We start from the raw sequence: 56,219 nt of genomic DNA, 5'->3' as shown, positions 1-56,219 counted from the left end.
CGAGTCCGCGCGGGTCTCCCTGGCCTTCTCCGCGTCCGGCCCGCGCGGCGAGCACGCCGGGATCGGCGAGCGGCTGCGGGTCCCGGACGACGCCCCGGTGACCGTCCGCCTCGAGGTCACCGGCGCCCCCGGCCGCACCGTCCGGCTCGTCACCGACCAGGGCGTGCTGCACACCTCCGCGCCGCTGCCGGCGAGCGGGAAGGGCGTCGTCGAGTGGCGGACCACGCCGTCGTACGCCGCGTACGTGCGCGCGGAGGTGCGGCACGGGGCCCCGGCCGGGCCGCTGCCCGGAAGCCTGGCCGCTTTCACCAACCCCGTCTTCCTCGGCCGCCGGTAGGCTCGGCGCCACGATGACTTCTCGCGCCGAACGCAAGTACCGCGTCGCCACGGCCTTCCAGCGCCGCGTGGGGAACCCGCTGCTGCGCCGGATGCCGTTCCAGACCCTGCTGGAGACCACCGGCCGCGTCTCCGGCCTGCCCCGCACCACGCCGGTGGGCGGGCGCCGGGTCGGCGACACCTTCTGGCTGGTGTCGGAGTTCGGCGAACGCTCGCAGTACGTGCGGAACATCAAGGCGGACCCCCGGGTGCGGGTGCGCGTCCGGGGCCGCTGGCACACGGGCACCGCCCGTCTGCTGCCCGAGGACGACCCCGTCGCCCGGCTGCGCGCCCTCCCCCGCTTCAACAGCGCCGCCGTGCGGGCGATCGGGGCGGATCTGCTCACGGTCCGGGTGGATCTGGACGGGTGAGGTCGCACATGTGGGGAGTCCGTGGCGGCCCGCCGGTCCCCGTGTGATCGGCGTCTCGCACGGCTGACTCCTGCGTCAGGAGAAGGCAAACTGGCGTAGTTGCTCGGAATGCATAGGGGGACTGCATGGACGGTGTGCCGCGGGGACCCGAGCAGCGGGGTCCCGGCTCCCCGACGGAGCCGGTGGCGCTGCGGTTCGGTGTGCTGGGTCCGGTGCGCGCCTGGCGTGGCGGCGTACCGGTCGCCACCGGCAGTCCACAGCAACGCGCCCTGCTGGCCGCCCTGTTGCTGCGCGAGGGCCGCACCGCCACGGCCGCCGAGCTGATCGACGCCCTGTGGGTCGGGGAACCGCCCTCCCAGGCGCTCGCCGCGGTGCGCACGTACGCGTCCCGGCTGCGGAAGGTGCTGGACCCCGGCGTCCTGGTCAGCGAGTCCGGCGGCTACGCCGTGCGCGGGCTCGGCGAGGGCGCGCTGGACCTCGCGGCCGCCCAGGAGCTGGCCGCGGAGGCGGAGAAGGCCCGCAACACCGGCGACCTGTGCCGCGCCCGCGACCTGCTCAACCAGGCGCTGGCGCTGTGGGACGGCGAGTCGCTGGCCGGGGTGCCCGGCCCGTACGCCGACGCGCAGCGCGTCCGCCTGGAGGAGTGGCGGCTGCAACTGCTGGAGACGCGGCTGGACATGGACCTGGAGCAGGGCTGCCACGCGGAGGCCGTCTCCGAGCTGACCGCGCTGACCGCCGCGCATCCGCTGCGGGAGCGGCTGCGCGAGCTGCTGATGCTGGCGCTGTACCGCAGCGGCCGCCAGGCGGAGGCGCTGGCCGTGTACGCCGACACCCGCCGGCTGCTCGCCGACGAGCTGGGCGTCGACCCGCGCCCGGGCCTGAGCGAGCTGCAGCAGCGCATCCTGGAGGCCGACCCTGCCCTCGTGGAACCGCCCGCCCGGCTGCCCCATCCGGACCCCGCGCCGGTGCGCCCGGCACAGCTCCCGGCGACCGTGCCGGACTTCACCGGCCGTGCGGCCTTCGTACGGGAGCTGGGCGAGGTCCTGGCGTCGGCCTCCGGCGACGAGGCGCGGGTGATGGCGGTGTCCGCCGTCGCCGGCATCGGCGGCGTCGGCAAGACCACCCTCGCCGTGCACGTGGCGCACGCCGCCCGCGACGCCTTCCCCGACGGCCAGCTCTACGTCGACCTCCAGGGCGCCGGAGCGCGCGCCGCGGAGCCGGAGACGGTTCTCGGCTCCTTCCTGCGCGCCCTCGGCACGGCTGACTCGGCGATCCCCGACTCCCTGGAGGAGCGGGCGGCGCTGTACCGCTCGGTGCTGGACGGCCGCCGGGTGCTGGTGCTGCTGGACAACGCGCGCGACGCGGCGCAGGTACGGCCGCTGCTGCCGGGCACGGCGGGCTGCGCGGCCCTGGTGACGTCCCGCGTGCGGATGGTGGACCTGGCCGGGGCACATCTGGTCGACCTGGACGTGATGGCGCCGGAGGAGGCGCTGGCGCTCTTCACGAAGATCGTCGGTGAGGAGCGGGTGCGCTCCGAGCGGGAGGCCGCCCTGGACGTGGTGGCCGCCTGCGGCTTCCTGCCGCTGGCCATCCGCATCGCCGCCTCCCGGCTGGCCGCCCGCCGCACCTGGACGGTCTCCTTCCTGGCGGCGAAGCTCGCCGACGAACGCCGCCGGCTGGACGAGCTTCAGGCGGGCGACCTGGCGGTCGCGGCCACCTTCGAACTGGGCTACGGCGCGCTGGAGACGGCGCAGGCGCGCGCGTTCCGGCTGCTGGGCCTGGCCGACGGCCCCGACATCTCGCTGGCCGCCGCGGCCGCCCTGCTGGACCTGCCGGCGGCTGAGACGGAGGACCTGCTGGAGTCCCTCGTCGACACGTCCCTCCTGGAGTCCGCGGCGGGCCCCGGCCGCTACCGCTTCCACGATCTGCTGCGGCTCTACGCGCGTGCATGCGCCGAACGCGACGAACAGCCGCCCGCCGAGCGGGAGGCCGCCCGGTCGCGGCTGCTGGACTACTACCTGGCGACGGCGGTGCGGGTGTACGGCATCGAGCGGCCGGGCGACCGGACCGTGGCGCACCTGGAGAAGGGCCGTGCCGCGGGCGAGGAGTTCAGCGGCGCGGCGAAGGCGCTGGACTGGCTGCACAGCGAGGCCGGGCCGCTGCTGGCGTGCGTGCAGCAGTCGCTGGGCGCGTCCATGGTGCGCCGGGCCGTGGACCTGCTGGTCGCGGCCATCGACCTCGCGGAGTCCGGGGCGGACTCCCGCCAGTACCGCAAGACCGCGCGGGCCGCGTGCGAGGCGGCGGCCGCCCTCGGGGACGCGCGCGCCGAGGTGCGGGCCCGGGTCACCGTCGCCCAGGTGTTCAGCCAGGCGGGCCGGTTCGAGGCCGCCGACGAGGAGGCGAGGCGCGCGGACGCGCTGCTGCGGGACGCGGACGACCCGTGGGCGAACGGCACCGCCCCGAACCAGCTCGGCATCATCGCCCTGTGCACCGCGCGGTACGCGGAGGCCGAAGGCTGCTTTCTGCGCGCGATCGACGCCTTCCGCGCCGACGGCAACCGGCCCGGCGAGGCCAGCGCCGTCTGCAACCTCTCCCGCACCCTCGCCTCGATGGGCCGCACCGGCGAGGCCGTCGAACTCGCCCAGCGGGGCGTCGAGATCTACGACGAGCTGGGGATGTCCATGCGGCTGGCGAACGCCCGCTACGCCTCCGGCATCGTGCTCAGCCAGGCGGGACGGTCCTCGGAGGCGCTCGCCCAGCTCGACGAGGCGCTGTGCATCTTCGCGGAGAACCGGCAGTCGCTGTGGGAGGGCACGACCCACTACCGCATCGCCGAGGTGCACCTGCGGGCCGGCCGCCCGGCGCGGGCCGCCCGCCACGCCGAACAGGCCCTGGCGACGGGCTGCATCGGCGGCGACTGGATGCGGGCCAACGCCCTCACCGTGCTCGGCCGGGCGCTGGACACCCTCGGCCAGGGCGACCGGGCGCGCGCCTGCTGGCGCGAGGCGCTGACCCTGTACGAGGAGACGGGCTCCGCCGAGGCCGTCCAGGTGCGCCACCTGCTCGCCCGGCTGTCGGCGGCCTGACAGCGGACCCGGCGGCGGCGTTCATCGAACGTTTATGGCGGGCTGCCACCCTCGTGGGACGGATGCGTCGCGTCGGGGGGCAGGCGGATCCGAGGGGCTCATCTCCACGGTGGGACCCGCTGGAACGGCCGCTCGGCGGCTTCGGGGGAGCCGCCGAGCGGGCCGTTCGACCGCACGGCCCAGTCCACCTGTTGGGGGTAGCACACGTCATGAGCGAAGCCACGAACGAGCCGGAGTTCACCACGCAGGACCAGCACGCGCCGGCCCCGCCGGGCAAGGACGGCCCCGAGGTCACCACGCTCGACCAGCACGCGCCCGCCCCGCCGGGCATCGGCGAGGTCACCACGCTGGACCAGCACGCGCCGGCCCCGCCCGTCCTGGGCCGTGACGGGCGGTAGGTCTCCGCACGGGGACCGGTCCCGGCTGCGCGGAGGGGGAGCCGCCGCGGCCGGGTCGTGAAGAGGGTCCGGCCGCGGTGTCGTACGACACCGCGGCCGGACCCTCTTCACGTCGTCGCTCCCGGGCGCCCCGGGTCAGGACGCCGGGGCGGAGGAGTCCAGGTCGCACGCGTCGATCAGCGGGACGCTCTCCGCGTCGTCCACCGGGACCCTGGCCGGCGTGGTCCCGCCCGCCGGGACGGCGACCTCCTCGGTCCGGCTGACGAGTTCGTCGCCGGCGGTGTCCTTGAAGACCACCGTGACCGAGAAGGTGCCGTCCACCGTGTCGGTGTTGGTGACCTCGACGGTGGCGTAGGGCGTCTCCTCGGACGCGCAGTCGACCAGCGTCACCGTGGCGTCCTCCGGGGACGCCGACGCCTCCGGGTCGCCGGACCCGCCGCTGCCGCCGCCGTCGTGGTCGTCGTGGTCGTCGTGGTCATCGTCGTCGTAGTCGCGGTGCGAGCCGCCGCCCGAGCCCGACGCGTCGTGGTTCTGGCTGGAACTGCTGCAGCCGCCGCCGTCGCCGTCCCCGCTGCCGCCTCCGTGCCCGCGGCCGGTGGAGAAACCGGTGAGGGCGAGGACGACGAGCGCCGAGACGGCGGTGAGTTCGAGTGTCTTCCCCCGAGAAGTCATGCCCCTCAGGCTAGCGATCCTCGTGTCACGGGCATGTCACTGCCTGGAGACCGTCCCGCACGCGGCGCGGCGTCGGCCCCGAGGGCGGCGGACACCGCCGCTCCCCGCCGCGGCGGCCGCCGTCCGGGGCCCTTCCGCGCAGCCGGCGCGACGGCCGTCCCGCGGTGACGCGGGGGACGGCACGGCTCACGCGGTCCGCGCCGTGCCCGTCCCCTTCTCCGCGTCCAGCGCGTACACACAGCGGTCCTTGCTGCACGCGTACACCACGCCGTCCCGCACCACCGGCGAGCCGGTGATCTCCCCGCCGGTGGCGAGCTTCCAGCGCAGGCGCCCGTCGTCGGCCTTCAGCGTGTACAGCAGGTGGTCGCTGGAGCCGAAGTGGATGCGGCCCTCGGCGACCGCGGGGGCGCCGACGATGTCGCCGCCGGACTGGAAGCGCCACTTGGGCGTGCCGGTGACCGCGTCCAGCGTGTAGAGGCCCTTGCCGCTGCCCACGTGGACGTGGCCGGCGGCGACCAGCACCGGCTCGGCCGAGGAGCGGGCCTCGGTGGCGATGCGCCAGCGGTCGCGGCCGTCGGTGGCGTCCAGGGCGTAGACCGTGCCGAGGTAGTCGGCGAGGTACACCCCGCCGCCGGTGACCGCGGGGCCGGGCACGAAGGCGGGCGGGCACAGGAAGACCGCCGGGGCCTCGAAGTGCCAGCGGACGTGCCCGGAGGCCGCCTCCAGGGCGACCACCCGGGTGCCGGCGCAGACGTAGACGTAGCCGTCGGGCGCGGAGGTGAGGCGGACCGGGACGCCGCCGCAGGAGGCCGCGTCGCCGATCGGGTACGCCCAGCGCTCCTCGCCGGTGCGGGCGTCGAGGGCACGCAGCCGGGCGTCCTGCCAGACGTAGGCGGTGCCGTCGAGGAGGGCGGGTCCCGCCTCCGGCGACTCGAAGTCGGTCTGGCAGCCGGTCACTTCCCACAGCTTCTGCCCGGTGGACGCCTCCCAGCCCTGCACGCCGCCGCCGCGGGTGCCGGTGAGGACGGTGCCGCGGTCGGCCTTGAGGGAGTACACCCAGGCGTCCGTGTTCAGCCGCCACAGGTCGCCGCCCTCGCGGGCGTCGAGCGCGTAGAGGGTGGGGCCGTCGGAGGCGTGGACGCGGCCGTCGGCGACCGCCATCGACCAGGCGACGTCCCGCGTCTTGAAGCGGCGCCGGCCGGTGGCCACGTCCAGGGCGTGCACCTCGAAGGAGGTGACGTACACCAGGTCGCCGGCCACGGCGGGCGTGCCCCACACGTCGTTGGACATGCGGAACCGCCACGGGCGCCAGCCGCCGGGCTGCTCCGGCAGGGCGGCGGGCGCCGGGGGCGCGGCGGCGGGCTCGGCGCCGTTGACGTCGGGGCGGGACTTCGTCCAGGTCGCGGCCAGGGCGGCGGTGGGCGGGGGCACCTGCACGGCGGCCGTGCGCGTGTCGGCGACGCGCGGGCCGGGGCCGATGGGCACCGCGGCGCCCGCCAGCCGGACGGGCCCGGTGCCGGGCGCGCCCACGGGGGCCGGCCGCGGCGGGGGCGGCGGCACGACCGGGTCGTGCGGCGGCGGGGGCGGCACGGGGGGACGCGCGCCGGCGCCGCCCCCGCTGCGGCCGCTGTTCTGCGGCGGCTTGGCGGGGCGGCCGCCGCGGCGCGCCTCGATCATGCTGACCGCCCGCTCGGGCAGCCACGCCGACGCCGTGCCGCTGTCGTCGGAGCCGGAGCCGAACAGGTGCGGAGCGAGCTGCGCCTGGAGGTCGGCGGGGTTGGGCCGGGCCGTGGGGTCCATCTGCATGCACGACTCGATGAGCGGCCGCAGCTCGTCCGGCAGGCCCTCGAGGTCCGGGCCCTCGCGCAGCAGCATGAAGACCGTCTCGACGGGGTTGGCGCCGTGGAACGGGGGGTGTCCGGTGGCGGCGAAGACCAGCATGGAGCCGAGGGAGAAGACGTCGCTCGCGCCGGTGACGCTGCGGGAGTCCTTGGCCTGCTCCGGGGACATGTAGGCGGGGGTGCCGACGGCGACGTTGGTCATCGTGAGCCGGGTGTTGGACACCCCGGAGGCGATGCCGAAGTCGATCACGCGGGGGCCGTCCTCGACGACCAGCACGTTGGAGGGCTTGAGGTCGCGGTGGACCAGGCCCGCGCCGTGGATCGACTGGAGCGCCTCGGCGACGCCCGCGGCGAGCCAGCGCACGGCCTGCGCGGGCAGCGGCCCGCACTCGTTCACTATCTCCTCGAGCGAGGGGGCGGGGACGTACGCGGTGGCCAGCCACGGCACGGCGGCGCGCGGGTCGGCGTCCACGACGGCCGCCGTGTAGAAGCCGGAGACGGCGCGGGCCGCCTCCACCTCGCGCGTGAAGCGGACCCGGAAGAGCTGGTCCTCGGCCAGCTCGGTCCGGACCGTCTTGATCGCCACCCGCCGGCCGGACGCCGAGCGCGCGAGATAGACCAGCCCCATGCCGCCGGCTCCCAGCCGTCCCAGCACCTCGAACGGCCCGATACGCCGCGGATCGTGCTGCGTCAGCTGATCCACCACTTGCCTGCCACCTCCCCGTACGCGTCGCGCCACCACCTGTGCGCGACCGTAGTGCAGCGTCTCACCACCGCACCGCCGTGGCGGCACGCACCCCGATTCTTCCTGTCCGGGCCCCCTGGTGCGAACCGGCCGACAAATCGGGTGTCCAGGTTGACCTATGAATCGAACGGACGGCCGGGCGGTGTACGGGAGACGGACCGCGACGGCGCACCGAGCGTACGGTCAGGGGCGCAGCAGCGCGAAGGACGCCCCCTGATCGTCGGTGACGACGGCCGCCGTCCCGTACGAGGTCTCGAAGGGCGGCACCTGCGTCCGGCCGCCGAGCCGGGTCACCTTCTCCAGGGCGGGCTCCAGTTCCCGCACCGCGAAGTGGACGAGGAGGTGCGGCGGCATCTCGGGGGCGAAGACCTCGGAGACCGGCGCGCGCCCGAAGTCGGGGTCGGCGTCCGCGCCGAACAGGGCCTCGTGGAAGAGGTCGCCGTAGAAGGCGTTCGCCGTCTGCGTGTCCCGTGCGTAGAGCTGGACCCAGGCGAAGGCGCCCGGCTCGTGGCGGCGTCCGAAGCCGGCCGCGGTCCCGGACTCCCACAGCGAGAACACCGCGCCCTCGGGGTCGGTGACGAGCGCGGTGCGGCCGAGGTCGCCGAACGGCGCCGGGGGTGCGACCACCTGTCCGCCGGCCGCCCGGATCCGCGCGCAGAGCGCGTCGGCGTCCGGGGTGAAGAAGGACACCGTCCACACCGTCGGCAGCCGCCCGTCCGTCTTGTGCGCGAGGGAGGCGACGGGGCCGCCGTCCTTCAGCGCCCGGACCGTCCCGGTGGGCCGGCCCTCGAAGGTCCAGCCGAACAGCTCACCGTAGAACCGCTTGCCCGCCTCCAGATCGGGCAGTTGCGCGTCCACCCAGCACGGGGTGCCCTCCGTGTACTCCGATGCCCTGTTTTCGGCCATGCCGACAACGTAGCCGTGCCGTCCGCACGCCGCCGACCAGGCACACCAGGATCGCGAAGCCTTCGCACCCCATTTGCAGTCGGCCGAATCGCGCTCCCCCACCCCGTCGGTAAGCTGACGGCATGACAGGACAAGTGCGTACCGTCGACGGCCGCGTGGCCGGCCGGCGTGGGCAGGAGACCCGGCAGAAGCTGCTCGACTGCCTCAGCGAGATGCTCAGCTCGTCCCCGTACCGGGATGTCAAGGTCATCGACGTCGCCCGCCGCGCAGGGACCTCGCCGGCCACCTTCTACCAGTACTTCCCGGACGTCGAGGGCGCCGTCCTGGAGCTCGCCGAGACCATGGCCGCGGAGAGCGGCTCCCTGGGCGAGCTGACCGAGGGCCGCTCCTGGAGCGGGCGGGCCGGCTGGCAGACGGCGCAGGAACTGGTCGACGGCTTCCTGGAGTTCTGGCGGCGCAACGACGCGATCCTGCGCGTGGTGGACCTGGGCGCCGCCGAGGGGGATAAACGTTTCTCCAAGATCCGTCTGAAGGTCCTCAGCGCGGTGGAGACCCCGCTCGCCGAGTCCGTCTCCGCGCTCCAGGCGAAGGGGCGGATCGACAAGGACGTCAGCCCCGGCGCGGTCGCCGGGTCCCTGGTCGCCATGCTGGCGGCCGTGGCCTCGCACCAGAAAGGTTTCTCCTCGCGGAGCGTCAAGCAGGCCGAGATCAAGCCGAACCTGGCGCTGCTGGTGCACCTGGGGGTCACCGGACGCAAGCCCGCCAAGTAGCCGCGCCCGCGGCCCGCACCCCGCACGCGACCTCGCCGTTTCCTGTCATCCGGGCGGCGGTTCACTCCGGTGGACCGCCGCCTGTCGCGTCCCGCGGGGCCGTCCGGTTCCGATGGTCGGGACACGACGCACGGAACACGTCCCCGCCCGGCCGGCGTTGTACCGCCCGGCCGCAGGCCGCCCGGGCGCACGCCCCGACCGCAGACGCCGCTGGAGGAACCGCCATGGCCCTGACCCGTGAAGAACGCGAACAGTTCCTGTCCGAACCGCGTGTGGCCGCGTTCGCGGTGGACGCGGGCGAGGGCCGCGCCCCGCTGACCGTGCCGATCTGGTACCAGTACGCGCCCGGCGAGGACGTGTGGATCCTCACCGGCCTGCACTCCCGCAAGAACCGGCTGCTGCGGGCGGCGGGGCGCTTCTCCCTCCTGGTGGAGCGCGTCGAGCCGACCCTCCGCTACGTCTCCGTCGAGGGCCCGGTCGTCGACACCTCCCCCGCGACGGTCGAGAAGCTGCGGGAGATCTCCGCGCGCTACCTGCCGGCCGAGAAGGTCGAGGGGTACGTCGACTTCGCGTGGAAGAACCACGGCGAGCAGGTCGTCGTGCGGATGCGGCCGGAACGGTGGGTGTCGTCCGACCTCGGGTCCGTCTGAGGCGGCCGCCGGGCCTCCGGGGGCCGACAATCGCCCCATGGAACCCGACCTCCACGCACTGCTGCGGTCCCTGCGGGTGTGGGACCCGGCCGTCACCGACCTGCGTCCCTTCGATCCGGAGCAAGCCCCCGCCGAGCCGCTGCCGCTGTTCGCGCGGTGGCTGGCGCAGGCCGCGGCGGCCGGCCAGCCCGAGCCGCACACCATGTCCCTGGCCACGGCGGACGCGGCGGGCCTGCCGGACGTACGGATCGTGATGCTGCACGGCGCGGACGAGGACGGCTGGTCGTTCGCCACGCACGCGCACAGCCGCAAGGGCGGGCACCTCGCGGCCCGCCCGTACGCGGCCCTCGCCTTCTACTGGCCGGTCCTGGGCCGCCAGGTCCGGGTACGGGGCCCCGTGTCGGTCGCCCCGCCCGAGGAGGCCCGGGCGGACCTGCGCGCCCGCTCCACCGGCGCCCTGGCCGCGGCCCTGACCGGCCGCCAGAGCGCGGTGCTCCCCTCCCCGGAGGACCTCACCCGCGCCTCCGAAGCCGCCTGGGCCCGGGCCCGCCGGGCCCCGGACACCCCGGCCCCCTCCTGGACCCTCTACCGCCTCACCCCGGACGAGACGGAGTTCTTCCAGGGCGACCCCCACCGCCGCCACGTCCGCCTGCGGTACCGCCGCGAGAAGGAGGGCTGGGTCAAGGAGCTGCTCTGGCCGTGAGCGGGCCGGGGGGTTCCGGGGCCGGGGCGCCGGAGCGCGGGCCGGTCCGATCGGCCCGGGCCCGCGCGGCCCGGCCGCCTCAGGGACCCGGCGGAACCGCGTCCGTGGTGAGGCGGGCGTGGAGGTGGGCGTCCCGGTAGGCGTCGTGGCGGCCGGCGGCGAACATCGCGCCGCGGAGTGTGCCCTCCGGGAGGAAGCCGCAGCGTTCCGCGATGCGGCAGGAGGCCGCGTGGCCGACGGCGTGTTCCAGTTCCAGGCGGTGCAGGCCGCCGTCGGTCAGCGCCCACTCCGCGGCGAGCAGCAGCGCGCGGGTGGCCACGCCCCGGCCGCGCGCCTCGGACAGCACCCAGTAGCCGACGCGGCCACAGCGCAGCACCGGGCGGATCTCGGTGACGCCGATGTGGCCCAGCGCCGTACCGCTGTCCGCGTCGGCGACGTGGAAGGAGACGCCCGCGCCGTCCGCGGTCTGCGCGGCGCGGGCGCACAGCGCCTCACGGGCGCCGGCGAGGTCGGTGACCGGGCGGAGCGGGGTGTTCCAGCGCCGGAACTCCGGGTCGGTGATGCCGCGCAGCCAGGTCTCGGCGTCGGCGGCGGACTCCGGGTCCCAGGGGCGCAGGAACAGACCGTGGCCGCGGAGTCCGGACGGCGGGCGGAGCCGGGCGCGTGGGTGCGAAGAGACCATGAGGGCATTCAAACCCGCGATCGCGGTGGAATCATGTGATCATTCCGCAACCAATTCCGGTCTTGACCGAGACCCATCAAGCAGCTGCCGGATTACGCTCGCGGTCATGGCCGACTCCACCACGTCCGCGCAGCCCACCGCGCCCCGCCGGGCGGACCGCCCCGTCCACGTCATCGGCGGCGGCCCCGGCGGACTGTCCGTCGCGTACGCCCTGCGCGCCCGCGGGGTGCGGGCCGTCGTCCTGGAGCGTTCCGAGCGGGTCGGCGACTCCTGGCGCCGCCACTACGACCGGCTGCACCTGCACACCACCCGGCGGCGGTCGGCGCTGCCCGGCCTGCCGATGCCCCGCCGCTTCGGACGCTGGCCGTCCCGCGACGACGTGGTCCGCTACCTGGAGAAGTACGCCGAGCACCACCGGCTGGAGATCGTCACCGGTGTCGAGGTGTCCCGCGTCGAGCGCACCCCCGACGGCACCGGCTGGCTGCTGCGCGCCACCGGCGGGCGTGAGCTGACCGGCGCGGCGGTCGTCGTCGCCACCGGCTTCAACCACACCCCGCGCGTCCCCGGCTGGCCCGGCCGGGACACCTACGGCGGGGAGTTCCTGCACGCGTCGCAGTACCGCAACGCCGAGCCGTTCGCGGGGCGGGACGTGCTGGTGGTGGGGGCCGGCAACACGGGCGCCGAGATCGCCGTGGACCTGGTGGAGGGCGGCGCCTCCCGGGTGCGGCTGGCGGTGCGCACCCCGCCGCACATCGTGCGCCGCTCGACCGCGGGCTGGCCCGCGCAGTACTCCGCGATCCTGGTGCGCCGGCTGCCGGTGGGCCTGGTCGACCGGATCAGCCGGCTCCAGGCGCGGATCGCGCTGCCGGACCTGTCCGAGCACGGCCTGCCCCGCCCGGAGGCCGGGCTCTACTCCCGCGTCCTGGAGGGCGCCATCCCGGTGCAGGACGTCGGTCTGGTCGACGCCGTGCGCAAGGGCAGGGTGGAGGTGGTCGCCGCCGTGAAGGGCTTCGAGGACGACGAGGTGCTGCTGGCCGACGGCGAGCGCGTCGCCCCGGACGCGGTGATCGCGGCCACGGGCTACGAACGCGGTCTGGAGGGCCTGGTCGGCGGCCTCGGCGTGCTGGACGACCGGGGCAGGCCCGTGGTCCACGGCGCCCGCACCCCGGCCGGCGCCCCGGACCTGTACTTCACCGGCTTCACCAACCCGATCAGCGGCAACCTCAGGGAGATGGCCCTGGACGCCCAGCGCATAGCCCGGGCGGTCGCCCGCAGCGGCAAGGCGTCCCGGCTGCCGGGCGCCTGACCCCACGGACGCGCCGCCCCCGGACCGCGGGCGTGCGGTTCAGTCCACCGCCTCCACGGCCACCGCGTCCGGGCGGTCCGCCGGCCGCTCGCGGATCACCAGCGCCAACAGCGCCGCCGCCGCGCACAGCGCCCCCGACCCGAGCCAGACCACGTCGTACGTGCCGAACGCGTCCCGCGCGAGACCGCCGACGAAGGCGACCACCGCCGCACCCACCTGGTGGGACGCCAGGACCCAGCCGAACACGACGGGGCTGTCGTCGCCGTAGTGCTCCCGGCACAGCGCGAGCGTGGGCGGCACGGTGGCGACCCAGTCGAGGCCGTAGAAGACGATGAACAGCAGCATCGGCGGGTGCACCGAGGGCGCGAGCAGCAGGGGCAGGAAGAGCAGGGAGACGCCCCGCAGCGCGTAGTAGACGGCGAGCAGCCGGCGCGCGTCGAAACGGTCGGTGAACCAGCCGGACGCCACCGTGCCGACCACGTCGAAGACGCCGATGACGGCCAGCAGGGACGCGGCGGTGGTGACGGGCATGCCGTGGTCGTGCGAGGCGGGCACGAAGTGGGTCTGGATCAGCCCGTTGGTGGAGGCCCCGCAGATCGCGAACGTGCCGGCGAGCAGCCAGAACGGGCCCGTGCGGGCGGCCGAGGCGAGCACCGTCAGCGTGCGCCGGGCGGCCCCGGGCACGGGCGCCGGCCTGGGCACGAACTCCTTCGCCCCGTACGGTTTCTGTCCCACGTCGGCGGGGTGGTCGTGCAGCAGCAGCCAGACGAACGGCACCACCGCGAGCGCGGCGAGCGCCACCGTCACCGCCGCGGGCCGCCAGGAGTACCGGTCGACGATCCATGACAGCAGCGGCAGGAAGATCAGCTGCCCGGAGGCGGACGCGGCGGTGAGGATGCCGCTGACCAGGCCGCGCCGCTCGGTGAACCAGCGGTGGGTGACGGTGGCGGCGAAGGCCAGCGCCATGGAGCCGGAGCCGAGGCCCACCAGCAGGCCCCAGCAGAGCATCAGCTGCCAGGCGGCGGTCATCCACACGGTGGTGCCGGACCCCACCGCGATCACGGTCAGGGCGACCGCGACGACCCGGCGGATGCCGTAGCGGTCCATCAGCGCCGCCGCGAACGGGGCGGTGAGGCCGTACAGCGCCAGGTTGACGGAGACCGCGGCGCCGATGGTGCCGCGCGACCAGCCGAACTCGTCGTTCAACGGGTCGATGAACAGCCCCGGCACGGCGCGGAAGGCGGCGGCGCCGATGATCGTCACGAAGGTGACGGCGGCGACGAACCAGGCCCGGTGCACCCGGAGGCGGTTCGGCTTGCGGCCGCTCGCGGGCGGCCCGGCGGCGGTCCTGCTGGTCGTGGTCACGCGGTACAGCTTCGGGGAGGCATGTCCCCTTCAACGAGTGGCCCGAAGGACAGCGTTCGCTAGGATCGGGCCATGCCTCTGGACACGGCCGGACTCCCGTCCTCCCCCGCCGGCCGCCGGCCCCACCGCGTGGTCGTGCTCGCCCTCGACGGGCTGCTGCCGTTCGAGCTGGGCATCCCGCACCGTGTGTTCGGCCGCCCCCGGGACGAGCACGGGCGCCCGCTGTACGAGGTGCTCACCTGCTCGGTCCGGCCGCCCGGCCCGGTCGAGACGGACGCCGACTTCACCGTCCACGTCCCCCACGGCCCGGAGGCCCTGGCCGGCGCCGACACCGTGATCGTCCCCGCCTGCCACGAGCGGGGCCCGGTCTTCGAGCGGGGCGAGCTGACGGACGAACTGGCCGACGCCCTCGGCCGCGTCCCGCCGACCGCCCGCATCGCCTCCATCTGCACCGGGGTGTACGTCCTCGCCGCCGCCGGCCGGCTCGACGGGCGCCGCGCCACCACCCACTGGGCCGACGCGGAGCGGCTGCAGCGGCTGTTCCCCCGGATCGACGTCGACCCGGACGTGCTGTTCGTGGACGACGGCGACATCCTCACCTCGGCGGGCGTGGCGGCCGGGATCGACCTGTGCCTGCACATGGTGCGGTGCGACCACGGCGCCGCCGTCGCCAACGACGTGGCCCGGCGCACGGTGGTGCCGCCGTACCGGGACGGCGGGCAGGCGCAGTACATCCAGCGGCCGGTGCCCGACCCGCAGCAGGCGTCCACCAGCGGCGCCCGCGCCTGGGCGCTGGGCCGGCTGCACGAGCCGATCCAGCTGCGCGACATGGCCGGGCGGGAGTCGATGTCGGTGCGCACCTTCACCCGCCGCTTCCGGGAGGAGACCGGGGTCAGTCCGGGGCAGTGGCTGACCCGTCAACGGGTGGAGCGGGCGCGGTACTTGCTGGAGTCGACCGATCTGACCGTGGACCAGGTGGCGCGGGACGCGGGCTTCGGCACGGCCCAGTCCCTGCGGGCCCGCCTCCAGGCGGCCCTCGGCGTGACGCCCACGGCCTACCGCCGCACGTTCCGCGCGGAACGCGGGGAGGCGGCAGCGGCCGGGAGCTGACAGCCGCCCCGAGTCCCGCCGGGCGCCCGTGGACCGTCCACAGCCTGTGGACAGGCCCTCGGCGGTGCGGCGCCGCTCGCCCCGAGCGCGACAGCCCCGCACCGCCCTTCTTCTCCGGCTCTCCCGCCAGGTCCCCCACCCCCGGGAGCACGCGCCGGATCACGACCCACACTCGCCGAGGACTCCCGTCGCGGGGCCCTCGCCGTCCCCTCGCGGCGAATCGCTGACGACCAGGGTGATCACCCGGTCACGGCGCGTCAACACCGTCCAGCCGGACGGCGGGCGGATTGCGGCAATCGCCCGTTTCGCCGCCTCGGCGCACGGGAGCACGCCCGGCGCACCGGATCACGCGCGGCGCCGCGCCGCCGTCCCCCTGTGCGCCCGTCCCTCCCCGAAGGCGCGGCAACCGTACGGCGGGTGGTGCTCAGACCGCCCCGTACGCCAGCCCGTCGTACGTCACGACGCCGCTGCCGCAGGAGGCGCGGGCGGCGCCGGACGCCCGGCCGCAGCGGTCGAGTTCGCACCAGATGCGCTTGCCGGTGCCCTCGGTGCTCCAGCCCCAGCGGTCGGCGAGCCCGTCGACGAGGGCGAGTCCGCGTCCGCCGGTCGCCTCGCCGCCCACGCAGCGCGGCACCGGCGCCCGGTCGCTGCGGTCGGCGACCTCCAGGCGGACGGTGACCTCCCCGGTCGCGTCGGCCCCGGGCAGCGAGAGTCTGAGGACGGCCGGACAGCCGGTGTGCACGACGGCGTTGGTGACCAGCTCGGAGACGAGCAGGATCAGCGTCTCGGCCAGCGGTTCGTCGGCCCCTATGCCGGCTCCGGCCAGCCGCGAGCGGGCCCAGCGCCGGGCTCGCCCCACCTCAGCGGGGTCGGGCCGGATCTCCAGCTGCACTTGAAGCACCTGCACCGCTCACACCATCCGAACCGGCGGACACTTGGACTCGCGCCTCACGAGGGCCACGATCCTAGCCATTCCCTGCATGGCCAGAACAACGGCCGGGACAGGGATCACGGACCGTGATTCCCTTGTGGGCCAGCATGGTTGACGTTCCGTCACCGCAACAAGCGCTTCGGGCATATTCCAGCGCGAAGGAGTACCCGTGCGGCATACTGTGCGACGCTCGCCACGGGGAGTCGAACGGAGCGCCGCGAACGGCCCGCCCGCCCCGCGAGCGGGCCGCGGGCACGGGCCGGCCGGCCGCCGCCCCGAGGGCGGCCCGGCCGCGGTGCGCTCATGACGACTCGCATCCCGCACACGGTACCGGAGCCGCGCTCCGACTGCGGGCCGTGACGGAGGAACGCACCGGGCCGAGCCGGCCCCGACGCTCCGTGATCAGGGCAATGCCACGATCGGTGACACGGACGCGCGGCGCGTCAGCCGGGGACGGTGAAGTAGCGGGCGAACGCGGAGACGATCTCCTCCTCGCCGATCCGGCCGTCCCCGTCCGTGTCCAGCTTCGCGGCGGCCTCCCCGGCGAGCTCCCCGTCGACGCCCAGCACCTGGAGCACGCGCGCGGTGTCCGCCACGCCGACGGCGCCGTCCGGGGTGGCGCCGGCGACGGCGAGCGCCGCGTGCAGGAAGGGGCGGGCGATCCCGGCGAACCGCTCCGGGTTGTCCCGCAGCCGCTTGAGCGCGCCGTTCACGAACTCCTCGCGGGTGATGCGCTGGTCGCCGTCCCGGTCGGCGATGCCGGCCATGCCCTGCCAGAACGCCTCGGCCCCGGCGTACAGGGCCTGGCCCCGGTCGGAGCGGGCCGCCGTGTCGAATGCGGCGAGCAGCGCCTTGGCCGCCGCGTTGAAGTCCTCGCGGTCGATGTAACCGTTGCCGTCCTGGTCGAAGCCGGCGAAGCGGGCCGCGATCCTGCGCTCGTACTCGCTGGTGACCATGTCTTTTCTCAGGCCGCCTTAGGTCGGAGGGTCGTCTCGCTGGGAGCGTACGCGGTGCGGGGGCGCGGGGGAGCCGGAAAGGGGGCTCGCACCAGGACCGGGGGAACACCGGGACACACGTGTGACACGTGTCAGGGGGCCGTCACGCGCTCGGGCGGGGGAGCGTGCACGGGGTCAGGCCGGGAGCGGGCGGGCGTCCTCGTCGACGGCGGACGGCACGTCCGGGTGGATCTCGAACAGGCGGCGCACCCCGAGGGCGCCGAGCACCTTGTTGACGTGGCTGCCGTCGGCGGCGCCGCGCGCGGGCAGGATCAGCCGCAGCCGGCCCTGGCAGGAACGCAGCAGCCGGCGGGAGGCTATGAGCACGCCCACCCCGCTGGAGTCGCAGAACCACACCTCGGAGAGGTCGAGGACGAGCCGGTGCCGCCCCTCGGCCACGGCGTCGTGCACCCGCTGCCGCAGCACCGGGGACGTCGCCAGGTCCAGCTCGCCGGAGACCCGGAGGACGGCCCATGCGCCGTTCTCCTGGCCGGTCACTGTGAAGGTCACCACCACGCCCCTCGCTCGCCGAACGGAAGCAATGCCTACGCTTCCTTGCTGCGCGGCTGCCCACCGGCCGTTCCCCGAAACGCGGCCCCAAAAACGGTTACCGAACAGAGAAGGCTGGTAATAGTCGCAATCGATCCGATTCGATCGGTTCCGATCGCCCTCTGGTGGGGCAGACATGAGGCGCACACCGTGCGACCTGCGCGGGCGGTCCTCTACCACGGAAGCCCCCGTGAGGGGCGCACTTTGCTGCAAAGGGGCGCGCATGCGCCCCCATGGCGACTACATTCGTGGCATCGCCGGTCACGCACCGGCCCGGGCACCGACCACCCCGGGGCCCGGGGGACGAACAGGGGGTGAGGGGCCGCATGCCGAAGAGGGACGTACCGCCCCGCTGGGACCGCACGATGCAGCAGCGGCTCGCCCGCGGGGAGGCCGCCGCCCTCGGCGAGCTCTACGACCGCTTCGCCTCCCTGGTGCACGGCCTCGCCCATCGCGTCCTCGGCGACGAACACGCGGCCGACACCGTCACCCGCGACGTCTTCGCCCACGTCTGGCAGCACCCCGACTCCTACGACCCCCGGCAGGGCCCGCTGCGCAGCTGGCTCGCCGCCCTGACCAACCGGCTGGCCGTACAGCGGCTGCGCACCACCGAGACCGCCGCGCTCGCCCTGGGCGGCCCCGGCACCACCGAGGACCTGGAGCGCAAGGTCCGGCACGCCACGGTCGCCGCCCGCGCCGACTACATCGTCCAGTCCATGCCCGCCCCGCTGCGGGCCGCGCTGGAACTGGCCTACTTCCAGCGCCGGGACTACCGCCGGACCGCCGCCGCCCTCGGCGTCACCGACGAGGAGGCCCGCCGCCGGCTGCGCCTCGGCCTCCAGTTGCTGGCCACCGCCCACGACACCGGGACGCCGGGCGCGCCGCCCGGAATCGGAGGGGCCGCGTGAACGGGCGCCCCGGGCCGTACGACGGCCGCGCGCCCCTCGCCCCCGGGCCGGACGGCCCGCCCCCGGGCCCGGAGCACCATGTGCTGAAGTCACTGCTGGGCGCCTGGGCCCTGGCCGCCTGCGCGCCCGCCGAGGCCCAGGCCGTCGAGGCGCACCTCGGCGTCTGCGGGCCCTGCGCGGACGAGGCGCTGCGGCTGCGCGAGGCGGTCGGCCTGCTCCAGCGCCCCGAGAGCCTCGACCTCGACCCGGCGCTGCGCGCCCGCGTCCTGGAGACCTGCCTGGAGCGGCGCCCGCCGCGCGTCCCGGTCCCCGAGTGGGCCGCCGCCTACGACGCCGAGACGGCCCGGCTCGACGCGCTGCTCCAGGACTTCGGGGACAACGAGTGGCACGCCCCGGTGCGGCTGCGCTGGTACGAGGGCGACGAGGCGAGCAGCCGCCGCACCACCGTCGCCGGGGCCATCGCCCACCTGCTGACCGTCGACGGACTGGTCGCGGTCGCCCTGGGCCTGGAGGACCCGCTCGGCGACGTCCGGCCCGAGCGCCCCACCCCCTCGGACCGCACGGAGGCCTACTGGCGGGCCGCCCGCTTCCCGCCCACCCGGGCCGTCCGCGGCCCCTGGCGGGAACAGAGCCACCGGCTGATCCGCACGGTCTCCTTCACCGGCAGCGGCACCGGCCGCATGACCGTCCCCTACGGCGACTACGCGCTGCCGCTGCACGACGCCATGCTGGACCGGGCCTTCGAGTGCTGGGTGCACGCGGAGGACATCGCCGAGGCGGTGGACTACCCCTACGACCCGCCCTCCGGGCAGCACCTGCACGACATGGTGGACCTCGCGGCCCGGATGCTGCCCCTGGTGCTGGAGCACCGCCGGCGCCACGGGCTGGCCGCGCCCGTGGAACGCCGCCTGGTCGCGGCCGGGGAGCCGGGACGCAGCCTGCGGCTGGAGATCGAGGGGTCCGGCGGCGGGGAGTGGCTGATCCCGCTGGACTCGCCGGCGGCGAAGGGGTCCGCCGAACACGAAGTGGCTCATGTCGCCCTGGACGGGGCGGAGTTCTGCCGGCTGGCGGCGGGGCATCTGCCGCCGCCTGAGGCGGCGGCCGGGCAGGAGGGGGACCGCGAGGCGATCAGGGACGTGCTGCTGGCCGCGGCGAGCATGAGCAGGATGTAGCGCACCCGCGGGTGCGTCGAGGGCCGCCGGCGGAACCGGGGCGACCCGCCCTCTAGGCGAAGACGACCGTCCTGCGGCCGTTCAGCAGAATCCTCCGCTCCGCATGCCACTTCACCGCCCGCGCCAGCGCCTGGCACTCCACGTCCCGCCCGACGGCGACCAGTTGGTCGGGGGTGACGTCGTGCGACACCCGCTCGACCTCCTGCTCGATGATCGGCCCCTCGTCGAGATCGGCGGTGACGTAGTGCGCCGTCGCACCGATCAGCTTCACGCCCCGCGCGTGCGCCTGGTGATACGGCTTCGCGCCCTTGAAGCTCGGCAGGAAGGAGTGGTGGATGTTGATGATCCGCCCCGAGAGCTGCTTGCACAGGTCGTCGGAGAGCACCTGCATGTAGCGGGCGAGGACGACGAGCTCGACGTCCTCCTCGCGCACGATCTCCAGCAGCCGCGCCTCCGCCTCCGGCTTGGTGTCCCTGGTCACCGGGATGTGGTGGAAGGGGACGTTGTAGGAGGCCACCAGCTCGGCGAAGTCGGTGTGGTTGGACACCACTCCGGCGATCTCCACGGGCAGCGCACCGGTCCGCGCCCGGAACAGCAGGTCGTTCAGGCAGTGCCCGAACCTGCTGACCATCAGCAGGATGCGCGTCTTCTCGTCGGCCCGGTTGATCTGCCACTCCATCTGGAAGGAGTCGCCGATCGCCGCGAAGCTCGCCCGCAGCTTGTCCACCGTGACCGGGGCCTCGGCGGAGAAGTGGACGCGCATGAAGAACAGACCCGTGTCGTGGTCGCCGAACTGCTGGCTGTCCTCGATGTTGCAGCCGGTCATGAACAGGTAGCTGGACACGGCGTGCACGATGCCCTGCTTGTCGGGGCAGAACAGGGTGAGGACGTACTGGTCGGCCGGGGCCGCGGCTCGGGTGGACTGCTCGCTCATGGGAAAAGGGTCGCACACACGGACCGGCGTCCGGCCGGTCGTCCCGCTACGCGGAACGGGTCAGGATGCGCAGCACCTCGAGCGTGCTGGGCGGCGCGTCCGGGTCGTCGCCGTCGCTCGCCGCCATCCGTACGTGCGCGTCGCGCGCCGCGCGCACCGCCTCCGGCCAGCCCTCGTGCTCCAGGTACGCGGCGACCGGGGCGTCCGGGCCGACCTGGTGCATGATCCGCAGCACGCGCAGCACGGCGGTGTCGACGAGCGCGGCCTCCTGGGAGTCGCGGAAGATCGTGCCGACGTACTTCTCCGCGGACCAGTTGTCCAGCCAGGTGTCCTCGACCAGCCGGTACACGGCGTCGGTGACGTCCCCGTAGCCGGGGACCCCGGCCAGCCAGACGTCCCGCTGGAAGACGGGGTCGGAGAGCATGTGCAGCGCGGAGCGCACATTGCTGCGCCAGCGCCACCACGGCATGTCGTTGAGCGGCATGCCGCCCATGGTGGAGGAGCGACGGCCGCGACGGGAAGAGTTCTCCGAACCTTGCACGGTCGTCGATCGTACGTTTCCACCTCGTACGCGCCGGACGGACCCCCGCAATTCACCTCCGCGTCACCCCTCGTCGACCGAGCGTCACGTCACGGTTAGCCGTGTGAGGGAAGGGTGCGGGGGCATGACCGGCAGGCGACGCACCCCCCGCACCGTCCTCCCCCGCCCCCTCGTCCGGCCCGCCCGCGCCGGCGTCCTGGCCGCGGGCGCGCTGGCGGCGTGCACCGCGCTGGTCGCCGGCTGCGGGGTCGTCCCCGGCGTCACGGGGGGCTCCGGGGACGACACGATCACCGTGATGACGTGGGCGCCCGAGGGCACCGGCGCCACCAACAAACCCGGCATGCCCGCGTTCGCCGAGGCCTACGGCCGCTGGGTGAACGCCCGCGGCGGCCTCAACGGCCGCACGCTGAAGGTGCTGACCTGCAACGAACGCGACGACGCGGTGGCCGCGGCGCGCTGCGCCCGGCGCGCGGTGGCGGAGAACGCCGTCGCCGTGGTCGGCTCCTACAGCCAGCACGGCGACGCCTTCCTGCCCACGCTGGAGGCCGCCGGCATCCCGTACATCGGCGGCTACGGCATCACCCACGACGAGTTCACCAGCCCGCTGTCCTACCCCGTGAACGGCGGGCAGCCCGCCTTGCTCGCCGGGCTCGGCCGCACCCTCGCCGACGTGTGCGGGCCGGTCGCCCTGGTCCGGCCGGACACCATCGCGGGCGACCAGCTCCCGCCGCTGCTGAACTCCGGCCTCACGGCGGGCGGCCACGACCCGGCCGGCGACCTGCGCGCCGCCGAGGCCGCGACCTCCTACGGCGACGCCGCCGAGCGGGCGCTGGAGCACGCCGCCACCGACACCGGGGAGAAGGGCTGCGTGGTGCCGGCGCTCGGCGACCGCACCGGCACCTTCATGGACTCCTTCCGGCGGGCCCGCGGCGAGCGCCCCGAGGTGCGCACCGCGACCGTGCTGGGCAGCGTCGACCAGACGGTGCTGGACGCCTCCGGCGGGGCGTCGGGGCCGTACGAGGGGGCGTACGTCACCGGCTGGTACCCGGAGGCGGGGGACGCGCGCTGGGACCCGATGAAGGAGGTCGTCCGGGCGGAGGCGTTCGGCGACAACCGGATCGACCCGGCGGACGCCGGGGTGCAGACGACGTGGATCGCCTACACCGTGTTCCGCCAGGCCGTGGAGTCGCTCGGGGACGGGGAGGTCAGCGCGGACGCCGTGACCGGCGCGCTGGACGGCGGTCTGAAGGTCACCACCGGCAACCTCACCCCCACCCTGCGCTGGACGTTCCAGGACGTCCTCGCCGCGGTCGGCCTCCCCCGCCTGGTCAACGCGAACGTCACCCTCCAGGTGGTCGAGCGGGGCCGCCTCGTCTCAGCCGCGGACGGCTTCACGGACGTGACGTCCGCCTTGAAGGAAGCAGCCCTGTAGGAGCGCCCGCCCTCGGGCGGACCCACCCCTCACAACTGCGTGGGCGTCCGCTCGGTCAGCCCGTACTGCCGGGCGATCCCGTTCCACAGCTTCGCGGCCTTCTTCTTCTGCTCGGTGGCGGTCCCACTCGCACGGTTCCCCGCCTCGGTCTCCCCCGTGCTGCGCGCCTGCCCCTTCTTGCAGCCCTTCTTGCCCTTGGTCTGGTCCGCCCAGCGCGCGTAGTGGTCGTCGGCCGAGGCGGACGCCTTCCACGCCTCCCGCAGCGCCTCGGTCAGCGCCTCGTGCTGGGGCAGCTTGTCCACGGGGAGCTGGGACAGGTCGGTCACCAGCTGGTTCCGCTGCTTGGCGGCCTCCCGCAGGTCGGAGGCGGCCTTGCCGAGGTCGCGGCACGCCTTCACGTCCTCCACCGCGCTGATCACGGTGCTGCGGCTGTCGCCGCTGTGCGCCAGCAGCTTGTCCAGCTCGACGGCCTGCTCGCGGGCCGGGTCGACGGTCGGCGAGGGTGAGGCCTCCACGCTCGCGGGCGCGGTGGCGGAGACCGGCTGGTTCGTGCCGCCGCCGTCGTCCTTGCCGCCGCTGCCGAGCAGGGCGCCCGCGCCGACGCCGACGACGGCGAGGCCGACGCCGACCGCGGCGATCAGCGGCCAGCGGGGGCCGCCGTTGCCGCCGCCACCGCCGCGTCCGCCGCGTCCGCCGTGGCCCCCGCGGCCCGCGCCGGGCGGGGCGGGCGGGGTGCGGTCGGTCCGGGCGGGAGGGCCGTGGTCCACGCGCGGCATCTGCTGGGTGGTGCCCGCCGCGCCGTCGTCGTTGCGGAAGAGGTTGTCGAACTCGGCGGGCGGCTGCCGGCCGGCGTCACCGGGCGCGGCGCCGTACGGCTGCGGCGGCCCCTGGTCGGTGACCGGGGCGATGAACTGGGTGGGCTCGGCGTCCGGGGTGCCGGGCCGCGGAAACGGCCCCGGGCCGGCCGGCTGCTGGGCGATGCCGAGGCCGCGGGTGGCCTCCGCGTCGTGCGCGGCGGGCATCTCGGGCGGCAGCGCGCCCGGGGCGACCGGGGGTATGTACTGGGTCGCGCCCTCGTCGGCTCCGCCCGCCGGGACCGGAGGTATGTACTGGGTCGCGCCCTCGTCGGCTCCGCCCGCCGGGACCGGGGGGATGAGCTGCGTGGCGCCCTCGTCCGCGCCGGGCGCGGGCGGCGGCAGCGGGGCGCCGTGGGCGGGCGGGTAGCCGTACCCGCCGCCGGGGGCGCCGTAGCCGTGCTGCGGAGGCAGCGGGCCGCCCGCGGCGTGCCCGCCGTACGCGGCGGCGCCCGAGGCGGCCTGGCCGTAGCCGTCGGTGCCGGTGTGGCCGTAGCCGGGGCCCTGCTGCCCGGCGGGCGCGCCGCCCCAGCCGTAGGCGCCGTGCCCGCCGTGCGCGGGCGGGTAGCCGCCCTGGGGCGGGGCGCCCTCGGGCGGCAGCGGGCCGGGGCCGCCCTGCGGCCGGCTTCCGGCGTCCCAGGAGGGCGGCTGCTGCTGCCACTGCCCGTCGTCCGCGGACGGCCACCCCTGGCCCGCGGAGGGGGCGGCGGCCTGCTGGTCGGGGCCCCAGGAGGTTCCCCAGGTCCGGCCGCCGGGCGGCGCCGAGGCGGGGAACCCGCCGGCGGACGGACCGCCCGTGCCGCCGGGCGCGACCGGACCGGACGTCAGGCCCGGCAGCAGGGGCTCACCACCGTCCGAGGGCAGCACGATGCCTTCGCGCGCGGGGGGCGCCGAGGGATCCTCGCCCTGTCCACTCTGCGTCACCGGGACTCCTACCAATGGGGGACCTTGTGAATCGTCGGCTCACGCTACCGGGTCCCCGGAGCCCCGTGCCACGCAGCACAGAACCCGGCCTCCTGCCCTGTGAGCGCGGTAACAAAACCTGGTCACCACACGCTGATCACGTCCCCTCCGTCCCGCCCGCCTCCCGTGCCGCACGCGGTGTCGCGAACGTCACGCCGCCGTCTGGAGCCCCATCCGCGCCCCGAACTCCCGTACCACCGGCTCCTCCCGGTACGGCTCGAGGCGCTGCTGGAGGTCCTCCAGATACTCCGCGCCCCGGTTGGAGCGCAGCTTGCCGAGCAGTTCGGCCGCCTTCAGGCCCGTGGCACAGGCCTGTTCGATCTCGCGCTGCTGCACCTGCGCGGTGGCGAGCAGCACATGGCCGATGGCCCGGCGCCGCGCACGTGCGGGCGGGTGGCCGTCCAGCGACTCCTGCGCGCACCGCGCGGCGGCCTCCGCCTGGCCGAGGTCGCGGTGGCAGTGCGCCAACTCGTCGGCCAGGTACGCCTCGTCGAAGTGCGCGATCCACGGCGGGTCGTCGCCCGAGCCCGGGTCGGCGGCCTCCAGGGCGCTCACGGCACGCCCCGCCGCGGTGTGCGCGGCCTGGGCGTCGCCCATCAGCGCGTGCCCGCGGGCCTCGGCCGCGAGGAACATCGCCTCGGCGCGGGGTGTCACGCGCCCCCGCGTTCCTTCCTGCGCCGCGCGCGCCAACTGGGCGATCTCGCGCGGGTTTCCGAGCTGGGCGGCGAGGTGGCTCATGGACGCGGCGAGCACGTACCCGCCGTAGCCGCGGTCCCCGGCGGCCTGCGCGAGCCGCAGCGCCTGGATGTAGTACCGCTGGGCCAGGCCCGGTTGGCCGGTGTCGACGGCCATGTACCCGGCCAGTTCGGTCAGTCGGGCGACGGCGGCGAACAGGTCGCGCCCCACCGCCTCGCGGTACGACCCCGCCAGCATCCCCGAGACCACGCTGTTGAGGTAGTGCACCGCGACCGGGCGGACGTGCCCGCTGCCGTACTGGTGGTCCAGCGCGACCAGCGCCTCCGTCATGGACCGCACCGCCGCCACGTCCGACTGGCCCACGCGCGGCCCGGTGGAGCGCGCGACCTGGCCGTCGGGCGCGGAGATCAGCCAGTCCCGGCTGGGCTCCACCAGCGCGGAGGCGGCGACGGACGACCCGGACAGGAAGTCCCGCCGCCCCACGTCGCTGCGCCACAGCTCGCAGACCTGCTCGATGGCGCCCAGTACCGTCGGCGAGAACTGGAGGCCGACCCCCGACGCGAGGTTCTTGCCGTTGGCCATGCCGATCTCGTCGATCGTCACCGTGCGGCCCAGCTTGCGGCCCAGCGCCTCCGCGATGACGGCCGGCGCCCGGCCCCGCGGCTGCTGTCCGCGCAGCCAGCGGGCCACCGACGTCTTGTCGTAGCGCAGGTCGAGGCCGTGCTCCGCACCGCACATGTTGACCCTGCGGGCCAGTCCGGCGTTGGAGCATCCGGCTTCCTGGATGAGCGCCTGCAGCCGTTCGTTCGGCTGCCGGGCGACGAGCGGCCTTGCGGCCATGGCGTACCCCCTGAGGCTGCGGTGCCTGCCCACGCACCGGGTTGACGTGTCTTCCGCGGCCGTACGTCTCACGTCGTCCCGGCGAGACGTCCGGCCGGGAGGATCAATGCCCCGTCGAGATACCGACAATGCGGGACATGTGAGAATTGCCGGGGTATCGACGGTTGCCGACCCCCCTCCTGGTTACCCCGTCGCGGTGGCGGTTCCTCCCGCGCGCCCCCATGGATGCACCCATGCGCCCCGGACACGGGTCCGGTGCCCCTCCCCCGCGCATTCGGCAGGGCGTAACCCCTGGTGACGGGAGTAGTTGTGTTCATCGTGGAAGAGACGATCGCGGGCGCCGACGCCGTACAGATCCCGACGCAGCGCGGGGAATCGCTGCTGGAGACCGCCGTGCGCTATGCCGAGGAGCGCCACTGGGACGTGGTGCCGGGCACCTGGACCGAGGTCGTCGACGGGATGCACGCCTGCTCGTGCGGTGACGCGGCGTGTTCCGCCCCCGGCGCGCACCCGGCGGGACCCGACTGGGCGGACCGGGCGACCGGGAGTGCCGGCGCCGCGCGCCGGATGTGGCAGCAGCGGCCCGGCGCCTCGATCCTGCTGCCCACCGGGCGCGCCTTCGACGCGATCTCCGTGCCGGAGACGGCCGGTCTCCTGGCGCTGGCGCGGATGGAGCGGATGCGCCTCACGCCCGGCCCGGTGACCCGGACGCCGCACCGGCGCACGGAGTTCTTCGTGCTGCCCGGAGCGGCGGCGAAGCTCCCGGATCTGCTGCGCGCGCTGGGCTGGACGGCGTCGTCGCTCGATCTGGCCGTCCTGGGCGAGGGGGCGTACGTGACCGCGCCGCCGACCCGGGTCGGGCGCCACGGTGCCGTGCAGTGGGTCCGCCGGCCGACCCAGGAGAACCGCTGGCTGCCGGACGCGGAGGAGCTGGCGCCGGCGCTCGCGTACGCCTGCGGCCAGAACCGGTGACGGAGGCTCACTCCCCGGGTCCGCGTGCCGCGTTGGTCTCCGCGTAGGCTCCGGGCGACGGAGGAAGACGTGGTGGGGGCTGTCGCCGTACGCGCGCAGGGGCTGTGGAAGCGGTTCGGGAGCAGGTCGCCGTCGGCGGGATCGACCTGGAGCCGCCCGCGGGGCGGTCCGTCGGCCCGGCCGGGCCGAACGGCGCCGGGAGGACGACCGCCCTGTCCCTGGTGACGGGGCTGCTGCGCCCGGACCAGGGCACCGGCGAGATCGCCGGCCACGACGTGTGGCGCGACCGGGTTCAGGTGAGAGCCCGGTCGGTGTCCTCCAGGGGGGACTTCGCCCCTTCGAGCGGTTGTCGGGGCGCGAACCGCTCGCCTGTGCCGGCCGGTCGCGCGGGCTGCCCGGCGAGGAGGCCGACAAGCGGGCCGCCCGACTGCTCGACGTGCTCGGCCCGGGTGGCCTCCGCCTCGCCGTGCCCCGGACGGCGGCCCGCCTCCCGGAGGTCGTCACGGCCGTCGGCAAGGGGCGGGCGGGGCGCCCGCGCACGCCGGGCGACGCCGTCCCCCGTGGGCTCCGGCGGGCCGGGGCGGTCCTGGTGCGGGACGGCCCCCGGCCGGCCCGGTCAAGACCGGCGGCGGCACAGCGGCGTACCGTGGCCCCTCCCCGGGCATCACCGCCGGCCCTCGCCGGCCTCACGCCGCGTCGAGGGAGGCCAGGAAGGGTTCGATGGCGGCGAGCCAGGCTTCGGGCTGGTCGTAGTGGACGAGGTGGCCGGCGTCGGCGACCTCGGCGTACTGGCCGCGGGGGAGGACGCGGACCATCTCCTGGGCCTCGGCGCGGCCCAGTTCGCCGTCCAGGCCGCGGACCACCAGGGCGGGGCAGCGGACCTGGGCCAGCTCCTCCCAGTGGGCGTCGTGGACCCAGGTCTCGCGGGAGCGGAGCATCTGGTCGGGGTCGAAGACGGGGCGCCAGCCGTCGGAGGACTCGGCCATCACCTCGACGTAGAACTCGCCCCGGGCCGGATGGGGCCGCTCCACCCAGGGGTCGTCCTCGCCGAACCACTTCCGTACGTCGGCGAGGGTGGCGAAGGGGACCGGCCAGGACGTGAACCACTCCGCCCACTCGCGCTGCGAGGCGCCCCCGAGGGCGGAGGCCCGCATGTCGCAGATGACCAGGCCACGGACCAGGTCGGGGCGTTTGGCGGCCAGCTGCCAGGCGGTCAGCGCGCCCATCGCGTGGCCGATCAGGACGGCGGGGCCGAGGCCGAGCTGTTCGAGGGCGGCCTCGGCGTCGTCGACGTAGGCGTCGCGGCTGAAGGCGCCCTCCGGGGGCTTGTCGCTGCGGCCGTGGCCGCGCTGGTCGAGGGCGACCGCCCGGTGCCGCGCGGAGAGCCGGCGGGCGGTGGACGCCCAGTGCGAGGCGCGGCCCATCAGGCCGTGCAGTAACAGCACGCCGGGCGCGTCCGGCGCGGTTCCTCCCCCGGGGCCGGGTCCGGCCTTGGCCGGGTCGCCGAACTCCCAGGCGGCCAGGCGTACGCCGTCCGCCCCCGTCACGTCGATGCGTCGCGCCATGGTCCTGGCACCCCCCAAGCTCGCTGCCTGCCCACTGCCTGCCGCCGGCGCCCCGGCTCGCGCCGGCCGCCGGCCTCTGCCTGTTGCCATTGCCGCACGTTATCGAATGAGTATTCGAGAATGCCCTTTTGCCCGCCAACACCCCTCGTTCGAGTGACCCCGCTCGGGATTTGACCGCCGTGGCCCGGGGGAGATCTTCAGCGGGAGGCGGACCGCTCGGGGAAATCGGTCCGAGGGGAATGACCCTGAGAGCTCGGGGCTCCGGGTCAGCACAGGGGAGGACAGGCCCCGGCGCCGTGCGGCGCCGGGGCTCCTCACGTGGTCACGGCACATCGTCCCGTCCCTCCCCGGCCCGGGCGGCGTCCGCGTCGCCGGGCCAAGAACCCCTCAGGTCATATGCCTCACGCGACAGCCTCGCACGTCGGCCCGGCGACCGCTGCGATTCGGCGCAACGAGGACGCGACGGTGCCGGATCCGGCGCGTTCCCGACCGGCGGGCGTGAACCGCTCGTCCCACCGGTCACGGCCCCGGCCGTTCCCCCCGCCGGCGGCCGGCGTCAGGGCTTGGCGACGAAGACGTGCGAGGCGACCTCCGCCTCCAGCTCCGCCGCCTCGCCGCTGCTGCCCACCAGCACGCCGCCCGCGGACTCCGTCACGCTCACCACCGAGCCGGGCTGCACACCCGCCCGGCGCAGCGAGTACATCAGCTGCGCGTCCGTCTGGATCGGCTCGCCGATCCGGCGCACCACGACCGTCTTGCCCTCGGCGCCCGGGTCGAGGTCGGCCAGCGACACCATGCCCTCGTCGAGGAACGGGACGGCGCCGTCGGTCTCGCCCAGCTCCTCCAGTCCCGGGATCGGGTTGCCGTACGGCGACTCGGTCGGGTGCCGCAGCAGCTCCAGGACGCGGCGCTCGACGGCCTCGCTCATCACGTGCTCCCAGCGGCACGCCTCGGCGTGCACCTGCTCCCACTCCAGACCGATCACATCGACCAGGAGACACTCGGCGAGGCGGTGCTTGCGCATCACGCGGGTGGCCAGCCGGCGGCCCTCCTCCGTGAGCTCCAGATGGCGGTCCGGGGCGACGGACACCAGGCCGTCGCGCTCCATCCGGGCCACCGTCTGGCTGACCGTCGGCCCGCTCTGGTCGAGCCGCTCGGCGATCCGGGCGCGCATGGGGACCACACCTTCCTCCTCCAGCTCGAGGATGGTGCGGAGATACATCTCCGTGGTGTCGATCAGTCCGGACATACTTGCCCCTTGATGAGATCTGCGGATTGGCTCTGCCGGAAGGCTGGACGACTCACCGGCGTGTGCGCTGGCCCGATACCCAATTCTTACGCATACGACGGACAACCGGGCCGCGCCTCGGAAACACGGGGGGCCGGCCACCGGGAGAACGGCCGTCCGGGCACCGTATTGACACGGCAGCGGTCCGGACCGCACGGTGATCCGCGACAGGTCCGCCCCGAAGGGAGCCGCATGAGCGACCGCACGCCCGCCGGTCAGTTCCTCGACGCCGCGATCGGGCTGTTGCGGCGGCTCCGCGACGAGGAGGACGGGCCGATGGCGGCCGCGGGCACGATGATCGCGGACACGGTCGCCGACGGCGGACGGCTCTTCGCCTTCGGCGCGGGCCACTCCTCGCTCGCCGCGCAGGACCTCGTCTACCGCGCGGGCGGACTCGCCCTGATGAACCTGCTCACCGTGCCGGGGGCCGTCGGCGTCGACGTCAGGCCGGCGACGCTGGGGTCCGCACTGGAGCGGGTGGACGGGCTGGCGGGTGTGGTGCTGGACTCCTCCCCGCTGCGGGAGGGCGACCTGCTGGTGATCATCTCCCTGTCCGGGCGCAACGCGCTGCCGGTGGAGATGGCGGTGAAGGCGCGCGCCAAGGGCGTGAAGGTGATCGGCGTGACGTCGGTGGCGTACGCGGCACGGACGACGGCGCGGAACCCCTCCGGGACGTTCCTCAAGGACCACTGCGACCTGGTGCTGGACTCGGGGGTCACGGTCGGCGACGCCGAGCTGACCTGGGAGGGCGTGCCCGCGCCGTTCGCGCCGGCGTCCACGGTCGTCACCTCGGCGCTGCTGCAGGCGGTCATGGCCACCGCCGCGGCCGCCCTCGCCGGCCGCGGCATCGAGCCGCCCCTGCTGCGCTCGGGCAACGTCGACGGCGGCCACGACTGGAACGCCCACGTGCTGTCGGAGTACGGCGACCGGATCTTCTACCAGCATTGAGCCCGGTACGCCGCGGGCCACACCGGGGCAGTCACCCCGACGTCCCGGCGCCCCGGCCGCGTGCGCGGGGCACGCGTGGGTCCGCGCCCTACGGCCGGGGCGGTCCTGAGCCGCCGCGTCCCGGCGTCTCGAGAACCGCGCCCTGCAGCCCCGGTCACCTCGGCAGCCCTTGCGCCCGAGCCACCGCCTCGGGCACGTCCGCGGCGGAGCCACCGCTGCCGTACGTGACGGCGCGATCACGGCCGCCGGCTCGCGGACCTCCGCGTCACCGCCGCGCCTCGGACGGCTGCCCGTGGGCCCGGCCCGCGCCTCACCGCTCCCCGGGCAGCAGCGACGCCAGGTCCAGCGCCGTGGCGATGTGCGCCGCGACGTCCTCCGCGTACACCGCGTCGGCGCGTTCGAAGGCGGTGCGGTTCGACGTGCGCAGAAACGTCACGGCACCGAGGGTGCGACCGCGGCTGCGGAGGGCCGTGCACAGGGCGTGGACCGTGTCCTTCGGCCATTGGCGGGCCAGCGCCCACTCCCGTGCCGCGTCCCCCTCGAGCGAGCCCGCGCCGGCCCGCACCGACCCGGCGCGCTCCACGCACTGCAGCGCCGGGTGCCCGTCGGCGTAGAGCGCCGGGAGCCCCGCCCTGCCGTCCAGGCGACTGGGGCCCGAACCGCCGGAGGGGGTCTCGGCGATCCGCACCAGCCGCACCCGGCCGGCGTCGGCCCCGCCCTCGGCGACCCGGTCGATCAGGGCGTGGTCGGCGAAGCCGGCGAGCGCGAAGTCCAGGTGGACGGTCACCGCCTCGGCCGGGTCCTCGCACTCCGCCGCCGCGCGGGCCGCCCGGTGCAGCTGCTGGGCGCGGAACCGCAGCAGCGACGCCTCCTGCTCGCCCTGCCGCGACTCGGTCACGTCCTGGAACAGCCAGCCCACTCCCAGCGGCACCGGCTCCTCCGCGAGCGGTGACGACAGCCGCACGAACCCGTTCCGCCAGCACCTCCGGCGCTCGCCCTCCGGCGTCCGCACGGTCACCCACAGCTCGGCCGGCGCGGGCGGCGCGCCCTCGGCGAGCACATGGGTGAGCGCGCTCTCCAGCTCCTCCACGCCCTGGGCCAGCAGCTCCCCCAGCGGCCGCCCCAGCACCGACGTGCGCCCCGCGCCGAGCGCCCGCGCGGCATGCGCGTTGACCACGGCGGGACGCAGGTCGGCGTCGACGAGGACGACGCCCCAGCTCGCGTCCTCCAGCAGCGCCTCGCTCAGCGCGATGGACCGCTCCAGGTCGATCTGCGCGTGCACCTCGCTGAACGCGCAGTAGACCCCGGCGGGCCTGCCGTCGGGGCCGCGTACGGCGGCGGACTGGGTGCGCACCAGCACGCGGCGGCCGTCCTTGGTCAGCAGCGCGAACTCGTTCACCTGCCGGCCGGGCGCGTCCATGGCCGACATCAGCCGGGCCTCGACCTCCTCGGCGTCCGCGCTGCGCACGGCCCACCCGGCGAGCCCGGCCCGGCCCACCGCCTGCTCGGCGGTCCAGCCGAGGATGCGCTCGGCCTCGCGGTTCCAGTGGGTCACCACGCCGTCCGCGTCGAAGGCGCACAGCGCGGCGTCCATGCCGTCGAGCAGCGCCGCGAGCAGGTCGGAGCCGGCCGGCCCCTCCCGCTCGGGTCCGGGCCCCTCCGGCCCGAGCTCGTCGGTGGCCCCACTACGCCGGGATGCACTCACCTGAACCCCCTGCAGGCTGTGTCCGCACGTACGGCACGACGATTCGCTCACCAACAATCATTCAACTTGAACGTGACTCAGCGCACATCGAGTTCCCGACAAGACGAGGGGAATTGTTGCCCGCCTCCGTGTACCCACGCCTTCACGAGGCAAAAGACCTCACGCGGCGGCCGGGGCACGACGAGGAGGCGGCCGACCGGGCGGCGCACGCCGGCGTGCACGGGACGCACGGCGGACGCGCGGACGGTGCCGCCGGGAGGCCGGCACGAAAAAGTGGTTGATCCGGCGGCGGGTGGTTTCTTAGGGTGGCGGTACTTCGGAAAGGAGGTGGTTCGGCAGATGTATGACAACCGGACGGAAGAGGTGGCTGCGGGCTAGTGGCCCGTCGTCGTACTCGGTTCGGCGCCGGACCGGCGTGCACGAGATGCACGCAGCCGGCCTAATCCAACGCAGTCACCCGACCCGCGAGTCGCCGGTAACGTCCGGCCGGCTCCCCCGAGGGGGAACCAGACTCGCGGGTCGCCTGCGTTCCCGGACCGGTCAGCGGGCGAGGGACGTGTAGCCCTCGATCTCGCGCGGGTCGCGCGAGCCCGGGCCCACGTAGCGGGCCGACGGGCGGACCAGACGGCCCGTGCGCTTCTGCTCCAGGATGTGCGCCGACCAGCCGGCGGTGCGGGCGCAGGTGAACATCGACGTGAACATGTGGGCCGGCACCTCGGCGAAGTCCAGCACGATCGCGGCCCAGAACTCCACGTTCGTGGCCAGCACCCGGTCCGGGCGGCGGGCGTGCAGCTCGGCCAGGGCGGCCTTCTCCAGCGCCTCGGCGACCTCGTAGCGCGGCGCGCCCAGCTCACGGGCGGTGCGGCGCAGCACGCGGGCGCGCGGGTCCTCCGCCCGGTAGACGCGGTGGCCGAACCCCATCAGGCGCTCGCCCTTGTCGAGGGTCCGCTTGACGTACGCCTCGGCGTCCCCGGTGCGCTCGATCTCCTCGATCATGTGCAGCACGCGCGAGGGCGCGCCGCCGTGCAGCGGGCCGGACATGGCGCCGACGGCCCCGGAGAGGGCGGCGGCGACGTCCGCGCCGGTGGAGGCGATGACGCGGGCGGTGAACGTGGAGGCGTTCATGCCGTGCTCGGCGGCCGACGTCCAGTACGCGTCGACGGCGGCGACGTGCTTGGGGTCGGGCTCGCCGCGCCAGCGGATCATGAAGCGCTCGACGACCGACTCGGCCTTGTCGATCTCGCTCTGCGGCACCATCGGCAGCCCCTGGCCGCGCGCCGACTGGGCGACGTACGACAGGGCCATGACGGCGGCGCGGGCGAGGTCCTCGCGGGCCTGCTCGGCATCGATGTCGAGGAGCGGTTTCAGGCCCCACACGGGGGCGAGCATGGCGAGCGCGGACTGCACGTCGACGCGTATGTCGCCGGAGTGCACGGGGATGGGGAACGGCTCGGCGGGCGGCAGTCCGGGGGCGAACGCCCCGTCGACGAGCAGCCCCCACACGTTGCCGAAGGAGACGTGCCCGACCAGATCCTCGATGTCGACGCCCCGGTAGCGCAGGGCACCGCCCTCCTTGTCCGGTTCGGCGATCTCCGTCTCGAACGCGACGACTCCTTCGAGCCCGGGTACGAAGTCGGACATCAGCGGCTCCTCTGCGGTGGGTGACAGATGGTGTTGTGGGGTGGGACGACCATGTGTCGTGGCGCGGTCGGCGTGGGTCCGGGGGATCCGCGGTCGGCTCGGGTGGACTCGCGGTCGTGGACGTCACCCCTGTGATGCCCGGCTGGCGGTCACCCAACCGGATCAGTGCCAGCACGATATCCCTGAGTGCCAGTTTTGGGGAGGGTTCGCGGCACTGAGTGCCATCCGTGAGCTTGGGCACCACCCGTCCGTGACGTGGGCCACCCGCCCCTCGGGGCCCGTGGGGATACGGCAGGATGACGGCGTGACCGACCGAGACGCCGTCCCCCTCGATCTCGCCTCGATGCGCAAGCAGTACCGGACCGAGGGGCTCTCCGAGACCGACCTCGCCGCCACCCCCGTCGAGCAGTTCGCGCGCTGGTTCGCGCAGGCCGCGCGGGAGGGCGGGCTGTTCGAGCCGAACGCCATGATCGTGTCGACCGCGGACGCGGCGGGCCGGCCCAGCTCGCGCACGGTGCTGCTGAAGCACTTCGACACGAGCGGGTTCGTCTTCTACACCAACTACGACTCCCGCAAGGGCCGCGACCTGGCCGGGAACCCGCACGTCTCGCTGCTGTTCCCCTGGCACCCGGTCGCCCGGCAGGTCATCGTCACCGGCACGGCGCGGCGCACCGGCCGCGCCGAGACGGCCGCGTACTTCCGCACCCGGCCGCACGGCTCCCAGCTGGGCGCGTGGGCCAGCGGGCAGTCGACGGTGATCGCCTCCCGCGAGGAGCTCGACGCGTCCTACGCCGAGCTGGCGGCACGCTACCCGGAGCCCGAGCGGGTGCCGGTGCCGCCGCACTGGGGCGGGTTCCGGGTGACCCCGGAGACGGTGGAGTTCTGGCAGGGCCGCGAGAACCGCCTCCACGACCGCCTGCGGTACGTCGCCGTGCCCGGCGGGGGCTGGCGGGTGGAACGGCTCGCGCCGTGAGCGGGCGGAAGGCCGGCGGACCTGACGGGAGCACGGAGCTCCCGCTGAGCGAGGCAGCGTCCGAGGCCCGCGCGCTCGCCGCGCGCGGCGACGTCACGGTGGAGGACGTCGTCCCCGCCCTCCACTCGGTACGCGAAGCCCGTGAGCGGACGTGATCGCGCGCCCTCAGAGCGTGCCCCAGAGGTACACCGTCCGGTGGCCGTCGAGCAGCCCGGCCACCCGGGCGCGGAAGGCGTCGGTGAGCGGGGGCCAGTTCCAGAACTCGAAGCCCAGGCAGCCGAAGGCGAGCGGGGCCTCGTCCCAGCCCCAGTCCGGGACGGCGACGGCGACCGCGCATGCGGGGCAGTCGACGGTCGCGGCGCCGGTGTCGTACCACGTCCGCATGGCGGCGGAGAAGCGGGACCACGTCCCCTTCTCGAGAGGCGTCGGGACGCCGCAACGCGGACAGATCGCGGCGCCGGGCATGTCCGCACCGCTGGTGAAGCCCGTACGGACGGTGTGGACGGCGAGTCCGTCCGAGGGCTCGAAGTCCCGGTCGCCGGCCACCGCACGATCCCAGTGCGGCCCCGGCGGATGTCCCAAGGGCTGTCCGAGCACGCAGTCCGTGCGTTCCGCGAGGACCACGCCCTCGGCCACCAGCCGGTCCATCACCCGCCCGGCGAGCCGGGCGGCGTCCGCTCCGCCGGCGTCGAGGTCGACGAGCGTCTGAAAGGAGTCACCCACGCGCACACCGTAGGTGACGCCGCTGACGGGACCCTCAGCCCAAGGCGTCGTCCAGCAGGTCCGCCCACTGGGCGACCACCCGGTCGCGGCGGGCGGCGTCGTCGGTGAGGAGGGTGGCGAGGCCCAGGCCGCGGGCCATGTCGAGGAAGCCCTGGACGGTCTCCCGGACGCCGGGGCGGGACTCGTCGGCGCCGAGGAGCTCCACGGCGATGCGGTGCGCGTCGCGCCCGACGCGCAGCTCCAGCTCGGTCACCCGCGGCCGCAGCTGCTCCTCGTTGGACGCGGCCACCCACAGGTGCAGGGCGGCGCGGAACAGGGGGCCGGTGTAGAGGCCGACGAGGGCGGCGACCACCGCCCGGCGGTCGTGGGCGGCGGCGCCGTCGGGGAAGAGGGCGCGCAGGGCCGTGGAGCGTTCCTCGGCGACGTACTCCACGGCGGCCGTGAACAGGTCCTCCCGGGTCGGGAAGTGGTGCTGGGCGGCGCCCCGGGAGACGCCCGCGCGTTCGGCGACGACGGAGACCGTGGAGCCCGCCCAGCCGTGTGCGGCGAGGCAGGCCACGGCGGCCTCCAGCAGCCGCTGCCGGGTGGCCCGGCTGCGGTCCTGCTTGGGGAACCGTCCGGCACGGTCGGCCGTGCTCACACCACCCATTCCGGATCCCGTCGTTCGAGGAACGCCGTCATGCCCTCGCGTGCGGGCGCGGAGGCGAAGAGGCGGGCCGAGAGCGCGGTCAGGGTGTCCGCGTCCCGGTCGAAGGTCTCCAGCACCCTAGCCGTGAGCAGCCGTTTCGTCTCGGCGAGGGCCTCGGGGGCGGACCGGCGCAGCCCGTCGAGGACCGGGGCGAGGGTCTCGTCGGCGTCGTCGCCGGCCGCGGTGAGCAGGCCGATGCGGGCGGCCTCGTCCGCGTAGAAGCGTTCCCCCGTGAGGTAGTGGCGGGCCAGGGCCCGCGGGTCGGTGCGGGGCAGCAGCGGCAGGGAGATCACCGCCGGGGCGACCCCGATGCGCACCTCGGTGAAGGCGAACGTCGACGCGCGGGAGGCGACGGCGATGTCGCAGGCGGCGAGCAGCCCCAGGCCGCCCGCGCGGACGTGCCCGGTGATCCGGGCGACGACGGGTTTGGGCAGTTCGACGATCTGCCGCAGCAGGCTCACCAGCGCCTCAGGGGCGGGTGGGTCGCGCAGGTCCGCGCCCGCGCTGAACGTGGTGCCGGTGTGGGTGAGGACCACCGCGCGGACGCCGGTGTCCTTCCCGGCGTCGGTGAGCGCGGCGGCGAGGTCGCCGACGAGGGCGGCGGACAGGGCGTTGCGGCGCTCCGGGGCGTCGAGGGACAGGGTCTCGACGCCCCGGGTGCGTCGGCGGCCGATCAGGGTCACGAGGGCTCCTCGTGCGCCGCCCTCAGTTCGCGGCGCAGGATCTTTCCGGAGGCGGCGCGGGGCACGCCGTCGGTGAAGGTGACGTGCCGGACCCGCTTGTACGGGGCGACGCGTCCGGCGACGTACGTCATGACCTCGCCCTCGGTGAGGTCCGGGGCGGAGGGGTGGCGGACGACGAAGGCGTGCGGGACCTCGTTGCCGTCCTCGTCGTGGACGCCGATGACGGCCGCGTCGGCGACGCCGGGGTGGGTGAGCAGCAGCGCCTCCAGCTCGGCGGGCGCGACCTGGAAGCCCTTGTACTTGATGAGCTCCTTGACCCGGTCGACGACGAACAGCCAGCCCTCCTCATCGACGTGACCCACGTCCCCGGTGTGCAGCCAGCCTCCCCCACTCTCGGCTCCGCTCGAGCGGGAGGTGCCCCCACTGTCGATCATCGCGGCGGTGGCGTCGGGGCGCCCGAGGTAGCCCTTCATCACCTGCGGGCCGCGGATGAGGATCTCCCCGGACTCGCCCGGCCCGAGGTCCTTGCCGGGATCGTCGAGGGAGACGATCCGCATCTCGGTGCCGGCGATGAGCTTGCCGACGGTGCCGGGCGGGGCCTCCGCCATGAGGTCCAGCGGGACGACGTGGGTGCCGGGCGACAGCTCCGTCATGCCGTACGCCTGGCCGACCGGCGGCAGGCCGAGCCGTTGCGCGCAGGCGGCGGCGAGGTGCGCGTCCAGGGGCGCGGCGGCGCTGATGACGTGCTTCAGGGAGGAGAGGTCGTACGCGGCGACGAGCGGGTGCTTGGCGAGGGCCAGCACGATCGGCGGGGCGACGTACAGGGCGGTGATGCGGTGGTTCTGGACGGCGGCGAGGAACGTCTCCAGGTCGAAGCGCGGCAGCACGACGACGGTGGCGCCCTGCCGCAGCGGGGCGTTCATCAGCGCGGTGAGGCCGTAGATGTGGAAGAACGGCAGCACGGCGAGGATGCGGTCGCCGGGACCCGCCGTGATGGACGGCTGGAGCTGGGCGAGGTTGGTGGCGATCTGCCGGTGGGTGAGCATCACGCCCTTGGGGACGCCGGTGGTGCCGGAGGAGTACGGCAGCGCGGCGACGTCCTCGGCCGGGTCGATGTCGACGACCGGCTCGGGGGCCGTGCAGGCGAGCATGTCGATCAGGGAGCGGTGTCCGGGCGCGCTGTCGCAGACGAAGATCTCCTCGACGCCGCCCGCGAGTTCGGCGGCTCTGCGCGCGCTGTCCAGCAGGGGGGACACGGTGACGATCCAGCGGGCCGCGCAGTCTTCGAGTTGCTTGGCGAACTCCTCGGGGGTGGCCAGGGGGTGCACGGTGGTGACGGAGGCGCCCGCGCGGGTGGCCGCGTAGAAGGCGGTGGGGAAGGCGATCGTGTTGGGGCTGTGCAGGGCGAGCACGTCCCCCTTGCGCACGCCCGCCTCGGCGAGTCCGGCGGCGACCCGCCGGTGGAAGCGGTCCAGCTGTTCGTAGGTGAGGGTGGTGCCGTCGGTGCCGTCGATCAGGGCCGGGACGCTCCCGAACTCGGCGGCGCGCGCGAGCACCGCCTCGTGGATGGGGAGTTCGACCGGCGTGACGTCTGCGTAGTCGCTGCGGAACATGGTTCCTCCAAGACGGCCGGGAGGCGTGCCGGTCGCGTGTCTAGTACGACTTGGGCAGGCCGAGGGTCTGGTGGGAGACGTAGTTGAGAACCATCTCCCGGCTCACCGGCGCGATACGGGACACGCGCGCGGCCGTGATCAGCGAGGCGAGCCCGAACTCACGGGTGAGGCCGTTGCCGCCGAGGGTGTGCACGGCCTGGTCGACGGCCTTCACACAGGCCTCGGCCGCCGCGTACTTGGCCATGTTGGCGGCCTCCCCCGCGCCGATGTCGTCACCGGCGTCGTAGAGGTGGGCGGCCTTCTGCATCATGAGGCGGGCGAGTTCGAGGTCGATGTGCGCCTGCGCGAGGGGGTGCGCGATGGCCTGGTGGGAGCCGATGGGCGCCTTCCAGACGGTGCGGTCGCGGGCGTACTCGACGGCGCGGGACAGGGCGAAGCGGCCCATGCCGATCGCGAACGCGGCCGTCATGATGCGCTCGGGGTTCAGCCCGGCGAACAGCTGGAGCAGACCGGCGTCCTCTCCCCCGCCTCCGCCCACGAGCGCGTCGGCGGGCAGCCGTACGTCGTCGAGGACCAGCTCGAACTGCTTCTCCGCGGCGCTGAGTTCCATGTCGATCTTGTGGCGCCGGAAACCCGGGGTGTCGCGCTCCACGATGAACAGGCAGGGCTTGAGGCGCCCGGTGCGGGCGTCCTCGGTGCGGCCGACGACGAGCGTGGCGTCGGCGATGTCCACACCGGAGACGAACACCTTGCGGCCGGTGAGCAGCCAGTCGCCGGTGGCGGGGTCACGCCGGGCGGTGGTGGTGATGCGGTGGGAGTTGGAGCCGGCGTCGGGCTCGGTGATGCCGAAGGCCATGATGCGGGTGCCGTCGGCGAGGGCGGGCAGCCAGTCCCGCTTCTGCTCCTCGGAGCCGAAGCGGGCGATCACCGTGCCGCAGATGGCCGGGGAGACCACCATCAGCAACAACGGGCAGCCCGCGGCGCCGAGTTCCTCCAGGACGATGGAGAGTTCGGAGATGCCGCCGCCTCCGCCGCCGTGCTCCTCCGGGAGGTTGACGCCGAGGAAGCCGAGTTCGGCGGCCTCCGCCCAGAGTTCGGTGGCGGGCCTGCCTTCCTCCACGGTGCGGGTGAAGTATGCGCGGCCGTATTTGTGGCCCAGAGCGGACACCGCCGCGCGGAGGGCCTTGTGTTCCTCTGACTCGATCACCGGCATGCGGGCTCCTTGGGAGGAGGGGCTGGGAGTCGTGGGCGGGTGCGGGTTCGTCGTGGCTGGTCGCGCAGTTCCCCGCGCCCCTCAGGAGGTTTCCTCCACCACCGCCAGGAGGGCGCCGAGCCCCACCTGCTGGCCCGGGGTCGCGTGGAGGGTGGTGAGCGTTCCTGCCACGGGCGCCGTGATCTTGTGCTGCATCTTCATCGCCTCCAGCCAGAGCAGGGGCCGGCCGGCCTCCACGTCCGCGCCCTCCGTGACGCCCTCGGCGATGCGGACCACCGTGCCGGGCATCGGGGCGAGGAGGGAGCCGGGGGCGTGGTCGGCCTCCGGGTCGGGGAAGCGGGGCAGGGCGGTCAGCGCCGTGGTGCCGACGTACACGCGGTCGCCGTGGCGGCCGACCTCGTAGCGGCGCCGTACGCCGTCGGTCTCCAGGATCACCAGGGACGCGTCCGCGTGCACGACCGTCACGCCGTCGGCCGCGAGGCCGGTGCGGGTGTGGCGGTAGCGGACCTCGTGCTCCTCGCCGTTCATCGCGTACCGCTTGACCTGCGGCTGCGAGGGCACGTTGCGCCAGCCGCCGAAGCGGGAACGGCCGTGCGCGTCGGCGAGGGCGGCGGCGAGCGGGGCGTACGGGTCGGGGGCGGACGTGGTGAGGGCGGCCAGGTGGCGGTCGTAGAAGCCGGTGTCCATGCGGCCCTGTGCGAACTCCTCGTGGCGCAGGGAGCGAACGAGGAGGTCGCGGTTGGTGACGGGGCCGTGGATCACCGCGCGTTCCAGGGCCGCGGCGAGCTTGCGGACCGCCTCGGCGCGGGTGGGGGCGTGGGCGACGGCCTTGGCGAGCATCGGGTCGTAGTGGACGCCGATGTCGTCGCCGTCGGCGTAGCCCGTGTCGAGGCGGACGGCGCCGGGGACGGCCAGGCGGTGCAGGCGGCCGGTCTGCGGGGCCCAGTCGTGGGCGGGGTCCTCGGCGTAGAGGCGGGCCTCGACGGCGTGGCCGCGCGGGGCCGGCGGCTCGGGGTCCAGGGCGTGGCCCTCGGCGACCCGGATCTGCTCGGCGACCAGGTCGACACCGAACACCTCCTCCGTCACCGGGTGTTCGACCTGGAGCCGGGTGTTCATCTCCAGGAAGTGCGCCCGGTCGCCGGCGACCAGGAACTCCACGGTGCCGGCGCCGGCGTAGCCGGCCGCGCGGGCGGCACGGACGGCGAGGGTGTGGAGTTCCTCGGTGAGCGCGGCGGAGAGGCCGGGTGCCGGGGCCTCCTCGATCACCTTCTGGTGCCTGCGCTGGAGGGAGCAGTCGCGGGTGCCGAGCGTCCACACCGTGCCGTGGGTGTCGGCGAGGACCTGCACCTCGACGTGGCGGCCGTTCTCCAGGTACGGCTCGACGAACACCTCCCCGTCACCGAAGGCGCTCGCGGCCTCCGCGCGGGCGGCGGCGAGTTCGGCGTCCAGGTCGGCGAGGTCGCGCACCACGCGCATGCCGCGTCCGCCGCCGCCCGCCGCGGCCTTCACCAGCACCGGCAGGTCGGCCTCGGTGACGTCGGTGAGCGGCGCGACGCCCATGAGCCGCTTGGCGCGCGTCTTGGACGCCATCGCCTCGATCGCCTCCGGCGGCGGGCCGATCCACACCAGCCCGGCGTCCTGGACGGCGCGCGCGAAGCCGGCGTTCTCGGAGAGGAATCCGTAGCCGGGGTGCACGGCGTCCGCGCCGGCCGCGAGGGCGGCCTTCACGATCAGGTCGCCGCGCAGGTACGTGTCGGCGGGCGCCGAGCCCGGGAGCCGTACGGCGGTGTCGGCGACGCGCGTGTGCAGGGCGTTCCCGTCGGCGTCGGAGTGCACGGCGACAGTCGCGATGCCGAGGTCGCGGCAGGTGCGGGCGATGCGGCAGGCGATCTCGCCGCGGTTCGCGACAAGCACGGAAGCAATCACTGGGGCCTCACATCCGGAAGACGCCGAAGCCGCCGCGCGCGCCCTCGTAGGGCGCGGTGTGCACGGCGGACAGGCACAGGCCGAGGACGGTGCGGGTGTCGCGCGGGTCGATGACGCCGTCGTCGTACAGCCGCCCGGACAGGAACATCGGCAGGGACTCGGACTCGATCTGCTGCTCCACCATGGCGCGCAGCGCCGCGTCCGCCTCGTCGTCGTACGGCCGGCCCTTCGCGGCGGCCGACTGACGGGCGACGATCGACAGCACGCCGGCGAGCTGCTGCGGGCCCATGACGGCGGACTTGGCGCTGGGCCAGGCGAACAGGAAGCGCGGGTCGTACGCCCGCCCGCACATGCCGTAGTGGCCGGCGCCGTAGGAGGCGCCCATGAGGACGGACAGGTGCGGGACGCGGGAGTTGGAGACCGCGTTGATCATCATCGCGCCGTGCTTGATGATGCCGCCCTGCTCGTACTCCTTGCCGACCATGTAGCCGGTGGTGTTGTGCAGGAACAGCAGCGGGATGTCGCGCTGGTTCGCCAGCTGGATGAACTGGGCCGCCTTCTGCGACTCCTCGCTGAAGAGGACCCCCCGCGCGTTGGCGAGGATGCCGACCGGACAGCCGTGCAGGGACGCCCAGCCGGTGACCAGGCTGGCGCCGTACAAGGGCTTGAACTCGTCGAAGTCGGAGGCGTCGACGATCCTCGCGATCACCTCGCGCGGGTCGAAGGGGATCTTCAGGTCGCCGGGGACGATGCCCAGCAGCTCCTCCGGGTCGTGCACGGGCGGCTCCGCGGGACCCGGATCGGGGTACGCCTTGCGGTGGTTGAGGCGGGCGACGACCCGGCGGGCCTGGCGCAGCGCGTCCGGCTCGTCCACGGCGAAGTGGTCGGCGAGACCGGAGACGCGGGCGTGCATGTCCGCGCCGCCCAGGGACTCGTCGTCGCTCTCCTCGCCGGTCGCCATCCTCACCAGCGGCGGGCCGCCGAGGAACACCTTCGCCCGCTCCTTGACCATGATCGTGTGGTCGGACATGCCGGGCACGTACGCGCCCCCGGCGGTGGAGTTGCCGAAGACGACGGCGACGGTGGGGATGCCGGCGGCGGACAGCCGGGTCAGGTCCCGGAAGACCGCGCCGCCGGGGATGAAGATCTCCTTCTGCGAGGGAAGGTCGGCGCCGCCGGACTCCACCAGGCTGATCACGGGCAGCCGGTTGGCGAAGGCGATCTCGTGGGCGCGCAGCGCCTTCTTCAGCGACCAGGGGTTGCTGGCCCCGCCGCGCACCGTCGGGTCGTTGGCGGTGATCAGGCACTCCACGCCCTCGACGACCCCGATGCCGGTGACCAGGGAGGCACCGACGGCGTGGTCGCTGCCCCAGGCGGCCAGCGGGGACAGCTCCAGGAACGGGGTGTCGGGGTCGAGCAGCAGCTCGATGCGTTCGCGGGCGAGCAGCTTGCCGCGCTTCCGGTGCCGCTCGACGTACTTCTCGCCGCCGCCCGCGAGGGCCTTGGCGTGCTCGGCGTCGAGCTCGGCCAGCTTGGCGAGCATGGCCTCGCGGTGCTCCCGGTGGTCAGGGTCGGACGGGTTCAGGGCGGACGCGAGGACCGTCACAGGAGCACCTCCGGGATGTCGGCGTGGCGGGAGCGCAGCCACTCCCCCAGCGCCTTGGCCTGCGGATCGAAACGGGCCTGCGCGGCGACGCCCTGGCCGAGGATGCCCTCGACGACGAAGTTGAGGGCGCGCAGGTTCGGCAGCGCGTGCCGGGTGACGGGCAGGCCGCGGGCCTCCGGGATCAGCTCCCGGAACCGTGCGACGGTCAGCTCGTGCGCGAGCCACCGCCAGGCGTCGTCGGTCCGCGCCCACACGCCGACGTTGGCGTTGCCGCCCTTGTCGCCGCTGCGGGCGCCGACGACCCGGCCGAGGGGCGCGCGGAGGGTCGGCCCCGGCGGCAGCGGCTGCGGACGATGTGGCTCCGGTACGTCGCCGAGGGCGGCGGTGTCCTGGGGCGGGTCCACGGTGATCCTGCGCCCGTCAGGGAGGACGGCCACATGGTCGACCTCACCATGGGGGACGTACACATCCTCGAAGACCCCATAGGGGAAGCCCTTCCCCGGTGGCGCCACCACATGGAACCCGGGGTAGCTGGCCAGCGCCAGCTCGATGGCGGCCCCGCTGAGCACCCGTCCGGCCTTCTGCTGGTCCGGGTCCCGCACGACGAGCCGCAGCAGCGCGCTCGCGGTCTCCTCCGTGCCGGCGTCGGCCCGGTCGGTGCGCGCGAGTTCCCAGCGGACCTCGGCGGGCGGTGACGCGGCGAGGGCGTCCCTCATCTGCTCCCGCACGAGCGCGGCCTTCGCGTCGATGTCGAGCCCGGTGAGCACGAACACGACCTCGTTGCGGAACCCGCCGAGCCGGTTCAGCCCGACCTTGAGCGTGGGCGGCGGGGCTTCCCCGCGCACCCCCTCGACCCGCACCCGGTCGGGCCCCTCCTGGGTGAGCCGCACGGTGTCCAGCCGCGCGGTGACGTCCGGCCCGGCGTACCGGGCGCCGCCCGTCTCGTACAGCAGCTGCGCGGTGACCGTGCCGACGTCGACGAAGCCGCCGGTGCCGGGGTGCTTGGTGACGACGCACGAGCCGTCGGGGTGGATCTCGGCGAGGGGGAAACCGGGCCGGCGCAGGTCGCGGGGGTCGTGTTCGGCGAAGAACGCGTAGTTGCCGCCGGTGGCCTGCGCCCCGCACTCCAGCACATGCCCGGCGACGACCGCGCCCGCCAGCCGGTCGTGGTCGGCGGGCTTCCAGCCGAAGTGCGCGGCGGCGGGCCCGGTGACCAGGGCGGCGTCGGTGACCCGTCCGGTGACCACCACGTCGGCGCCGGCCCGCAGGCACTCGGTGATGCCGAAGCCGCCGAGGTAGGCGTGGGCGGCGAGGCTGCCGGGGTGCCGGGCGGTGAGGTCGTCGCCCTCGACGTGGGCGACCCGTACGGGGACGCCCAGCCTGCCTGCCAAATCCCGTACGGCGTCCGCGAGTCCGGCCGGATGCAGCCCGCCCGCGTTGGTGACGATCCGGACGCCCTTCTCGTGCGCGAGGCCGAGGGTGTCCTCCAGTTGCCGCAGGAAGGTGCGGGCGTATCCGGCGGACGGGTCCTTCAGGCGGTCCCGGGCCAGGATGAGCATGGTCAGCTCGGCGAGGTAGTCACCGGTGAGGACGTCCAGCTCCCCGCCCGTCAGCATCTCGCGCAGGGCCTCGGCCCGGTCGCCGTAGAAGCCGGAGAAGTTGCCGACGCGCAGGGGTGCGGCCGTCACGAGGCGTCCCCCTTCGGCTCCCGCCCTCCGCCGGGCGGACCGGCGAAGGCCTGCGCGATGTCCAGCCAGCGGTCGGCGTCGGGGCCGTCGGCGGTCAGGGCGAGGTCGGCACGGTGGGCGCGCTGGGTCACCAGGAGGCAGAGGTCGAGGGCGGGGCCGGTGACGCGTTGCGGGGCGTCCTCGGGGCCGTACGCCCAGACGTCACCGTCCGGTCCGGTGAGTTCGACGCGGAACGGGTCGGCGGGCGGAGTGAGTCCGTGGACGCCGTACGCGAAGTCGCGGGTGCGGACGCCGAGTCGGGCGATGTGCCGCAGCCGGCCGGTGGCCGCGCGCTCCACGCCCAGCGCGTCCGCCACGTCCAGGCCGTGCGCCCAGGTCTCCATCAGGCGGGCGGTGGCCATCGAGGCGGCGGACATCGGTGGCCCGTACCAGGGCAGCCGGACCCCGGACGGCACGGCCCGCAGCGCCTTGTCGAGCGCGTCCCGCCCCGCCCGCCAGCGCTCCAGCAGCACGTCCGGCGACACCCGGGCGCCCTCCTCCGCACCCTCGTCCACGAAGGTGTGCGGGGCGGCGAGGGCGGCCTCGACCAGCTTCTGGAATCCGTCCGCGTCGGTGGCGGCGACGAGCGCCGCGTGGTCGGTCCAGGCGAGGTGCGCGATCTGGTGGGCGACGGTCCAGCCGGGGGCGGGTGTCGCCAGCGCCCACCGCTCGGGGCCGAGACCGGCCACGAGCCGGTCCAGCTCCTCGCTCTCCTCCCGCAGATCGTCGATCACAGGCGTCGGATCGGACACGAGGCGCTCCCCTCGGGGCACGGACACGGCGGCGGCGTGCGGGGCGGACGGGGGGAGCATGGCAGGGGGGCGAGAAACAAGCAAGCATGCTTGCATGATTCTTTCGACGGGCCGATCGCCGCCGAGGGACGTGCTGGACTGGATCAAGACGCTCGCCAAGGAGGACCCCGAGAGCCGCCCGCACGTCACAGCCGCCCTGGAGCGGCTTCAGGAGGTGGGTCCGGCGTTGCGGCGTCCGACGGCCGACGCGATCGGGAGGGGCCGCTGCCGCAACACGCGGGAGTCACGTCCACGCAGCAGCGGATCGGCCGGCATCAGGATGCTGTTCGTCCTCGCCCCCGAGCGACGGGCGACGGCGGTGGGCTCCGGGCTCACGCCCCGGGCGTGAAGGCGACGTCGGTGAGGTCACGTTCCAGGACGACGCCCTGGTGGCCGTAGGTGCGGATCGAGGGCACCTTCAGCAGCAGGCAGAAGCGGTCGGTGGAGGCGACCGTGTCCGCTATCCGGCGGTACGAACGGCGGAGGAAGTGGAGGGCGGCGTGGTTGGTGAGGGCGGTCTGCCCGCAGACCAGGATGACGGGACGCTCGCCGCCGGGAGCGGTGAACTTGGCGAGAAGGACGTACTCCTCGTTGCCGCTGTCCCGGCGGTGGAGCACCCCGCCCGCCTCGAACGCCAGCGGGTGCTCCGGGTGGGTGTAGGGGTGGAACGTGACGCCGGGCAGGGTGTGCGCGACATGACCCGCGCTCCGGGCGTTCGACCCGAGCGGGCCTCCGATGCAGAACTCGGGCCTGTTGCCGTTGCTCCCCCGGAAGTCGTCGCTGCGGACGACCTCGACCTCGCACTCCAGGCTGTGGCTGAGAACGGCCGCCTCGATCATCGCCTGGACGTCATGGTGGTGCGTGGTGCCCGGAGCGCCGTACTTGTTGTTCATCACGATCAGGCACGTGTCGCCGGGACGGGCGCCGACCACGCGCATCCGCAGCCGCAGGTCCCGGTTGTGCCTGCCGCGCTGCCACAGCCACACCGCCAGGCCGCTCAGACAACTGGCGAGCAGCCCCAGCACGAGATCGCCCAACGCCCCCGCCAGCATGCCGCTCCCCCCTGTGCGTGCCCGTACCCTACCCGGCCGCGCGACGGGCGACGCCGCGCCCGCCTCAGGAGCCGCCCGCGGTCTTCCTGTTCCTCCTCCGCCCCACCTGCGTCCGCACCGCGCCCATGCTCGCCGCGATGACCAGGGCGATGGCGGCGGCCTCCGTCGCGGCGAGGGCCTGGTCGAGGACGAGGAAGCCGGCGGCGGCCGCGAGGGCCGGTTCCAGGCTCATCAGGATCGCGAAGGCCGACGCGGGCAGCCGTCGCAGCGCGAGGAGCTCGAGGGTGTAGGGCAGGACGGACGACAGCACCGCGACCGCCGCGCCCAGCGCGAACGTCGTCGGGTCGAGCAGCTTGGTGCCGGACTCCAGGACGCCCAGCGGCAGGAACAGCACCGCCGCCACCGCCATGGCGAGGGCCAGCCCGTCCGCCTGCGGGAAGCGGCGCCCGGTGCGCGCGCTGAAGACGATGTACGCCGCCCACATCGCCCCGGCGCCCAGCGCGAAGGCGACGCCCAGCGGGTCGAGGCCGCTGAAGCCTCCGCCGCCGAGGAGGAACACGCCGGCGAGGGCGAGCGCGGCCCACACGAGGTTGACCGCGCGCCGGGAGGCCAGCACGGAGAGGGCGAGCGGCCCCAGGACCTCCAGGGTGACCGCGGGGCCGAGCGGGATGCGGGCGACGGACTGGTAGAAGAGGCCGTTCATCGCCGCCATCGCGAGGCCGAAGGCGATCACCGTGCCCCAGTCGGTCCGCGAGTGCCCGCGCAGCCGCGGCCGGCACACCACCATCAGCACCAGCGCCGCGACCAGCAGCCGCAGGGTGACCACCCCGAGCGCGCCGGCGCGCGGCATCAGCGTCACCGCGAGCGCCCCGCCGAACTGCACCGAGATGCCGCCGGCCAGCACCAGCCCGACCGGTCCCAGGGCGCCCCGGCGGCCGCCCGGGGCGCCGGCCTGCGCGGGGGCGGGACCGTGGCTCTGCCCGGGTGCGGTGGACGGGGTGGCGGCGCTGGGGGTGGTCACGGTGCCTTCCAGGGAGGTAGGAGACGCGAGAGGTGATGCACGACTGCACCGAGTGTGCACCTTGATGGACCCACGGGTCCAGCGTATTGGACTACGTCAGTACCGTGAAGCGTTTATATGCCTGACGATGCGGCCCGTGTCCCGTCCGGGTCAACTCCGTCCACGGTGCGGACGTCCCACCCGGTACGGTTCCCCCTGGTGACACCCCGTCCGCTCCCCCTATCAGCCGAGGCCCCGTGCGACGACTCCTGGTCCGTGTCTGGCGACTCCTGCGCCCGCTGCAGAGCCGCATCATGTGGCTGCTGCACGCCAAGTTCGTGGTCGGCGTGACGGGTGTGGTGCGCGACGACGAGGGGCGGGTGCTGCTGCTCCGGCACCGGATGTGGCCGCCCGGCCGCCAGTGGGGCCTGCCGAGCGGCTTCGCGCGCAAGGGCGAGGACTTCCGGGCGACCGTGGTGCGCGAGGTCAAGGAGGAGACCGGCCTCGACGTGGAGGCCGGCCGCCTGGTCATGCTGAACAGCGGCCTGCGCACCCGTATGGAGGTGGCCTTCGAGGCCCGCCTGCTCGGCGGCGAGCTGCGCCTGGACCCCTTCGAGATCCTCGAGGCCCGCTGGTGCGAACCGGACGCCCTCCCCGAGGGCGTCCAGCCGGTCTGCCACCCCCTCGTCCGGGGCGAGACGACGCCCTGACCCGGCGGGGCGCGCCCGGGGGCCTCAGCGGGGTACGCCCAGGGCGTCCAGCCGCTCGTGCATGACCTCCGGCGGGAGGCTCGGGATGCGCAGGGCCGAGGCGGCGGTCTCCGGGCCGTCGCAGGCGCGCAGCAGCAGGCCGAGCGGCAGGGCGGGGTGCACAGCCGCCGTGCCGCGCCGCCCGCCGCGTGGCCTACCGCACCTCGATGCCGAAGTCCTGCACCAGTTCCTCCAGGCCGCCCCGGTAGCCCTTGCCGCCCAGGACGAAGTCCCAGTCGCCGTTGGCCCGGCGGCGGAACGAGCCGAGGACCAGGGCCGTCTCCCCCGCCCGGCCGTCGGACACCTCGAGCCGGCCCAGTTCGGTCAGCCCCGGGTCGAGCAGGCGGATGCGGGCGTCGGTGAAGCCCACGAGGTCGGCGTGGGGGTTCACCTCCGGGTCGACGGCGGCCACGAGCACGAAGCGGTCGGCCTCGTCGGGCAGCGCGTCGAAGGCGACGCGGATCGCGGCCTTGTCGGGTGCGGTGGCGGGGAGGGCGCGCACCGCGCCGTCCGGCGTCCCCGGGTTGTTGAAGAAGACGAAGTGGTCGTCGCCGAGCACCCGGCCGCCGCGGCAGACGAGGGCGCACACGTCCAGGGCGACGCTGCCGGACCAGCTCATGCCCAGGACGTTGTAGTCGTCGGGCAGCCGGTCGTCGTCCGGGTCCGCCGGGCGGGCCGGGCCCGTGCTCCCGTCCCCCAGCCGTCCCCGCAGACCGTGCCGGTGCAGCAGGTCGACGAGCTCGGGGCCCGGGACGAGCTCCAGCGGCTTGCCGTTGGCGAAGGCGTGCGAGCCGGGGCCGAAGCCGGACGTCGTCACGAGGACGCCCTTGTTGGCGCCGGCGTCCTGCACGGTGCCGTAGAGGTCGCGCACGGCGGTCGGCGGCACGGTGTTCCGGTAGCGCTTCACCTGGACGACGATCTTGCCGCCCCGGATCGGGGCGGGGTCCAGGGCGTCGACGTCCACGCCCCCGTCGTGGGAGCGCTGGGTGGTGACCGCCTGCATGCCCATGGCGCGGAAGAGGTCGGCGACCAGGTTCTCGAAGGCGACCGGGTCCATCGCGAACAGGTCCGGGTCCTCGTCGTCGCCGTGGGCGACGACCCGGTTGCCGACGTCCTGCGGCCGACGGGCCGGCCGTACGGCCGCGAGCTGGTCGGGGCGCGCCGAGACCTGACCGCGCAGCGCGTCGGCGAAGCAGCTCTCCGGGTCCACCTGGACCAGGTGCAGCTCCTGGAACGCGGCGCGCTCGGCCATGACGGTGGCGAGGACGATCTGCCCCGGCCGGCCCGTCGTGGGGTCGTGCCCGTCGACGAACCCGTTGAGGGCCACCGACTCCAGCGCGCCCTGCTCGTCCGCGGCGAACAGCTCGTGCAGCACGAGCAGCATGCACTGGGCCAGGACCTCCTTGTACAGCGCGCGCCGCTGGCCCGCCGGGCGGGGCGTCTCCTTGTCCTGGTCCACGCTCGGCATGTACCGGACGGCCTTGGTCTCCGGCACCACGTCGTAGGCGGGCAGTTCCCAGTCCAGGACGAGCTGCCCCGCGGCCGGGTCGTAGGCCGCGGCCACCTGGCGCGGGAACCCTTCGGGCCAGGCCGTCGAGGAGTACAGGGCGGCGGAGAAGTACTCGACCACGGCGTCCGGCTCCCGGCGGCGCACGCCCTCGACGGTCGCGGCGACCCCGGCGTTGTGCCGGCGCACCTCGGCCAGCCGGGCGTCGGCCCACTCCTGGTACTGCCGCTGGTAGGCGGCGAGTTGCCGCTGCCGCTGCGCCTCGGCGGCCTGCGCGGCGTGCCAGTCCCGCTCGAAGCGCGCCCGTGCCTCCGCCTGCGCCTGGGCCCGGCGGTTCGCGGTCCAGCCCCCGCCCTGGGGCTGGTAATCACGGGCGTCCGGCATCGGCACCGGCCGGGCGAGCGGGCCCGGCGCGAACGGCTGCACGGTCTCCGGCCGCAGCAGGGCGGCGGCCCGGAAGGGCGGGGCCTGGCACCCCGACGCGAGGAGCGCCCGCAGGGACGCGACCCGCGCGTCCAGCTCCTCCGTGCGCCGGAGGGCCTCCGCCTTCCGGTACTCGCGGTGATCGCGCTCGACGCGCCGCTGATGGGCCCGCGCCCGCTGCTCCTCCTGCCTGCGCCGCCTGGCGTCGGCCTCCCGCTGACGCTGCTGCTGCCGTTGCATCTCGGCCCAGACGCCGACGAAGCCGGTGGAACGACGACTCATGTGCTGCGGGCCCCCCAAGCACTCCGGCTGTCCCCACAACCAGGTATGACGGGACGACTCTAGCCACCATCCGATGCCCCGCACACCGGCTTGACACGGGCCGGCGGCGGTCCGGTCCCCGTCGAGGGCACGCGCCGGATAATCAGCGGCCGGCCGGCGGCCCCCTTGTTAGGGTGCGCCCCGTGGCAGTGATCAGGCAGGTTCAAGTCACGTTCGACTGCGCGGATCCCGAGCGGCTGGCGCGGTTCTGGTGCGAGGTGCTGGGGTACACCGTGGTGCCGCCCAAGGGGTACGGCTCCTGGGACGAGTTCAACCGGGAGCGGTTCCCCGACGGGGACGGCGCCTGGTGTTCGGCGAGTGATCCCACCGGGGCCGGACCGCGGCTGTTCTTCCAGCGGGTGCCGGAGGGCAAGACCGTCAAGAACCGGGTCCACCTCGACGTGCGCGTCGGCACCGGGCTGACCGGTGCGGAGCGGCTCGCCGCGCTGGAGGCCGAGTGCGCCCGGCTCGTGCCCCTCGGTGCGGTCCGGCAGCGGCTGCTCTCCGACGGCACCGACTCGTGCATCGTGATGCAGGACATCGAGGGGAACGAGTTCTGCCTCGACTGAGGCCGGGAGTCACTCCTCGTCCAGCGCCTCCGCCAGGATCTCCGCCAGGTGGCGGCCCCTGACGCCTCCCAGCTGCTCCAGCTGCGTGCGACAGGAGAAGCCGTCGGCCTGGACCACCGCGTTCTCCGGCGCCTCCCGCACCGACGGCAGCAGCTGTTCCTCCGCGCACGCGCGCGAGACACCCTCATGGCCCTCCTCGAAACCGAAGTTGCCCGCCAGACCGCAGCAGCCGCCGCTCAACTCGCCCTTGAGTCCGGCCGCCTCCCGCAGTCTGCGGTCGGGGCCGTCGCCCAGGACCGCGTGCTGGTGGCAGTGGGTCTGGCCGGTGACCGGGCGGTTCACGGCCGGCGGGGTCCAGCCGGGGGCGTGCCGTTCCAGGGTCTCCGCGAACGTCAGGACCCGGGAGGCGAGTCGAGCCGCGCGCGGGTCGTCGTGGAGGAGCTCCGGGGCGTCCGTGCGCAGGGCGGCCGCGCAGCTCGGTTCCAGAACCACCAGGGGCGCGTCCGCGGCGAGGACCGGTTCCAGCAGATCGAGCGTGCGCCGCAGCACCGTGCGGGCGCGGTCGAGCTGGCCGGTGGAGAGGTACGTCAGACCGCAGCAGACCCGGCCGCGCCGCGCCGTGATCAGGGACAGCGCCGAACGTGACCGGGCGTCGCCCACCCGTCCGCCCGGCCGCGGCCGCAGCGTCGGGGGCAGCGCCACCCGCAGTCCCGCCGCCTCCAGCACCCGCACGGCCGCCCGGCCCACCGACGGCGACAGGTGCTCGGTGAAGGTGTCCGGCCACAGCACCACCAGCGTGCCCCCGCCCGCGGCGGACGGCCGCCTGCGCCGCCACCAGCGGGTGAACGGTTCGCCCGCCAGACGCGGGATCTCCCGCTCGCCCGCGATCCCGCCGAGCCGTTTCGCCAGGCGCGCGAGCGGGCCGGCCGAGGCCAGCGCGTTCGCCGCCCCCGCAGTCCGGGTCCGGGCGGCCCAGGACAGCCACACCGGCAGCCACCCCATCACGTAGTGGGCGGCGGGACGGCGGCGGCCCGCGTAGTGGTGGTGCAGGAACTCCGCCTTGTACGTGGCCATGTCGACGCCGACCGGGCAGTCGGAGCGGCACCCCTTGCAGGACAGGCACAGGTCGAGCGCGTCCCGGACCTCGGCGGAGCGCCAGCCGTCGGTCACCACCTCGCCCGCGAGCATCTCGTGCAGCAGCCGGGCGCGCCCGCGCGTGGAGTGCGCCTCCTCGCCCGTCGCCCGGAACGACGGACACATCACGGCGGACCCCGGCGCGGACGTCGTACGGCACTTGGCGACGCCCACGCAGCGCCGCACCGCGGCCGAGAAGTCGCCGGCGTCGGCGGGGTAGCCGAAGGCGACGTCGACCGGTCCGCGCGGCAGGACGGAGAAGCGGAGGTCCGTGTCGAGGGGGGCGGGGCGGACCAGCATGCCGGGGTTGAGCAGGTCGTCCGGGTCCCACACCCCCTTCACCCGCTCGAAGAGGGCGACCGTCTCCGCGCCGTACATGCGCGGCAGCAGTTCGGCCCGCGCCCGCCCGTCCCCGTGCTCCCCCGACAGCGAACCGCCGTGGGCGACGACCAGATCGGCCAGTTCCTCCGAGAAGCGCCGGAAGCGGGCGACGCCCGGCCCGGTCAGCAGGTCGAAGTCGATGCGTACGTGGATGCAGCCGTCCCCGAAGTGCCCGTACGGGATGCCGCGCAGGCCGTGCTCGGCGAGCAGCGCCCGGAAGTCCCGCAGGTACGCGCCGAGCCGGGCGGGCGGCACCGCGCAGTCCTCCCAGCCGGGCCACGCCTCACCGCCCCCGGGCATCCGGGTCGCGGTGCCGCTCGCGTCCTCCCGGATGCGCCACAGGGTGCGCTGCCGGGCCGGGTCGGTGACCACCAGCGCGTCCACGACGTCCGCCGCCCGCACGATCGCCTCGGCGGCCGCGCGCGCCTCCGCCCCGGTGTCCCCGCCGGCCTCGACGAAGAGCCACGCTCCCCCGCGCGGCAGGTCCGCGGCGGACGGCACCAGATCGGCCGCCATGCCCTCCACGGTCAGCGGCCGGTACGGCAGCAGCCCCGCCGCCGCCTGCGCGGCCCCGCTCTCGTCCGCGTACGCCAGCACGGCGAGCGCCCGCGCGCGGGGCGCCCGCACGAGGGTCAGCTCGGCCTCGGTGAGCACGGCGAGGGTGCCCTCCGAGCCGCAGAGGGAACGGGCGACGTCGGCGCGGTTCTCGGGCAGCAGGGCGTCCACCGCGTAGCCGGAGATGCGGCGGGGCAGGTCGGGGAAGGCGGTGCGCAGGCGCGTCAGTTCGCCGTCGACGAGGTCGCGCAGGCCCGCCGGGGCGCCCGCCCAGCCGGGTCCCGGGCGCAGCCGCTCGCCGCGCGCGGTGATCACCGACAGGGTGCGCACGTTGTCGGCGGTGGTGCCCCAGGCGACCGAGTGGGAGCCGCAGGAGTTGTTGCCGATCATGCCGCCGAGGGTGCAGCGGCCGTGGGTGGACGGGTCCGGGCCGAAGCGGAGGCCGTGCGGGGCGGCGGCCTCCTGGAGCCGGTCGAGGACGAGGCCGGGCTGGACGACGGCGGTGCCCGCCTCCGGGTCGAGGGACAGCAGGCGGTTCATGTGCCGTGTGAAGTCGAGCACCACGCCCGTGCCGGTCGCCTGCCCCGCGATGGACGTGCCGCCGCCGCGCGGCACCACGGGCACCCCGCGCTCCCGGCACACCGCCAGCACCGCCGCGACGTCGTCGGCGTCCCGGGGGGCGACCACGCCGAGCGGGACCCGGCGGTAGTTGGAGGCGTCCATCGTGGTCAGCGCCCGCGCGGTGACGCCGAAGTCCACCTCGCCGCCCACCGCCGAACGCAGCGCCGCCGCCAGTTCCCGCTGATCCGTCATGTTCTCAGGATGCCCCCGCGGGACGCGGCGCGGGCGGCGTCCTCGGCCTCGCCCGGCCCGTCCGCCCCCCCGTCCCGGTGGCGCGTCCCGGTGGCGCGTCCCGGTGGCGCGTTCCAGCGGTTCGTCCCAGCGGTTCGTCTCAGCGGACGGACGATGCTTCGCCCGGATTTCCCTCAGCCGCTAGGCTCCGCTCGTGGCTGAGATCCGGATTCCTGCTGACATCAAGCCCGCCGACGGTCGTTTCGGTGCGGGTCCCTCCAAGGTGCGGACGGAAGCGCTGGACGCGCTGGCCGCGACCGGCACGTCCCTGCTGGGCACGTCCCACCGCCAGGCCCCGGTGAAGAACCTGGTCGGCGCCGTGCGCGAGGGCATCCGCGAGCTGTTCCAGCTCCCCGAGGGTTACGAGGTGATCCTCGGCAACGGCGGGTCCACCGCGTTCTGGGACATCGCGACCCACGGCCTGATCGAGAACAAGTCGCAGCACCTCAGCTTCGGCGAGTTCAGCTCCAAGTTCGCCAAGGCCGCCAAGCTCGCCCCGTGGCTGGCCGACCCGGACGTCATCTCCTCCGACCCGGGCACGCACCCGGAGGCGGTCGCCGAGGCGGGCGTGGACGTGTACGCCCTCACCCACAACGAGACCTCCACCGGCGTCGCCATGCCGATCCAGCGCGTCGCCGGCGCCGACGAGGGCGCGCTGGTCCTGGTGGACGCCACCTCCGGCGCGGGCGGCCTGCCGGTCGACATCGCCGAGACGGACGTCTACTACTTCGCCCCGCAGAAGTCCTTCGCCTCCGACGGCGGCCTGTGGATCGGCGTGTTCTCCCCGGCCGCGATCGAGCGCGCCGAGCGGATCCACGCGAGCGGCCGGCACGTCCCGGAGTTCTTCTCGCTGCCGACGGCGATCGACAACTCCCGCAAGAACCAGACGTACAACACCCCGGCGCTCGCCACCCTGTTCCTGCTGAACCAGCAGCTGGAGTGGATCAACGGCCAGGGCGGCCTGGACTGGGCGGTCCGCCGCACCGCGACCTCCGCGCGCACCCTGTACGGCTGGGCCGAGGGCGTGAAGTTCGCCAACCCGTTCGTCACCGACCCGGCGAAGCGGTCCGCCGTCATCGGCACGATCGACTTCACCGACGAGGTGGACGCCGCCGCCGTCGCCAAGGTCCTGCGCGCCAACGGCGTCGTCGACACCGAGCCGTACCGCAAGCTGGGCCGCAACCAGCTCCGCGTCGCGATGTTCCCGGCGATCGACCCGGCGGACGTCGAGGCCCTGACGAAGTGCGTCGACTACGTCATCGAGCAGCTGTAGTCCACGCTCCCGCACCGCACGAGAAGGGCGCCCGGCGGACCCCCACCGGGCGCCCTTCCGCGTCGCCTCACCCGCGTGCGCCGCGCGCCAGGCGTCCGCCAGCGCGTCGTACCGTCCGCGCTGCTCCTCCCGCGCGTCCGGCGCCTCCTCGGTGGCGGGGTCGAGGGGGAGGCCCAGGTGCCGGGGACGGCGCCGGAAGCCGATGGCCCCGCACAGGGCCGTGAGCGCGGGCGCCCCCGTGCCTGCGGCCACCGCGCCGCACCCGGCGCCCACAGCGCCTGGCAGGCGAGCGCGGAGCCGAGGCCGGCCCCGCGCCACTCCGGGGCCGGCCGGACGTCCGTCAGGACGAGCAGGTCGCCGTCGGCGGACGTCACGGTGTCCCGGAACTCCTGCGAGCAGCCGCCCCGCCCGAGGTCGCAGCAGCCCAGGACCGTGGGGAAGAGATCGAGGCCGTCCCCCCTGCGCGTCAGCGCCGGGGGGACGGGCTGAACCGCTCGTCCTGCCGGAACCGGGAGAAGGCCGGCGAGCCGACGACCCCGCCGACGG

The 56,219-nt window shown here is 74.8% G+C and carries 51 protein-coding genes and 1 pseudogene (2 of these 52 cut by a window edge); 21 read left to right on the top strand and 31 right to left on the bottom strand.

Going from position 1 to position 56,219, the window contains the following annotated elements; all coding sequences use genetic code 11:
* The 4 genes from ACIQ8B_RS08970 to ACIQ8B_RS08955 all read left to right on the top strand — a co-directional run.
* Positions 1–337, top strand: the 3' end of a protein-coding gene (locus tag ACIQ8B_RS08970) for a CehA/McbA family metallohydrolase (protein WP_106413753.1). It extends 1,175 nt beyond the left edge of the window; the window shows 337 of its 1,512 coding nt (coding positions 1,176–1,512); the start codon falls outside the window, past its left edge; it ends in the stop codon at positions 335–337.
* A gap of 13 nt (positions 338–350) precedes the next feature.
* Complete coding sequence (locus ACIQ8B_RS08965; RefSeq protein WP_290001304.1) at positions 351–746, top strand: nitroreductase/quinone reductase family protein; 396 nt, start codon at positions 351–353, stop codon at positions 744–746.
* A 125-nt stretch (positions 747–871) separates the two neighbouring features.
* The gene (locus ACIQ8B_RS08960) at positions 872–3,832 is read left to right on the top strand and encodes an AfsR/SARP family transcriptional regulator (RefSeq protein WP_403546274.1); all 2,961 of its coding nucleotides are present in this window, start codon (positions 872–874) and stop codon (positions 3,830–3,832) included.
* Positions 3,833–4,041: 209 nt separating this feature from the next.
* Positions 4,042–4,230 (top strand): sigma-like protein, encoded by a 189-nt coding sequence (locus ACIQ8B_RS08955; RefSeq protein WP_290001312.1) that lies wholly within the window; start codon positions 4,042–4,044, stop codon positions 4,228–4,230.
* A gap of 135 nt (positions 4,231–4,365) precedes the next feature.
* Here ACIQ8B_RS08955 and ACIQ8B_RS08950 read toward each other — a convergent pair whose 3' ends face one another.
* From ACIQ8B_RS08950 to ACIQ8B_RS08940, 3 genes are all read right to left on the bottom strand, one after another.
* On the bottom strand, positions 4,366–4,902 hold the full coding sequence (locus ACIQ8B_RS08950; protein WP_403546273.1) for a hypothetical protein: 537 nt from the start codon (positions 4,900–4,902) through the stop codon (positions 4,366–4,368).
* A 186-nt stretch (positions 4,903–5,088) separates the two neighbouring features.
* Positions 5,089–7,449, bottom strand: a complete 2,361-nt coding sequence (locus ACIQ8B_RS08945) for a PQQ-binding-like beta-propeller repeat protein (protein ID WP_403546272.1) — start codon at positions 7,447–7,449, stop codon at positions 5,089–5,091.
* Between the two features lie 222 nt (positions 7,450–7,671).
* Entirely contained in the window at positions 7,672–8,394 is a 723-nt protein-coding gene (locus tag ACIQ8B_RS08940) for a VOC family protein (RefSeq protein ID WP_403546271.1), read from the bottom strand.
* Between the two features lie 134 nt (positions 8,395–8,528).
* Here ACIQ8B_RS08940 and ACIQ8B_RS08935 point away from each other — a divergent pair, with 134 nt between their 5' ends.
* The 3 genes from ACIQ8B_RS08935 (at position 8,529) to ACIQ8B_RS08925 (ending at position 10,517) form a co-directional block, all read left to right on the top strand.
* Complete coding sequence (locus ACIQ8B_RS08935; protein WP_403546393.1) at positions 8,529–9,164, top strand: TetR family transcriptional regulator; 636 nt, start codon at positions 8,529–8,531, stop codon at positions 9,162–9,164.
* Positions 9,165–9,388: 224 nt separating this feature from the next.
* Positions 9,389–9,814, top strand: coding sequence for a pyridoxamine 5'-phosphate oxidase family protein (locus tag ACIQ8B_RS08930; protein WP_290001326.1), 426 nt, complete (start codon positions 9,389–9,391; stop codon positions 9,812–9,814).
* Between the two features lie 37 nt (positions 9,815–9,851).
* The gene (locus tag ACIQ8B_RS08925) at positions 9,852–10,517 is read left to right on the top strand and encodes a pyridoxal 5'-phosphate synthase (protein WP_290001331.1); all 666 of its coding nucleotides are present in this window, start codon (positions 9,852–9,854) and stop codon (positions 10,515–10,517) included.
* Positions 10,518–10,596: 79 nt separating this feature from the next.
* On the opposite strand, the gene ACIQ8B_RS08920 is transcribed toward ACIQ8B_RS08925, so the two are convergent.
* On the bottom strand, positions 10,597–11,199 hold the full coding sequence (locus tag ACIQ8B_RS08920) for a GNAT family N-acetyltransferase (RefSeq protein ID WP_403546270.1): 603 nt from the start codon (positions 11,197–11,199) through the stop codon (positions 10,597–10,599).
* Between the two features lie 106 nt (positions 11,200–11,305).
* On the opposite strand from ACIQ8B_RS08920, the gene ACIQ8B_RS08915 reads away from it, so the two are divergent.
* Positions 11,306–12,505 (top strand): flavin-containing monooxygenase, encoded by a 1,200-nt coding sequence (locus ACIQ8B_RS08915; RefSeq protein ID WP_403546269.1) that lies wholly within the window; start codon positions 11,306–11,308, stop codon positions 12,503–12,505.
* A gap of 39 nt (positions 12,506–12,544) precedes the next feature.
* Here ACIQ8B_RS08915 and ACIQ8B_RS08910 read toward each other — a convergent pair whose 3' ends face one another.
* A complete protein-coding gene (locus ACIQ8B_RS08910; RefSeq protein ID WP_290001338.1) occupies positions 12,545–13,870 on the bottom strand; it encodes an MFS transporter in 1,326 nt (441 codons plus the stop codon).
* A 72-nt stretch (positions 13,871–13,942) separates the two neighbouring features.
* Here ACIQ8B_RS08910 and ACIQ8B_RS08905 point away from each other — a divergent pair, with 72 nt between their 5' ends.
* Positions 13,943–14,980, top strand: a complete 1,038-nt coding sequence (locus ACIQ8B_RS08905; RefSeq protein WP_403546268.1) for a GlxA family transcriptional regulator — start codon at positions 13,943–13,945, stop codon at positions 14,978–14,980.
* A 424-nt stretch (positions 14,981–15,404) separates the two neighbouring features.
* On the opposite strand, the gene ACIQ8B_RS08900 is transcribed toward ACIQ8B_RS08905, so the two are convergent.
* The 3 genes from ACIQ8B_RS08900 to ACIQ8B_RS08890 all read right to left on the bottom strand — a co-directional run bounded on the left by ACIQ8B_RS08900 (position 15,405) and on the right by ACIQ8B_RS08890 (position 17,422).
* Positions 15,405–15,872, bottom strand: a complete 468-nt coding sequence (locus tag ACIQ8B_RS08900; protein WP_403546267.1) for an ATP-binding protein — start codon at positions 15,870–15,872, stop codon at positions 15,405–15,407.
* A 482-nt stretch (positions 15,873–16,354) separates the two neighbouring features.
* Positions 16,355–16,867: an EF-hand domain-containing protein gene (locus ACIQ8B_RS08895; protein WP_403546266.1), complete on the bottom strand. Its 513-nt coding sequence runs from the start codon at positions 16,865–16,867 to the stop codon at positions 16,355–16,357.
* A gap of 174 nt (positions 16,868–17,041) precedes the next feature.
* Entirely contained in the window at positions 17,042–17,422 is a 381-nt protein-coding gene (locus ACIQ8B_RS08890; RefSeq protein WP_106413738.1) for an STAS domain-containing protein, read from the bottom strand.
* Positions 17,423–17,781: 359 nt separating this feature from the next.
* On the opposite strand from ACIQ8B_RS08890, the gene ACIQ8B_RS08885 reads away from it, so the two are divergent.
* Entirely contained in the window at positions 17,782–18,363 is a 582-nt protein-coding gene (locus ACIQ8B_RS08885) for a sigma-70 family RNA polymerase sigma factor (RefSeq protein WP_106413737.1), read from the top strand.
* Entirely contained in the window at positions 18,360–19,535 is a 1,176-nt protein-coding gene (locus ACIQ8B_RS08880; RefSeq protein ID WP_403546265.1) for a maleylpyruvate isomerase N-terminal domain-containing protein, read from the top strand. The genes ACIQ8B_RS08885 and ACIQ8B_RS08880 overlap by 4 nt, the downstream gene beginning before the upstream one ends.
* 52 nt (positions 19,536–19,587) lie before the next feature.
* On the opposite strand, the gene purU is transcribed toward ACIQ8B_RS08880, so the two are convergent.
* Entirely contained in the window at positions 19,588–20,469 is an 882-nt protein-coding gene (gene purU, locus ACIQ8B_RS08875; RefSeq protein ID WP_403546264.1) for a formyltetrahydrofolate deformylase, read from the bottom strand.
* 46 nt (positions 20,470–20,515) lie between these two features.
* A complete protein-coding gene (locus ACIQ8B_RS08870; protein WP_106413734.1) occupies positions 20,516–20,962 on the bottom strand; it encodes a hypothetical protein in 447 nt (148 codons plus the stop codon).
* Positions 20,963–21,134: 172 nt separating this feature from the next.
* Here ACIQ8B_RS08870 and ACIQ8B_RS08865 point away from each other — a divergent pair, with 172 nt between their 5' ends.
* Positions 21,135–22,442 (top strand): ABC transporter substrate-binding protein, encoded by a 1,308-nt coding sequence (locus ACIQ8B_RS08865; RefSeq protein WP_290001348.1) that lies wholly within the window; start codon positions 21,135–21,137, stop codon positions 22,440–22,442.
* A 29-nt stretch (positions 22,443–22,471) separates the two neighbouring features.
* On the opposite strand, the gene ACIQ8B_RS08860 is transcribed toward ACIQ8B_RS08865, so the two are convergent.
* Complete coding sequence (locus tag ACIQ8B_RS08860; protein ID WP_403546263.1) at positions 22,472–24,220, bottom strand: hypothetical protein; 1,749 nt, start codon at positions 24,218–24,220, stop codon at positions 22,472–22,474.
* Between the two features lie 189 nt (positions 24,221–24,409).
* A complete protein-coding gene (locus ACIQ8B_RS08855) occupies positions 24,410–25,795 on the bottom strand; it encodes a transcriptional regulator (protein WP_290001354.1) in 1,386 nt (461 codons plus the stop codon).
* Positions 25,796–26,104: 309 nt separating this feature from the next.
* Here ACIQ8B_RS08855 and ACIQ8B_RS08850 point away from each other — a divergent pair, with 309 nt between their 5' ends.
* Positions 26,105–26,767: a bifunctional DNA primase/polymerase gene (locus tag ACIQ8B_RS08850; RefSeq protein ID WP_403546262.1), complete on the top strand. Its 663-nt coding sequence runs from the start codon at positions 26,105–26,107 to the stop codon at positions 26,765–26,767.
* Between the two features lie 69 nt (positions 26,768–26,836).
* Positions 26,837–27,221: pseudogene (locus tag ACIQ8B_RS08845) on the top strand (ATP-binding cassette domain-containing protein); the annotation flags it as partial.
* 232 nt (positions 27,222–27,453) lie between these two features.
* Here ACIQ8B_RS08845 and ACIQ8B_RS08840 read toward each other — a convergent pair.
* Entirely contained in the window at positions 27,454–28,332 is an 879-nt protein-coding gene (locus ACIQ8B_RS08840) for an alpha/beta fold hydrolase (protein ID WP_403546261.1), read from the bottom strand.
* Between the two features lie 556 nt (positions 28,333–28,888).
* Entirely contained in the window at positions 28,889–29,581 is a 693-nt protein-coding gene (locus ACIQ8B_RS08835; protein ID WP_106413727.1) for a metal-dependent transcriptional regulator, read from the bottom strand.
* 231 nt (positions 29,582–29,812) lie between these two features.
* Between ACIQ8B_RS08835 and ACIQ8B_RS08830 the strand changes: the two genes are divergently transcribed.
* Positions 29,813–30,568 carry an SIS domain-containing protein gene (locus ACIQ8B_RS08830; RefSeq protein WP_403546260.1) on the top strand — a complete coding sequence of 252 codons (756 nt, stop codon included), beginning with the start codon at positions 29,813–29,815 and terminating at the stop codon, positions 30,566–30,568.
* Between the two features lie 310 nt (positions 30,569–30,878).
* Here ACIQ8B_RS08830 and ACIQ8B_RS08825 read toward each other — a convergent pair whose 3' ends face one another.
* Together ACIQ8B_RS08825 and ACIQ8B_RS08820 are read right to left on the bottom strand one after the other, a co-directional pair.
* Positions 30,879–32,273: a PAS domain-containing protein gene (locus ACIQ8B_RS08825; RefSeq protein ID WP_403546259.1), complete on the bottom strand. Its 1,395-nt coding sequence runs from the start codon at positions 32,271–32,273 to the stop codon at positions 30,879–30,881.
* A gap of 540 nt (positions 32,274–32,813) precedes the next feature.
* Complete coding sequence (locus tag ACIQ8B_RS08820; protein ID WP_106413724.1) at positions 32,814–33,914, bottom strand: citrate synthase 2; 1,101 nt, start codon at positions 33,912–33,914, stop codon at positions 32,814–32,816.
* A 304-nt stretch (positions 33,915–34,218) separates the two neighbouring features.
* Between ACIQ8B_RS08820 and pdxH the strand changes: the two genes are divergently transcribed.
* Together pdxH and ACIQ8B_RS08810 are read left to right on the top strand one after the other, a co-directional pair.
* On the top strand, positions 34,219–34,887 hold the full coding sequence (gene pdxH, locus ACIQ8B_RS08815; RefSeq protein WP_290001373.1) for a pyridoxamine 5'-phosphate oxidase: 669 nt from the start codon (positions 34,219–34,221) through the stop codon (positions 34,885–34,887).
* Entirely contained in the window at positions 34,884–35,042 is a 159-nt protein-coding gene (locus ACIQ8B_RS08810) for a hypothetical protein (RefSeq protein ID WP_403546258.1), read from the top strand. Before pdxH ends, ACIQ8B_RS08810 begins: the two co-directional genes overlap by 4 nt.
* Positions 35,043–35,052: 10 nt before the next feature.
* Here the strand turns inward: ACIQ8B_RS08810 and ACIQ8B_RS08805 are convergent, their stop codons facing one another.
* From ACIQ8B_RS08805 to ACIQ8B_RS08765, 9 genes are all read right to left on the bottom strand, one after another.
* Positions 35,053–35,610, bottom strand: a complete 558-nt coding sequence (locus ACIQ8B_RS08805) for a hypothetical protein (RefSeq protein ID WP_403546257.1) — start codon at positions 35,608–35,610, stop codon at positions 35,053–35,055.
* A gap of 34 nt (positions 35,611–35,644) precedes the next feature.
* On the bottom strand, positions 35,645–36,259 hold the full coding sequence (locus tag ACIQ8B_RS08800; RefSeq protein ID WP_403546256.1) for a TetR/AcrR family transcriptional regulator: 615 nt from the start codon (positions 36,257–36,259) through the stop codon (positions 35,645–35,647).
* Entirely contained in the window at positions 36,247–36,981 is a 735-nt protein-coding gene (locus ACIQ8B_RS08795; RefSeq protein ID WP_403546255.1) for an enoyl-CoA hydratase family protein, read from the bottom strand. The genes ACIQ8B_RS08800 and ACIQ8B_RS08795 overlap by 13 nt, the downstream gene beginning before the upstream one ends.
* Positions 36,978–38,594: a 4-coumarate--CoA ligase family protein gene (locus tag ACIQ8B_RS08790; RefSeq protein ID WP_403546254.1), complete on the bottom strand. Its 1,617-nt coding sequence runs from the start codon at positions 38,592–38,594 to the stop codon at positions 36,978–36,980. The genes ACIQ8B_RS08795 and ACIQ8B_RS08790 overlap by 4 nt, the downstream gene beginning before the upstream one ends.
* 40 nt (positions 38,595–38,634) lie before the next feature.
* Positions 38,635–39,807 carry an acyl-CoA dehydrogenase family protein gene (locus ACIQ8B_RS08785; RefSeq protein ID WP_290001390.1) on the bottom strand — a complete coding sequence of 391 codons (1,173 nt, stop codon included), beginning with the start codon at positions 39,805–39,807 and terminating at the stop codon, positions 38,635–38,637.
* An 81-nt stretch (positions 39,808–39,888) separates the two neighbouring features.
* Positions 39,889–41,733, bottom strand: coding sequence for a biotin carboxylase N-terminal domain-containing protein (locus tag ACIQ8B_RS08780; protein WP_403546253.1), 1,845 nt, complete (start codon positions 41,731–41,733; stop codon positions 39,889–39,891).
* Between the two features lie 7 nt (positions 41,734–41,740).
* Complete coding sequence (locus tag ACIQ8B_RS08775) at positions 41,741–43,339, bottom strand: acyl-CoA carboxylase subunit beta (RefSeq protein WP_290001394.1); 1,599 nt, start codon at positions 43,337–43,339, stop codon at positions 41,741–41,743.
* Positions 43,336–45,027, bottom strand: a complete 1,692-nt coding sequence (locus ACIQ8B_RS08770) for an acyclic terpene utilization AtuA family protein (protein ID WP_403546252.1) — start codon at positions 45,025–45,027, stop codon at positions 43,336–43,338. The genes ACIQ8B_RS08775 and ACIQ8B_RS08770 overlap by 4 nt, the downstream gene beginning before the upstream one ends.
* Positions 45,024–45,818: a TIGR03084 family metal-binding protein gene (locus ACIQ8B_RS08765; protein WP_403546251.1), complete on the bottom strand. Its 795-nt coding sequence runs from the start codon at positions 45,816–45,818 to the stop codon at positions 45,024–45,026. The genes ACIQ8B_RS08770 and ACIQ8B_RS08765 overlap by 4 nt, the downstream gene beginning before the upstream one ends.
* A 94-nt stretch (positions 45,819–45,912) precedes the next feature.
* Between ACIQ8B_RS08765 and ACIQ8B_RS08760 the strand changes: the two genes are divergently transcribed.
* A complete protein-coding gene (locus tag ACIQ8B_RS08760) occupies positions 45,913–46,206 on the top strand; it encodes a type II toxin-antitoxin system RelE/ParE family toxin (RefSeq protein WP_403546250.1) in 294 nt (97 codons plus the stop codon).
* On the opposite strand, the gene ACIQ8B_RS08755 is transcribed toward ACIQ8B_RS08760, so the two are convergent.
* Both ACIQ8B_RS08755 and ACIQ8B_RS08750 read right to left on the bottom strand, forming a co-directional pair.
* Positions 46,190–46,894, bottom strand: a complete 705-nt coding sequence (locus ACIQ8B_RS08755; RefSeq protein WP_403546249.1) for a hypothetical protein — start codon at positions 46,892–46,894, stop codon at positions 46,190–46,192. The two genes, ACIQ8B_RS08760 and ACIQ8B_RS08755, sit on opposite strands and share 17 nt — an antisense overlap.
* A 79-nt stretch (positions 46,895–46,973) precedes the next feature.
* Positions 46,974–47,930 carry an EamA family transporter gene (locus ACIQ8B_RS08750; RefSeq protein WP_403546248.1) on the bottom strand — a complete coding sequence of 319 codons (957 nt, stop codon included), beginning with the start codon at positions 47,928–47,930 and terminating at the stop codon, positions 46,974–46,976.
* A 236-nt stretch (positions 47,931–48,166) separates the two neighbouring features.
* Here ACIQ8B_RS08750 and ACIQ8B_RS08745 point away from each other — a divergent pair, with 236 nt between their 5' ends.
* The gene (locus ACIQ8B_RS08745; RefSeq protein WP_366252452.1) at positions 48,167–48,619 is read left to right on the top strand and encodes an NUDIX domain-containing protein; all 453 of its coding nucleotides are present in this window, start codon (positions 48,167–48,169) and stop codon (positions 48,617–48,619) included.
* Between the two features lie 24 nt (positions 48,620–48,643).
* Here the strand turns inward: ACIQ8B_RS08745 and ACIQ8B_RS08740 are convergent, their stop codons facing one another.
* Both ACIQ8B_RS08740 and ACIQ8B_RS08735 read right to left on the bottom strand, forming a co-directional pair.
* Entirely contained in the window at positions 48,644–48,781 is a 138-nt protein-coding gene (locus ACIQ8B_RS08740) for a hypothetical protein (RefSeq protein ID WP_403546247.1), read from the bottom strand.
* A 31-nt stretch (positions 48,782–48,812) separates the two neighbouring features.
* Entirely contained in the window at positions 48,813–50,870 is a 2,058-nt protein-coding gene (locus tag ACIQ8B_RS08735) for a restriction endonuclease (protein ID WP_403546246.1), read from the bottom strand.
* 182 nt (positions 50,871–51,052) lie between these two features.
* Here ACIQ8B_RS08735 and ACIQ8B_RS08730 point away from each other — a divergent pair, with 182 nt between their 5' ends.
* Positions 51,053–51,478 (top strand): VOC family protein, encoded by a 426-nt coding sequence (locus ACIQ8B_RS08730; protein ID WP_106413712.1) that lies wholly within the window; start codon positions 51,053–51,055, stop codon positions 51,476–51,478.
* A 9-nt stretch (positions 51,479–51,487) separates the two neighbouring features.
* Here the strand turns inward: ACIQ8B_RS08730 and ACIQ8B_RS08725 are convergent, their stop codons facing one another.
* On the bottom strand, positions 51,488–54,361 hold the full coding sequence (locus ACIQ8B_RS08725) for an FAD-binding and (Fe-S)-binding domain-containing protein (RefSeq protein ID WP_403546245.1): 2,874 nt from the start codon (positions 54,359–54,361) through the stop codon (positions 51,488–51,490).
* A gap of 193 nt (positions 54,362–54,554) precedes the next feature.
* Here ACIQ8B_RS08725 and serC point away from each other — a divergent pair, with 193 nt between their 5' ends.
* Positions 54,555–55,673, top strand: coding sequence for a phosphoserine transaminase (gene serC, locus ACIQ8B_RS08720; protein ID WP_290001427.1), 1,119 nt, complete (start codon positions 54,555–54,557; stop codon positions 55,671–55,673).
* A gap of 466 nt (positions 55,674–56,139) precedes the next feature.
* Here the strand turns inward: serC and ACIQ8B_RS08715 are convergent, their stop codons facing one another.
* A protein-coding gene (locus ACIQ8B_RS08715) for a hypothetical protein (protein WP_403546244.1) crosses the window boundary here: on the bottom strand, positions 56,140–56,219 show its end. 157 nt of this gene lie beyond the right edge of the window; only the last 80 of its 237 coding nucleotides appear in the window; the start codon falls outside the window, past its right edge; it ends in the stop codon at positions 56,140–56,142.

The organism is Streptomyces sp. NPDC096105, assembly GCF_044763335.1.
GTDB lineage: Bacteria > Actinomycetota > Actinomycetes > Streptomycetales > Streptomycetaceae > Streptomyces.
This window is presented reverse-complemented; position numbering and strand designations above follow the sequence as displayed.

What these genes read in the sequence shown, in the direction of transcription:
- ACIQ8B_RS08940 (WP_403546271.1), bottom strand. Translation starts at nt 8,394, where the DNA reads ATGGCCGAAAACAGGGCATCGGAGTACACGGAGGGCACCCCGTGCTGG.
- ACIQ8B_RS08885 (WP_106413737.1), top strand. Translation starts at nt 17,782, where the DNA reads ATGCCGAAGAGGGACGTACCGCCCCGCTGGGACCGCACGATGCAGCAG.
- ACIQ8B_RS08785 (WP_290001390.1), bottom strand. Translation starts at nt 39,807, where the DNA reads ATGCCGGTGATCGAGTCAGAGGAACACAAGGCCCTCCGCGCGGCGGTG.
- purU (WP_403546264.1), bottom strand. Translation starts at nt 20,469, where the DNA reads ATGAGCGAGCAGTCCACCCGAGCCGCGGCCCCGGCCGACCAGTACGTC.
- ACIQ8B_RS08915 (WP_403546269.1), top strand. Translation starts at nt 11,306, where the DNA reads ATGGCCGACTCCACCACGTCCGCGCAGCCCACCGCGCCCCGCCGGGCG.
- ACIQ8B_RS08820 (WP_106413724.1), bottom strand. Translation starts at nt 33,914, where the DNA reads ATGTCCGACTTCGTACCCGGGCTCGAAGGAGTCGTCGCGTTCGAGACG.
- ACIQ8B_RS08870 (WP_106413734.1), bottom strand. Translation starts at nt 20,962, where the DNA reads ATGGGCGGCATGCCGCTCAACGACATGCCGTGGTGGCGCTGGCGCAGC.
- ACIQ8B_RS08865 (WP_290001348.1), top strand. Translation starts at nt 21,135, where the DNA reads ATGACCGGCAGGCGACGCACCCCCCGCACCGTCCTCCCCCGCCCCCTC.
- ACIQ8B_RS08950 (WP_403546273.1), bottom strand. Translation starts at nt 4,902, where the DNA reads ATGACTTCTCGGGGGAAGACACTCGAACTCACCGCCGTCTCGGCGCTC.
- ACIQ8B_RS08800 (WP_403546256.1), bottom strand. Translation starts at nt 36,259, where the DNA reads ATGGGTGGTGTGAGCACGGCCGACCGTGCCGGACGGTTCCCCAAGCAG.
- ACIQ8B_RS08965 (WP_290001304.1), top strand. Translation starts at nt 351, where the DNA reads ATGACTTCTCGCGCCGAACGCAAGTACCGCGTCGCCACGGCCTTCCAG.
- ACIQ8B_RS08960 (WP_403546274.1), top strand. Translation starts at nt 872, where the DNA reads ATGGACGGTGTGCCGCGGGGACCCGAGCAGCGGGGTCCCGGCTCCCCG.
- ACIQ8B_RS08855 (WP_290001354.1), bottom strand. Translation starts at nt 25,795, where the DNA reads ATGGCCGCAAGGCCGCTCGTCGCCCGGCAGCCGAACGAACGGCTGCAG.
- ACIQ8B_RS08895 (WP_403546266.1), bottom strand. Translation starts at nt 16,867, where the DNA reads ATGGTCACCAGCGAGTACGAGCGCAGGATCGCGGCCCGCTTCGCCGGC.
- ACIQ8B_RS08760 (WP_403546250.1), top strand. Translation starts at nt 45,913, where the DNA reads ATGATTCTTTCGACGGGCCGATCGCCGCCGAGGGACGTGCTGGACTGG.
- ACIQ8B_RS08930 (WP_290001326.1), top strand. Translation starts at nt 9,389, where the DNA reads ATGGCCCTGACCCGTGAAGAACGCGAACAGTTCCTGTCCGAACCGCGT.
- ACIQ8B_RS08840 (WP_403546261.1), bottom strand. Translation starts at nt 28,332, where the DNA reads ATGGCGCGACGCATCGACGTGACGGGGGCGGACGGCGTACGCCTGGCC.
- ACIQ8B_RS08955 (WP_290001312.1), top strand. Translation starts at nt 4,042, where the DNA reads ATGAGCGAAGCCACGAACGAGCCGGAGTTCACCACGCAGGACCAGCAC.
- ACIQ8B_RS08920 (WP_403546270.1), bottom strand. Translation starts at nt 11,199, where the DNA reads ATGGTCTCTTCGCACCCACGCGCCCGGCTCCGCCCGCCGTCCGGACTC.
- ACIQ8B_RS08725 (WP_403546245.1), bottom strand. Translation starts at nt 54,361, where the DNA reads ATGACGGATCAGCGGGAACTGGCGGCGGCGCTGCGTTCGGCGGTGGGC.
- ACIQ8B_RS08790 (WP_403546254.1), bottom strand. Translation starts at nt 38,594, where the DNA reads ATGTTCCGCAGCGACTACGCAGACGTCACGCCGGTCGAACTCCCCATC.
- ACIQ8B_RS08905 (WP_403546268.1), top strand. Translation starts at nt 13,943, where the DNA reads ATGCCTCTGGACACGGCCGGACTCCCGTCCTCCCCCGCCGGCCGCCGG.
- ACIQ8B_RS08925 (WP_290001331.1), top strand. Translation starts at nt 9,852, where the DNA reads ATGGAACCCGACCTCCACGCACTGCTGCGGTCCCTGCGGGTGTGGGAC.
- ACIQ8B_RS08835 (WP_106413727.1), bottom strand. Translation starts at nt 29,581, where the DNA reads ATGTCCGGACTGATCGACACCACGGAGATGTATCTCCGCACCATCCTC.
- ACIQ8B_RS08735 (WP_403546246.1), bottom strand. Translation starts at nt 50,870, where the DNA reads ATGAGTCGTCGTTCCACCGGCTTCGTCGGCGTCTGGGCCGAGATGCAA.
- ACIQ8B_RS08830 (WP_403546260.1), top strand. Translation starts at nt 29,813, where the DNA reads ATGAGCGACCGCACGCCCGCCGGTCAGTTCCTCGACGCCGCGATCGGG.